This window comes from Pseudomonas sp. 22515 (assembly GCF_052044625.1).
GTDB lineage: Bacteria > Pseudomonadota > Gammaproteobacteria > Pseudomonadales > Pseudomonadaceae > Aquipseudomonas > Aquipseudomonas alloputida.
In genome coordinates, this window is sequence record NZ_JBQENN010000034.1 from 1 (window position 1) to 46,698 (window position 46,698).

Annotated in this window: 36 protein-coding genes; 18 read left to right on the forward strand and 18 right to left on the reverse strand. The window is 62.7% G+C overall.

Annotated features, from left to right (window positions below):
- Positions 1-167: 167 nt before the first annotated feature.
- On the reverse strand, positions 168-1,232 hold the full coding sequence (rlmM, locus tag ACTJJN_RS24115; RefSeq protein ID WP_004577178.1) for a 23S rRNA (cytidine(2498)-2'-O)-methyltransferase RlmM: 1,065 nt from the start codon (positions 1,230-1,232) through the stop codon (positions 168-170).
- A 224-nt stretch (positions 1,233-1,456) separates the two neighbouring features.
- Between rlmM and acnA the strand changes: the two genes are divergently transcribed.
- Both acnA and ACTJJN_RS24125 read left to right on the forward strand, forming a co-directional pair.
- Positions 1,457-4,198: an aconitate hydratase AcnA gene (gene acnA / locus ACTJJN_RS24120; protein WP_440781673.1), complete on the forward strand. Its 2,742-nt coding sequence runs from the start codon at positions 1,457-1,459 to the stop codon at positions 4,196-4,198.
- A gap of 250 nt (positions 4,199-4,448) precedes the next feature.
- A complete protein-coding gene (locus ACTJJN_RS24125) occupies positions 4,449-6,014 on the forward strand; it encodes a methyl-accepting chemotaxis protein (protein WP_012053174.1) in 1,566 nt (521 codons plus the stop codon).
- A 235-nt stretch (positions 6,015-6,249) separates the two neighbouring features.
- On the opposite strand, the gene ACTJJN_RS24130 is transcribed toward ACTJJN_RS24125, so the two are convergent.
- The 5 genes from ACTJJN_RS24130 to ACTJJN_RS24150 form a co-directional block, all read right to left on the reverse strand.
- A complete protein-coding gene (locus ACTJJN_RS24130) occupies positions 6,250-7,134 on the reverse strand; it encodes a pseudouridine synthase (RefSeq protein ID WP_088513729.1) in 885 nt (294 codons plus the stop codon).
- A gap of 51 nt (positions 7,135-7,185) precedes the next feature.
- On the reverse strand, positions 7,186-7,494 hold the full coding sequence (locus ACTJJN_RS24135) for a hypothetical protein (RefSeq protein WP_003248718.1): 309 nt from the start codon (positions 7,492-7,494) through the stop codon (positions 7,186-7,188).
- Between the two features lie 65 nt (positions 7,495-7,559).
- Positions 7,560-7,991 (reverse strand): D-Ala-D-Ala carboxypeptidase family metallohydrolase, encoded by a 432-nt coding sequence (locus tag ACTJJN_RS24140; RefSeq protein ID WP_003248716.1) that lies wholly within the window; start codon positions 7,989-7,991, stop codon positions 7,560-7,562.
- 108 nt (positions 7,992-8,099) lie between these two features.
- Positions 8,100-8,339 (reverse strand): glutaredoxin family protein, encoded by a 240-nt coding sequence (locus ACTJJN_RS24145; RefSeq protein WP_003248714.1) that lies wholly within the window; start codon positions 8,337-8,339, stop codon positions 8,100-8,102.
- A gap of 73 nt (positions 8,340-8,412) precedes the next feature.
- Positions 8,413-9,621, reverse strand: coding sequence for an ammonium transporter (locus ACTJJN_RS24150; RefSeq protein WP_003248712.1), 1,209 nt, complete (start codon positions 9,619-9,621; stop codon positions 8,413-8,415).
- A 312-nt stretch (positions 9,622-9,933) separates the two neighbouring features.
- On the opposite strand from ACTJJN_RS24150, the gene ACTJJN_RS24155 reads away from it, so the two are divergent.
- The 8 genes from ACTJJN_RS24155 to dacB all read left to right on the forward strand — a co-directional run bounded on the left by ACTJJN_RS24155 (position 9,934) and on the right by dacB (position 19,016).
- Complete coding sequence (locus ACTJJN_RS24155) at positions 9,934-10,248, forward strand: DUF883 family protein (protein ID WP_014753952.1); 315 nt, start codon at positions 9,934-9,936, stop codon at positions 10,246-10,248.
- 9 nt (positions 10,249-10,257) lie between these two features.
- Entirely contained in the window at positions 10,258-10,632 is a 375-nt protein-coding gene (locus ACTJJN_RS24160; RefSeq protein ID WP_012053179.1) for a phage holin family protein, read from the forward strand.
- A complete protein-coding gene (locus tag ACTJJN_RS24165) occupies positions 10,629-10,958 on the forward strand; it encodes a hypothetical protein (protein ID WP_003248704.1) in 330 nt (109 codons plus the stop codon). The genes ACTJJN_RS24160 and ACTJJN_RS24165 overlap by 4 nt, the downstream gene beginning before the upstream one ends.
- A gap of 144 nt (positions 10,959-11,102) precedes the next feature.
- Positions 11,103-12,434, forward strand: a complete 1,332-nt coding sequence (locus ACTJJN_RS24170) for a deoxyguanosinetriphosphate triphosphohydrolase (RefSeq protein ID WP_014753953.1) — start codon at positions 11,103-11,105, stop codon at positions 12,432-12,434.
- Positions 12,435-12,716: 282 nt separating this feature from the next.
- On the forward strand, positions 12,717-13,334 hold the full coding sequence (locus ACTJJN_RS24175) for a response regulator transcription factor (RefSeq protein WP_003248700.1): 618 nt from the start codon (positions 12,717-12,719) through the stop codon (positions 13,332-13,334).
- Between the two features lie 8 nt (positions 13,335-13,342).
- Positions 13,343-16,975 (forward strand): ATP-binding protein, encoded by a 3,633-nt coding sequence (locus ACTJJN_RS24180; protein ID WP_088513728.1) that lies wholly within the window; start codon positions 13,343-13,345, stop codon positions 16,973-16,975.
- 41 nt (positions 16,976-17,016) lie between these two features.
- Positions 17,017-17,361: a YggL family protein gene (locus ACTJJN_RS24185; RefSeq protein ID WP_003248695.1), complete on the forward strand. Its 345-nt coding sequence runs from the start codon at positions 17,017-17,019 to the stop codon at positions 17,359-17,361.
- 200 nt (positions 17,362-17,561) lie between these two features.
- Positions 17,562-19,016, forward strand: coding sequence for a D-alanyl-D-alanine carboxypeptidase/D-alanyl-D-alanine endopeptidase (gene dacB / locus ACTJJN_RS24190; RefSeq protein WP_004576444.1), 1,455 nt, complete (start codon positions 17,562-17,564; stop codon positions 19,014-19,016).
- A gap of 127 nt (positions 19,017-19,143) precedes the next feature.
- On the opposite strand, the gene ACTJJN_RS24195 is transcribed toward dacB, so the two are convergent.
- A complete protein-coding gene (locus ACTJJN_RS24195) occupies positions 19,144-21,534 on the reverse strand; it encodes a sensor domain-containing diguanylate cyclase (RefSeq protein ID WP_017147806.1) in 2,391 nt (796 codons plus the stop codon).
- A 94-nt stretch (positions 21,535-21,628) separates the two neighbouring features.
- Complete coding sequence (gene rlmKL, locus ACTJJN_RS24200) at positions 21,629-23,821, reverse strand: bifunctional 23S rRNA (guanine(2069)-N(7))-methyltransferase RlmK/23S rRNA (guanine(2445)-N(2))-methyltransferase RlmL (protein WP_012053184.1); 2,193 nt, start codon at positions 23,819-23,821, stop codon at positions 21,629-21,631.
- A 562-nt stretch (positions 23,822-24,383) separates the two neighbouring features.
- Between rlmKL and rmf the strand changes: the two genes are divergently transcribed.
- Entirely contained in the window at positions 24,384-24,599 is a 216-nt protein-coding gene (rmf, locus tag ACTJJN_RS24205; protein WP_003248687.1) for a ribosome modulation factor, read from the forward strand.
- Positions 24,600-24,762: 163 nt separating this feature from the next.
- Here the strand turns inward: rmf and ACTJJN_RS24210 are convergent, their stop codons facing one another.
- Positions 24,763-25,785 carry a quinone-dependent dihydroorotate dehydrogenase gene (locus ACTJJN_RS24210; RefSeq protein ID WP_003248679.1) on the reverse strand — a complete coding sequence of 341 codons (1,023 nt, stop codon included), beginning with the start codon at positions 25,783-25,785 and terminating at the stop codon, positions 24,763-24,765.
- A 137-nt stretch (positions 25,786-25,922) separates the two neighbouring features.
- Here ACTJJN_RS24210 and ACTJJN_RS24215 point away from each other — a divergent pair, with 137 nt between their 5' ends.
- From ACTJJN_RS24215 to cobA, 5 genes are all read left to right on the forward strand, one after another.
- A complete protein-coding gene (locus ACTJJN_RS24215) occupies positions 25,923-27,137 on the forward strand; it encodes a CmpA/NrtA family ABC transporter substrate-binding protein (RefSeq protein WP_440781674.1) in 1,215 nt (404 codons plus the stop codon).
- A gap of 11 nt (positions 27,138-27,148) precedes the next feature.
- A complete protein-coding gene (locus ACTJJN_RS24220) occupies positions 27,149-27,724 on the forward strand; it encodes an ANTAR domain-containing response regulator (RefSeq protein WP_003248677.1) in 576 nt (191 codons plus the stop codon).
- A gap of 184 nt (positions 27,725-27,908) precedes the next feature.
- A complete protein-coding gene (locus tag ACTJJN_RS24225; RefSeq protein WP_003248674.1) occupies positions 27,909-29,120 on the forward strand; it encodes a nitrate/nitrite transporter in 1,212 nt (403 codons plus the stop codon).
- A 9-nt stretch (positions 29,121-29,129) separates the two neighbouring features.
- Positions 29,130-30,800 (forward strand): bifunctional protein-serine/threonine kinase/phosphatase, encoded by a 1,671-nt coding sequence (locus ACTJJN_RS24230; RefSeq protein WP_088513642.1) that lies wholly within the window; start codon positions 29,130-29,132, stop codon positions 30,798-30,800.
- A gap of 27 nt (positions 30,801-30,827) precedes the next feature.
- Complete coding sequence (gene cobA / locus ACTJJN_RS24235) at positions 30,828-31,568, forward strand: uroporphyrinogen-III C-methyltransferase (RefSeq protein ID WP_003248669.1); 741 nt, start codon at positions 30,828-30,830, stop codon at positions 31,566-31,568.
- Between the two features lie 86 nt (positions 31,569-31,654).
- On the opposite strand, the gene ACTJJN_RS24240 is transcribed toward cobA, so the two are convergent.
- The 8 genes from ACTJJN_RS24240 to ppsA form a co-directional block, all read right to left on the reverse strand.
- The gene (locus ACTJJN_RS24240) at positions 31,655-32,689 is read right to left on the reverse strand and encodes an OmpA family protein (protein ID WP_010953090.1); all 1,035 of its coding nucleotides are present in this window, start codon (positions 32,687-32,689) and stop codon (positions 31,655-31,657) included.
- A gap of 111 nt (positions 32,690-32,800) precedes the next feature.
- On the reverse strand, positions 32,801-33,367 hold the full coding sequence (sigX, locus tag ACTJJN_RS24245) for an RNA polymerase sigma factor SigX (protein ID WP_003248665.1): 567 nt from the start codon (positions 33,365-33,367) through the stop codon (positions 32,801-32,803).
- Between the two features lie 113 nt (positions 33,368-33,480).
- A complete protein-coding gene (locus ACTJJN_RS24250; RefSeq protein ID WP_003248659.1) occupies positions 33,481-34,305 on the reverse strand; it encodes a mechanosensitive ion channel family protein in 825 nt (274 codons plus the stop codon).
- Positions 34,306-34,307: 2 nt separating this feature from the next.
- A complete protein-coding gene (locus ACTJJN_RS24255; protein ID WP_003248657.1) occupies positions 34,308-34,580 on the reverse strand; it encodes a hypothetical protein in 273 nt (90 codons plus the stop codon).
- A gap of 87 nt (positions 34,581-34,667) precedes the next feature.
- Positions 34,668-35,663, reverse strand: a complete 996-nt coding sequence (locus ACTJJN_RS24260) for a zinc transporter ZntB (protein ID WP_003248655.1) — start codon at positions 35,661-35,663, stop codon at positions 34,668-34,670.
- Between the two features lie 27 nt (positions 35,664-35,690).
- Positions 35,691-36,182, reverse strand: coding sequence for a ribonuclease E activity regulator RraA (gene rraA, locus ACTJJN_RS24265; RefSeq protein ID WP_003248652.1), 492 nt, complete (start codon positions 36,180-36,182; stop codon positions 35,691-35,693).
- A gap of 331 nt (positions 36,183-36,513) precedes the next feature.
- Positions 36,514-37,506, reverse strand: coding sequence for an alpha/beta fold hydrolase (locus ACTJJN_RS24270; RefSeq protein ID WP_440781675.1), 993 nt, complete (start codon positions 37,504-37,506; stop codon positions 36,514-36,516).
- A gap of 102 nt (positions 37,507-37,608) precedes the next feature.
- The gene (ppsA, locus tag ACTJJN_RS24275) at positions 37,609-39,984 is read right to left on the reverse strand and encodes a phosphoenolpyruvate synthase (RefSeq protein WP_012053190.1); all 2,376 of its coding nucleotides are present in this window, start codon (positions 39,982-39,984) and stop codon (positions 37,609-37,611) included.
- A gap of 191 nt (positions 39,985-40,175) precedes the next feature.
- Here ppsA and ppsR point away from each other — a divergent pair, with 191 nt between their 5' ends.
- Positions 40,176-40,994 (forward strand): posphoenolpyruvate synthetase regulatory kinase/phosphorylase PpsR, encoded by an 819-nt coding sequence (gene ppsR, locus ACTJJN_RS24280; RefSeq protein ID WP_003248634.1) that lies wholly within the window; start codon positions 40,176-40,178, stop codon positions 40,992-40,994.
- A 111-nt stretch (positions 40,995-41,105) separates the two neighbouring features.
- Here the strand turns inward: ppsR and ACTJJN_RS24285 are convergent, their stop codons facing one another.
- Complete coding sequence (locus ACTJJN_RS24285; protein WP_440781676.1) at positions 41,106-45,971, reverse strand: NAD-glutamate dehydrogenase; 4,866 nt, start codon at positions 45,969-45,971, stop codon at positions 41,106-41,108.
- A gap of 274 nt (positions 45,972-46,245) precedes the next feature.
- Between ACTJJN_RS24285 and ACTJJN_RS24290 the strand changes: the two genes are divergently transcribed.
- Positions 46,246-46,599: a hypothetical protein gene (locus ACTJJN_RS24290; protein ID WP_003248629.1), complete on the forward strand. Its 354-nt coding sequence runs from the start codon at positions 46,246-46,248 to the stop codon at positions 46,597-46,599.
- The last annotated feature ends 99 nt before the right edge of the window (positions 46,600-46,698 follow it).

Below are 46,698 nucleotides of genomic sequence, written 5' to 3' on the forward strand. Positions count from 1 at the left end.
ACGGGCATCCATGCCCGTCACCTCCCTCCGCAAGCCCTGCGCTCGGCCTCCTGAAGTCGCAATCTGCGTCGCCTGAACTATCGCGCGCTTAGAAGCAACAGCAAAAGCAGACGCAGACGCAGACGCAGAAGCAGAAACAGAAACAGAAACAGAACGACGTGCTGGCCTCAGCGTGGCTTCAAGTCGAGCCGCCGCAGGTGGCAGGTTACTTCTTCACGGTCGTGGTACAGCTGCTTGCAGGCAATCGACACCCTGATCTTGCGTGCCTTGAATGTTGCCTCCATACGGTCGAGCAGGCGCCGTACTTCGGCATAACGCTGCTTCATCGGCAACTTCAGGTTGACCACCGCCTCGCGGCACAGCCCCTCACCCAGCCAGGTTTCAATCAGCGAGGTGGTACGCGCCGGCTTCTCGACGATATCGCACACCATCCAGTCTACCGGCTGCTTCGGCTGCCAGGTAAACCCATCGGCCATCAAGTGCTGGACCAGGCCTGTGTCCATCAGGCTTTCGGCCATCGGCCCGTTATCGATGGCTGTCACCAGCATGCCACGGCGCACCAGCTGGTAGGTCCAGCCACCCGGTGAGGCTCCCAGGTCGACGCCGGTCATGTCATCCCCCAGGCGCTGCTCCCACTGCTCACGCGGAATGAACTGGTGCCAGGCCTCTTCCAGCTTGAGTGTCGAACGGCTAGGTGCCTCGCGAGGAAACTTCAGGCGCGGGATGCCCATGGGCCACAAGGCGCTGTTGCTGGCCGATGCCACGCCGACAAATACCCGCCGGCCGCTGATGAAGGTCAGCAGCAAGCGTGGGCGACCGGGGTCGTCGACCAGGCGGCCGGCCTTCTCCAGGGCCTTGCGCAACGGCACTTCGAACTTTCGGCAGAAGGTGGACAATTCCTTGCCTTCGTTGCTGTCCAGCACCTCCAGCCAAAGGCTGCCGAACACCGGGAAATCGGCCAACTGCGCCAGCAACACACTGATGCGGTCACTTTCCGGCAGTTCAACGTAACCGCCACGTGCCCACTGCCGCGGGAAAATCAGCTGGTTGAAACGCAGTTCCCCCATCAAGCGCTCGGCACCGCCCTCCTCGCTACAGACAAACTCGGCACTGGCACTTTGCGGCTTGCCTTTGGCATAGCCGGCAACACCCAGGCGGGCGGCATGTTCGCTGATTTCGGCGCAAACCTCACCCTCGAAACCGGGCCGGCAATGCATGAACAGGGTATTCATCTCTCACTCCACGACGGCTGGCGCACCACAGGCGCCGGCAGGGCGGCGATGATAAAGGAAGTTCGGAACCTGCGACACGCCCCGCCGGTCCAGAAAAGGGTCAGGTAGCGTAAACCGGTCTAACCTGACCATTCAGCCAGGTCCGTGCCGTGCGGACCGATACAGAGCGGTGCTGCCGGCAAACCGTGAATATTTGCCGGGCACCGGTGCAGAAGGAGTTGGCAATGCCCTCGCTCGATAGCCTGAACACCCTCAAGCCCCTCAAGGTCGGTGACCAGACCTACCACTACTTCAGCCTCACCGAGGCCGCCCGCCAGCTGGGTGACCTGCAGCGCCTGCCCATGTCGCTTAAAGTGCTGCTGGAAAATCTGCTGCGCTGGGAGGATGGCGCGACCGTCACCGGCGACGACTTGCGCGCCATTGTCCAATGGCTTGGCGAACGCCGCTCGGACCGCGAGATCCAGTACCGCCCGGCGCGGGTGTTGATGCAGGACTTCACCGGCGTACCCGCCGTGGTCGACCTGGCGGCCATGCGCGCCGCCATGGCCAAGGCTGGCGGCGACCCGCAACGGATCAACCCGCTGTCACCGGTCGACCTGGTGATCGATCACTCGGTAATGGTCGACCGCTACGGCACGCCGCAAGCCTTTGCCGAAAACGTCGACATCGAAATGCAGCGCAATGGCGAGCGCTATGCCTTTCTGCGCTGGGGCCAGAGCGCCTTCGACAATTTCCGCGTGGTCCCCCCGGGCACCGGCATTTGCCACCAGGTCAACCTGGAATACCTGGGCCGCACGGTGTGGACCCGTGAGGCCGACGGCCGCACCTATGCCTTCCCCGATACCTTGGTGGGCACAGACTCGCACACCACCATGATCAACGGCCTGGGCGTGCTCGGCTGGGGTGTCGGCGGCATCGAAGCGGAAGCGGCCATGCTCGGCCAGCCGGTATCGATGCTGATCCCCGAAGTGATCGGCTTCAAACTGACCGGCAAGCTGCGGGAGGGCATCACTGCCACTGACCTGGTGCTGACCGTGACACAGATGCTGCGCAAGAAAGGCGTGGTGGGCAAGTTCGTCGAATTCTACGGCGACGGTCTGGCCGAGTTGCCCCTGGCCGACCGCGCGACCATCGCCAACATGGCACCGGAATACGGCGCCACCTGTGGTTTCTTCCCGGTCGACCAGGTCACCTTGGACTATCTGCGCCTTTCGGGCCGCCCCGAAGCGACCGTGCAGTTGGTCGAACAGTACTGCAAGGCGCAGGGCATGTGGCGCCTGCCCGGCCAGGAGCCGTTATTCAGCGACACGCTGGCGCTGGACATGGACGACGTCGAAGCCAGCCTGGCCGGGCCCAAACGGCCACAGGACCGCGTAGCGCTGGGCCAGGTCAGCCAAGCCTTCGACCACTTCATCGAGCTGCAGCCCAAGCCGCTGGCCAAAGAAGTTGGCCGCCTGGAAAGCGAAGGTGGCGGCGGTGTGGCAGTGGGCAACGCCGACCAGACCGGCGCAGTCGACTACAGCCATCAGGGCCAGACCCACACCCTGCGCGATGGCGCCGTGGTGATTGCCGCGATCACCTCATGTACCAACACGTCCAACCCCAGCGTGATGATGGCTGCCGGGCTGGTGGCAAAAAAAGCACTGGAGAAAGGCCTGCAACGCAAACCTTGGGTCAAGAGCTCGCTGGCGCCAGGCTCCAAGGTAGTCACCGACTACTTCAAGGCAGCCGGACTCACGCCTTACCTCGACCAACTGGGTTTTGATCTGGTCGGCTATGGCTGCACCACCTGTATCGGCAACTCCGGCCCGCTGGACGAGGCGATCGAAAAAGCCATTGGCAGCGCCGACCTGACCGTGGCTTCGGTGCTATCGGGCAACCGCAACTTCGAGGGCCGCGTGCACCCACTGGTCAAGACCAACTGGCTGGCCTCGCCCCCGCTGGTGGTGGCCTACGCCCTGGCCGGCAGCGTGCGCCTGGACCTGACGCGCGATCCGCTGGGCTCAGGCAAGGACGGCCAACCGGTCTACCTGCGTGATATCTGGCCGACCCAGCAGGAAATTGCCGAGGCCGTGGCCAAGGTCGATACGGCGATGTTCCACAAGGAATACGCCGAAGTGTTCGCCGGAGATGCGCAATGGCAGGCCATCGAGGTGCCACAGGCCGCCACTTACGTGTGGCAGGCTGACTCCACCTACATCCAGCACCCACCGTTCTTCGACGGCATCGGCGGGCCACCGCCACAGATCGCCAATATTCACGGCGCACGGGTGCTGGCGCTGCTGGGCGACTCAGTGACCACCGACCACATTTCCCCCGCGGGCAACATCAAGACCGACAGCCCGGCCGGGCGCTACCTGCGGGAACAGGGTGTGGAGCCTCGCGACTTCAACTCCTACGGTTCGCGGCGTGGCAACCACGAAGTGATGATGCGCGGCACCTTCGCCAACATCCGTATCCGCAACGAAATGCTGGCAGGCGAAGAAGGCGGCAACACCTTGCATGTGCCCACTGGCCAGAAGCTGTCGATCTACGACGCGGCCATGCGTTACCAGCAGGAGGGCACCCCGCTGCTGGTGATTGCCGGCCAGGAGTACGGTACCGGCTCGAGCCGCGACTGGGCAGCCAAGGGTACCAACCTGCTGGGGGTCAAGGCCGTGCTGGCAGAAAGCTTCGAGCGTATTCACCGCTCCAACCTGGTGGGCATGGGCGTGTTGCCGCTGCAATTCAAGGCCGGGCACAACCGCAAACAGCTGGGGCTGACCGGCAAGGAACAGATCGATGTACTGGGGCTGGACGGCGCACATATTCGCCCCGGCATGAGCCTGCCCTTGCGCATTACCCGCGAGGATGGGCAGCAGGAACAGATCGAGGTGCTATGCCGGATTGATACCCTGAACGAGGTGGAGTACTTCAAGGCCGGGGGGATTCTGCACTATGTGTTGCGCCAGATGATCGCCGGTTGAGACGGAGCGTCTGGCCGAAGATTTGTTCCGCTCTCTAGACCGAGCGCTGCGCGGGCGGCGCTCGGTCTCCTACACGCCAATACCTCAAAGCTATATGCTTTAAAGTCCCACGCGACAGCACTGGCCCTTGGCCATCCATTCGGTCATCATCTGACTTACCCGTCATTGAGTGCAATCAATGAACCAAATATCCATTCAATAAAGCCAGCGGCTTGCCGATACCTGTCGAAAGCCCTGCGGACTATCACCCATGCGTAACAACCAGCCGATTACCCAGAGAGAACGGACTTTCCCTGCCCAGCAGCGGTTGATCTCCACTACCAACGCCAAGGGTGTGGTCACCTACTGCAACGATGCCTTTATCGAAATCAGTGGATTCACCCGCGAGGAGCTGACTGGCGCACCGCACAACCTGGTGCGTCACCCCGACGTACCGCCTGCCGTGTTTGCCCATATGTGGCAAACCCTCAAGCAGGGCCAGCCGTGGATGGGCATCGTCAAGAACCGCTGCAAATCCGGCGACCATTACTGGGTCAACGCCTATGTCACACCCATCTTCGATAACAACCAGGTTGTCGGCTTCGAGTCGGTGCGGGTCAAGCCCACTGCCGAGCAGATCCGCCGTGCCGAGGCCCTGTATCAGCGCATCAACCAGGGCAAGCCACCGGTACCGCGCCGCGACAAGTGGCTGCCAGTGCTGCAGGACTGGCTACCCTTCATCCTGATCAGCCAGGTGGGCTTCCTGATCGGCAACTGGCTGGGTCATTCCTGGGGCTTTGCCTTGGCCGCTGGGCTTTCGGTACCACTGGGCCTGCTCGGCCTGAGCTGGCAGCAGCGCGGCCTCAAGCGCCTGCTGCGCCTGGCCGAGCAAACCACTTCCGACCCCCTGATCGCGCAGATGTACACCGACAGCCGTGGCGTGCAGGCGCGCCTGGAAATGGCCATGCTCAGCCAGGACGCACGCATGAAAACCTGCCTGACCCGCCTACAAGACAGTGCCGAACACCTGAGCGACCAGGCACGCCAGTCCGATGCCTTGGCGCACAAGAGCTCTACGGGGCTGGAGCGCCAGCGGGTGGAGACCGAGCAAGTCGCCGCTGCGGTAAACCAGATGGCCGCCACCACTCAGGAAGTGGCCAACCATGTGCAGCGCACCGCCGATGCCACCCAGGAAGCCAACCGCCTGACCAGCCAGGGCCGGCAGATTGCCGGAGAAACCCGCGAGGCCATCGAACGTCTGTCGGCGGCAGTGGGCGAGACCGGCCAGACGGTTACGCAACTGGCCAAGGACAGTGACGAGATTGGTGGCGTGGTCGACGTGATCAAGGGCATCGCCGACCAGACCAACCTGCTGGCACTGAACGCAGCCATTGAAGCAGCGCGCGCCGGTGAAATGGGCCGTGGTTTTGCCGTGGTGGCTGATGAAGTGCGTCAGTTGGCCCAGCGCACCGCCGAATCCACCGGGCAGATCCACGGCCTGATCGCCAAGCTGCAACAGACCGCCAGTAACGCAGTGCTGACCATGGAAACCGGCCACCGCCAGGCACAGGAAGGCGTCGACCGGGTAATGCAGGCCGATGAGGCGTTGGTAGGCATCAGCGAAGCGGTAGCCAATATCACCGACATGGCCACCCAGATTGCTGCTGCAACCGAAGAGCAGACCGCAGTGGCTGACGAGATCAGCCGCAACATCAGCACCATTGCCGAACTGGCCGACCAGACCGCCGAACAGGCGCAGCACTCGGCACTGCTGAGCGAAGAACTGACCAGCACGGCGGGCAGCCAGTATTCGCTGGTGGAGCGCTTCAACCGCTGAAGCTCGAGACTTCCGCTGGGGGTGACACCGGCTCTGCCGGTGTTCGCGGGTAAACCCGCTCCTACAGCGGCCTGTGTTCAACCACCGAGGTGCGTCCGCCACCGATCTGTGCCGAACCACCGATGCGTGCGTAGGAGCGGGTTTACCCGCGAATACGGTAGCGGCGGCAACGGTGAACGGCGGTTGGAAATTGGCCAGCAGGCCCGGCCCTTCGCAGGTGAACCCGCTTGCTGTGTTACCAGTCCAACCGCAAGCGGCTCTCGAAGTAGCGCTCTTCGCCACTCAGCGGGTCCTCGAAACGCAGGCTCTGCGCCAACAGTTTCAGCGGCCGCTGGTAGTCATCCTCTTCATTGAGCAACTGCGGATAGAACGGGTCATTGCTGATCCCTGCCCCCAAGGCCGCCATGTGCACACGCAACTGATGGGTCTTGCCAGTCACGGGCGATAGCCCATAGCGCCATCGCTCACCGTTCTTCTCCAGCACCTCGGCCAGGGTTTCACTGTTGGCCTCACCCTCCACCTCATGCATGCGGAAAAATGGCTCGCCATGCACCAGGCGGCTTTTGTGCACCAGCGGAAATGTATGCTGCGGCATGGCAGCGGCAATGGCCTGGTAACGCTTGTCGATACGCCGCTCGGGGAACAGCCGCTGGTAGGCGCTGCGGCTGTGCGGGTTGGCGGAAAACAGCACGAGCCCAGCGGTGTGCCGGTCGATGCGGTGCAACGGCACCAGGTGCGGATTGTCCAGACGACGGATCAGGCGGCGCAACAAGGTCTGCTCGACGTATTCACCCGTCGGCGTCACCGGCAGGAAATGCGGTTTATCGGCCACCACCAGGTGCTCGTCCACATGCAGCACCACCTCCTGCACCGGAATCGGCCGTTCGTTCGGCACTTCGCGGAAGTAATGCAAACGCATGCCACGCTTGTAAGGCAGGTCGGCGGCAACTGCGTGCCCGTTGGCATCCAGCACCCGGCCACGGGCAAAGCGGTCAAGCCACTGGGCGCGGTCGATGGCCTTGAAATGGTCACACAAGCAATCGAGCACCGTCACCCAGTTACCAGGTGGCAGGCACACCGTACTGGCTTGCTGGCGGGCGGGGTCGAAAGGCGTGGTCATGGCTGGGCTCGAGACGTTCATGGCCGCGCATTATCGCCCAAGCCCGCCCCCTCAACCAGCCTGGGCCATCGCCTCGCAGCGCTCCTTCAGCCAGCGCAGTACCTGCACCGGCTCCCAGCGGCCAGGGTCGTAGAGTGCATAGAGCAACCCCTCATAACCCACCACATCCAGCCCTCGGTGGTAACCGGCCCGCTGGAACAAGGCCTCGATCTCGGCGAAGCAGGTATTGAAGTGGACTTTGCCGAACGGCGTGCAGTCGCCCGTCACCAGGCCTTCGAGGCGCAGTTCCAGAACGGCGTCAGCCACCCGATCCACGGGCATGCGGTTGACGCTGTACTTGAGTTGCTCGACATTGAGCATGGCTTCACCTCGATACTGTATTTATATACAGCATACGAACATCCCCTTGCTGCCGTCAATGCGCTTCATTGCAGCCCCGCCAGGTAGCCGCTGCCTTTACGCAGGGTCAGCACCTGCCTGCGCGGCGTGCCGCGCGTCACCGACAGGTGCACCCATTTATCGAATTCCAGGATCAGCTGATCGAAGGGCACCGTACTTTCGCTGACTCGCCGAACGGTCTCGCGCGGGCTGACCTCGATCACCGTGAAGTCCGCCGCCAGCCCTTGCACGTGCTGGCTATCGGAGGCGCCACCGATCAACCGATTGACCCTTTCACTGCGATACCCGCTGCTGATGATGATGGGCGCGTCGAACAATGCACGTACCTGTTCCAGCGCACAGCACAGCAATTGCAGGTTGGCCCTGGCTTCGAGGGGCGGTGCATTATCGAACCCTTCGCGGGCGGCGAGCTGGGAAACGGTCATTTCATCGAAGGTGAAATGTGGAGTGATGAACATGGCGAGCTATTCCGATGATGGAGAAGGTTACCGGCGACGGTGCGCCTCCACCGGATCATCAGCTCGCTTCACAGATCATGGAGCAGGGTTGCAACTCCTCTGCAGCCATCATTGCCCAAGAAAGGCCACCACTTGCTCGGTATCGAACGGCCAGTGCAACTCGGCGCCGTTGTCACAGCGCCGCAGCACCGGAATGATCAGGCCATAACGTTCGAACAAAAGCTCGCTCTCGGCGATATCGACCAGCTCTACCAGCAGGCCATGATCGACGAGAGGCATCAACACAGCCTCGGCCACTTCGCAGAGGTGGCAGCCGAGGGTGCCGAACAGTTGACATTCAGGCAGCATGTGGCAGGTCCCGGGTTGGCATACACAGAAGCCTATTCTAGGCGCGCCACGCCCACCCTGCATCTGACCTGGCTCAATCCTGGCTGGTAGCACCGATCCGGTGCAGCGACAGGTCCGCGCCTTGGAACTCCTGCTCATGGCTCAAGCGCAGGCCATGCAACGCACGAATGGCTCCGTACACGGCAAAGCCACCGGCCAAGGCCACCAGCACGCCCATCAGGCTGCCCAGCAACTGGCTGACCAGGCTGACACCGCCCATGCCGCCCAGCGCCACCTGGCCGAACACGCCACAGGCGATGCCACCCCACACGCCACACAGGCCATGCAACGGCCACACACCCAGGACATCGTCGATTTTCCAGCGATTTTGCGCGGCGGTGAAGGTCCAGACAAAGAGCGCCCCCGCCACCAGGCCGGTGACCAGCGCTCCAACCGGGTGCATCAGATCGGAACCTGCGCAAATCGCCACCAGCCCGGCCAGCGGGCCGTTATGCAGAAAGCCCGGGTCGTTGCGCCCGGCCAGCAACGCCGACAGGGTGCCACCCACCATCGCCATCAGCGAGTTGATCGCCACCAGGCCGCTGACGCCCTGCAAGGTCTGGGCACTCATGACGTTGAAGCCAAACCAGCCGATGATGAGGATCCACGAGCCCAACGCCAGAAAGGGAATGCTCGACGGCGCAAACGCCACCAATCGGCCCTCGCGGTAGCGCCCACGGCGCGCCCCCAGCAGCAGCACCGCCGCCAGCGCCAGCCAGCCCCCCATGGCGTGTACCACCACAGACCCGGCAAAGTCGTGGAACGGTGCGCCGAAGCGTGCCTGCAGCCAAGCCTGCACGCCCAGGTTGCCGTTCCACACCACGCCCTCGAAGAACGGATAGACGAACGCCACGATCAACGCCGTGGCGCACAACTGCGGCACGAACCGCGCCCGCTCGGCAATGCCCCCGGAGATGATCGCCGGAATCGCCGCCGCAAAGGTCAGCAGGAAGAAGCACTTGACCAGCGCATAGCCATGGTCGACAGCCAGTGTTGTCGCCGGCTGGAAGAAGTTGACTCCGTAGGCGATCCAGTAGCCTATAAAGAAGTAGACCAGCGCCGAGATGGCAAAGTCGCTGAGGATCTTCGACAAGGCGTTGACCTGGTTCTTGTGGCGCACCGTGCCCACTTCAAGGAACGCGAAGCCGGCATGCATGGCCAGCACCAGAATGGCGCCCATGAGAATGAACAGGGTGTTGGAACCGTGGACCAGAGAGTCCATAGCGCTGTGCATGTTTTCCATGAAATAGGCAGACCTGCTGAAAAAGGCACCAGGACAGTTCAAGAACCTGCATCCCTGCACCGAATCGGTGCCAGCCCCTACCCTGTTCAGGTGAGCGGGGTGAAGCCTGCGTGGTTTTTTCTTGGGTTTGTCGTGGATTGGGTTAAGGTTTATCGGTATCCGCTGCGCGGGCGCCCTGAATCGGCGCAAAACCGGTTACAGGCGCTCCGCAACGTGGCAAAAACTTAGCAAGGCCCATACCAGCAGCCGCACTTGAACCTTCCATGCGTGCTGTCACTCGAACTACCAACACTCATCGACAGGGAGAGACCCATGGCCAGCAAATCGGCAAAGAATGCACAAGAGATATTGATGGCTGACTTCCAGGCCTTGGTGCGCGACACCGAGAAGCTGCTGGCCGACACCGCCAACCTGGCCGGCGACCAGGCCGACGAACTGCGCGAGCAGATTCACGAGCGCCTGGCCCAGGCCCGCGAAACCCTGCAACTGACCCAGGACTCGGTGCGTGAACGCAGTCAGGCAGCGCTTGGCAGCGCCGAGCAGTACGTGCAGGAAAACCCGTGGCGGGCAATCGGCATCGCGGCCGGCGTCGGCCTGTTGATCGGTCTGCTGGCCAACCGGCGCTAAGGGGAACCCATGGAGAATGACGCCAACGGCACCGGCGCTTCGGGCAAGCGCCTGGGCGCGGCCATGCTGGGGCTGCTGCACAGTCACATCGAACTGTTCGGTATCGAGTTGCAGGAGCAGAAGGGCCGTACCTTGAGCCTGCTGCTGTTCGCCGGCCTGGCGCTGGTGTTCGCCCTGCTGCTGCTGACCGCGCTGTCCGGGCTGCTGCTGGTGCTGCTGTGGGACAGCTATCGACTGGCCGGTATCATTGGCCTGTGCGTGTTCTATGGCATTGCCGCCCTGTACTGCGGCGTGCGCCTGAAGGCGGCGGTGTTCGACGAATCATCGCCCTTCGGCGCCACCCTCGACGAACTTGCCAAGGACAGGGAGCGCCTGTTGCCATGAGCCTGCCAGAACTGCCAAACACGCGTAACCCGCGCGAACTGCGCAAGGCGCTGCTGCGCCTGCGCATGGAGATGCACCGCCAGGAAATCCGTCATGAGTCCGGTCAGTTGCTTGAACCGCTGCGCCGCGTGCGCGGCATGGGCAGCTCGCTACATGAAGGCCTGGGTATCAAGCATGCGCCACTGTGGGGCATCGGCGCTGTGGTGGCGCTGGGCTTTCTCACCGGCAAAGGCGTACGCAGCGGCAACCTGACGCGCCTGGTACGGTTGGGCAGCACCCTGCTGCCGCTGGTACGCCTCTACCTGCAAGGCGGCCGCCGCCCCTGACGCTCGCCCCGGCAGAAGCAGCCTTGTGTTGCGAAGAGGCCCGTACGATCGATACGAATGCATCAAAGGGCCGGCCTCTTCTTCGCAGCACACGGCGCTTCCTGCAGGGTATGCTGCTGCCTTCGAACGACAGGAGACCGCGCCTTGGACTGGCACACCTTGCTTACCCGCGAACGGCTGGGCAAAGCCCTGTACAGCGCCGATGAACTCGGGCGCAGCCCCTTCCACAAAGACCACGACCGCATCATTTTCTCCGGTGCCTTCCGCCGCCTCGGCCGCAAGACCCAGGTGCATCCGGTGTCGAGCAACGACCATATCCATACGCGCCTGACTCATTCGCTGGAAGTCAGCTGCGTCGGCCGCTCGCTGGGGATGCGCGTCGGCGAGACCCTGCGTGATAACCTGCCGGACTGGTGCGCCCCCAGTGACCTGGGGATGATCGTGCAGTCTGCCTGCCTGGCCCACGACATCGGCAACCCGCCATTCGGCCACTCCGGCGAAGACGCCATTCGCCACTGGTTCCAACAGGCCGCCGGGCGTGGCTGGCTGGACGACATGAGCGATGACGAACGGGCCGACTTTCTCAACTTCGAAGGCAATGCCCAGGGCTTTCGTGTGCTCACCCAACTGGAATACCACCAGTTCGATGGGGGGACCCGCCTGACCTATGCCACCCTCGGCACTTACCTCAAGTACCCGTGGAGCGCCCGCCATGCCGACGCCCTGGGCTACAAGAAGCACAAGTTCGGCAGCTATCAGAGCGAACTGCCCCTGCTCGAACAGATCGCCCGCAAGCTCGGCCTGCCGCAGCTGGAACACCAGCGCTGGGCGCGCCACCCACTGGTGTATCTGATGGAGGCTGCCGATGACATCTGCTACGCGCTGATCGACCTGGAAGACGGCCTGGAAATGGAGCTGCTGCAATACGCAGAAGTCGAAGCGCTGTTGCTTGACCTGGTCGGCGAAGACCTGCCAGAAACCTACCGCCAGCTCGGCCCACGCGATTCTCGTCGGCGCAAACTGGCAATACTGCGCGGCAAGGCCATCGAACACCTGACCAACGCCGCCGCCCACGCCTTCGTCGAGCAGCAGCAGGCGTTGCTGGCCGGGCAACTGCCGGGCGACCTGGTGGAACACATGCATGGCCCAGCCAAACGCTGTGTACTGCAAGCCAAGGACATGGCACGCAACAAAATCTTCCAGGACAAGCGCAAGACCCTGCACGAAATCGGCGCCTACACCACCCTGGAGATTCTGCTGAACACGTTCTGCGGTGCGGCCCTCGAGCAGCACGGTGGACGTACGCCATCGTTCAAGAGTCGCAGGGTGCTGGACCTGATCGGCAACAATGCGCCAGACCCACATGCCTCGTTGCACAGCGCCTTCCTGCGCATGATCGACTTCATCGCCGGCATGACCGACAGCTATGCCAGCGAAATGGCCCGGGAGATGACCGGGCGCTCCAGCCCGACCTGAAACGCGTCGGTGCAGCGCGGGCTCGGCCAGGCGCTGCACCACGCTTGCAGGAAACTTCCTACACCGAGGGTAACCACACTAAACGGCATGAATAAAAACTAATGAAAAGTTACCAAAATCGCTTTGACAGCGAGTTAACCACACCTATTCCGTAGCCCATTTTGCTTTATCTTGTAAGCCGTTTCCCATATAAGCCTAACAGCCATTCCTCGCACGCCTGACGACTTCCAACTGCGATAAGGTGCCCACTGTCACCCTCAATCGACCGCAGGGAAGTTGAACATGCATTCCATATTTATCGTTGACGACCATCCGGTGATTCGCCTGGCCGTCCGTATGCTGCTGGAAAACCAGAACTACAAGATTGTCGGCGAGTCGGACAACGGCGTAGACGCCATGCAAATGATCCGCGAGAGCAACCCCGACCTGGTCATTCTTGACATCAGCATCCCCAAGCTAGACGGCCTGGAGGTGCTGGCCCGCTTTCAGAGCATGGCCCTGCCCTTGAAGGTTCTGGTATTGACTGCACAGTCCCCGGCATTGTTTGCCGTACGTTGCATGCACTCGGGCGCAGCAGGTTATGTCTGCAAGCAGGAAGACTTGAGTGAACTGCTCAGTGCAATCAAGGCCGTACTGGCCGGTTATAACTACTTCCCCAGCCAGGCAATAAAAAACAACCAGACGACCGACAGCGACCTGCAACTTTTCCGCCAGGTAAATGACCGCGAACTGATGGTGCTTCAACTTTTCGCCCAAGGCCGCAGCAACAAGGAAATTGCCAAGGGCATGTTCCTCAGCAGCAAGACTGTCAGTACCTACAAGAAGCGCCTCATGCACAAACTGCAAGTCAATACGCTGGTCGATCTGATCGAGATGGCCAAGCGCAACGCGCTGGTCTGAACGTGGTCATGGCCCGAGCTATCAATCGCCTGCTGCTCGTCCTGCTGCTGCTCAGCGGCGCGACACAGGCTGGCCATCGCGAAGCCGCGTCCTTTACATTACTGGCGCGCTCATCGGCCCGCCCCGTCCAGCCCGTGCTCACGCCCGAACAACGGCAATGGCTCGAAGGCCAGCAGGAACTGGTACTGGGCACGTCGGCCCCCGACTATCCGCCGTTCGACATCACCGGTGGCGGCAACGACTACCAGGGCCTGACCGCCGAGTATGCAAGCCTGATCGGCATGGCCTTGCAGTTGCCAGTGAGGGTGCTGCGTTTCTCCAGCCGGCAGGCGGCGGTGGAGGCGCTCCGGCACGGGGATATTGACCTGCTGGGCAGCGCCAATGGCTACGAAGCGGCCAGTGACGGCCTGGCACTGTCGCGGCCCTATGCCGTCGACCAACCTGTACTGGTAACGCGTGAAGACGAAAAACGGGCGCTGGACATGGACCTGGCCGGCATGCGCCTGGGTATGCTCTACCACTATTTGCCCAGACAAGAAGTACTCACCGCCTACCCCAAGGCCGAGCTGCTGGCCTTTGGTTCTTCCAGCCAGGCACTGAATGCTGTCGCATTCGGCCAGGCCGACGTGTTCATCGGCGACACCATCTCCACGCACTACCAGCTCAACCGTGGTCATCTGCCCCGCCTGCGCATGGCCAACTTCGGCAAACACGAGGCCATCGGCTTCGGTTTTGCCTTGCGTCAGCAAGATACCGTGCTGCTGGACCTGGTGAACACCATCCTGGACAGGCAAAGCCCGGCCATACGCTCCAGTATCTTCAAACGCTGGAGCGCCGGCAGCGACCTGTTGCTGAGCGATCGCCAACTGCAATTGAGCGCGGCCGAGCAGCAGTGGTTGCAGAAGCATCCCGTGATGCGCGTGGCAGCCGATGACGCGGCTGCACCACTGTCCTATTTCGATGATTCGGGGCATTTCCGAGGCATCACCGCCGACCTGCTGGAACTCATTCGCCTGCGCACCGGGTTGCGTTTCGAAGTGCAGCGCGCCAGTGGCATTGCCGACATGGTCGCCCGCCTCAAGGATGGCCGGGCCGATGTCATCGCCGCACTGGCCAGCGCCGGGAAACCAGGGGACGACCTGCAAATCAGCCGCCCCTACCTCGAAAGCGCCTATGTGCTGGTCAACCACAAGGACAACAACACACTGAGTTCACTGGAGCAGTTGCAGGGGCATCGCATCGCCATTACCCGGGACAGCACCATGAACGCCATGCTGTCCCGGGACTACCCAAAGATAAGCTGGGTCGAGACCGAAAGCGCGTTCTACTCCATGGCGTTGCTCAACAGCGGGGCCGTCGATGCGGTGATCACCACCCTGATCGACGCCAACCACGCCTTGGCCAGCAACCCCGAGCTGGTCATCCGCACCTCGGTCGGCAGCGAACCCGCCAACTTCGCCATGGCCACCATTGCCCCGTCACCGGCGCTGTTGTCTATCCTCGACAAGGCTTTGCTGAGTATCTCACCCGAGGAGCTGGGGGTAATCAACAACCGCTGGCGCGGCTTTGGCAGGCATGAGGATGACAACACCAAAGGCTACAGCCGCCTTGCCCTGCAGGTGGTGCTGGCCACGGTCGTGCTTTTATTGCTGGCCCTGCTCTGGAATGCCCGCCTGCGGCTGCAGATTCGCCAGCGCCAGCGCGCCGAACGCGCGCTGAACGACCAGTTGGCATTCATGCGCGCCCTGCTCAACGGTACGCCTCACCCCATGTATGTGCGCGACCGCGAGGGTTGCCTGAAAAGTTGCAACTACAGCTACCTTGAAGCCGTGCAGGCCCGCTCCGATCAGGTGATCGGCAGAAAACTCAACGACAGCCTGTTTGCCGATTCCGAGCAGGCTCGGCAGATCCAGGCTGATTACCAGAAGGTCATGGCGGCAGGCTCGCCGCTGATCAAGGACCGCCCACTACGGATCAAAGGCCGGGAATTGACTATCTACCACTGGATCTTGCCGTACCGCGACTCCCTGGGTGAGGTGCAGGGGATCATCGGCGGCTGGATCGACATCAGCGAACGCCGCCAACTGGTCATGGAGCTGCGCCAGGCCAAGCAGCAGGCCGACGATGCCAACCGCGCCAAGAGCACATTCCTGGCGACCATCAGCCACGAAATCCGCACCCCGATGAACGCCGTCATCGGCATGCTGGAGCTGGCGGTCAAGCGCGCCGACCAGGGCCGGGTGGACCGCAGCGCGCTGGAACTGGCACACCATTCGGCCAAAGACCTGCTAGGCCTGATCGGTGACATTCTCGACATCGTGCGCATCGAGTCCGGGCACTTGTCCCTGGCCCCGGAGGTGGTCGACCTGGCGGCGCTGGTCGAATCGGTGGCGCGCATTTTCGATGGCCAGGCGCGGCAAAAAGGCCTGGCCCTGGAGGTGCAGATCGCCCCGGCCGCACGCTGCCATGTCCTGCTTGACCCGCTGCGCTTCAAGCAGGTGCTGTCCAACCTGGTGAGCAATGCCATCAAGTTCACCGAGCATGGTCAGGTGCGCATCTGCGTCAGCCTGCTGGATGACGGTACCAGCACACCCGCCGTACTGGAGCTGGAGGTGCGCGACAGTGGCATCGGCATCCACCCCGACGACCTGCAGCGCCTGTTCAACCCGTTCATCCAGGCCAACCCGCACAGCCAGGGCGCCCGCGCAGGTACCGGGCTGGGCCTGGCCATCTGCCGCAACCTGTGCGAAATGATGGGCGGCAGCCTGTCCATGAAGAGCCTGGAGGATGTCGGTACCCAGGTGCGCCTGAAGATGCCGCTGCAACGGGTGGATGGCGCAGAGCAGCCGAAACCGCTGCCCGAGCAGCTCGACGTGCCCGACCCACGGCTGAACGTGCTGGTCATCGATGATCACCCGGCCAACCTGCAACTGATGGCGCAACAACTTGGCTACCTGGGCCTGGAGCACGCCAGCGCCCGCGATGGGCGGGAAGGCCTGGCGACCTGGCGGGAAGGCGACTTCGATGTGCTGGTACTCGACTGCAACATGCCGCACATGAACGGTTACCAGCTGGCGACTGCCGTGCGCGCCGAAGAACGCCATGGCAAGCGCCCCCCCTGCACCATCCTCGGCTATACCGCCAACGCACAGCCGGAAGTACGCCGCAAGTGCCTGACCGCCGGCATGGACGACTGCCTGCTCAAGCCCATCAGCCTGAGCACCCTCAGCCAGCGCCTGGCTGGCATTCGCCCGCGCCGCCAGCAACGCCCCCGCCGCAAGCTGTACCAGCTGGACGGCCTGGCCGCCGTGGTCGGGCCTGACCCGGTCGATCGTCAGCGCTTCCTGGAGGCCCTGCACCAGAGCCTTCAGGCCGATCTGGCCAGCCTGATGGCGCTTCACCCGCAACACGACAGCGGCGCCATTGCCGAGCAGGCCCATAAGGTGCTCAGCGCCGCACGCATGCTGGAAGCCCCTGACCTGATGGCGGCCTGTGAAGCCCTCGAAGCCAGCGACTTGCCCACTGCCCAGGTGCGCCTGCGGCGCCAGGTACTGGCACGGCATATGTGCCGAGTGGAGCGTGCCCTGGCCAAGGAGTTGGCCACAAGCAGAGATACTCAGGCAGGCAACCACACGTGTTAACTGGTAGACTGCGCGGCGTTATTACCTAAGAGGATTGTTTCATGGCCACAAACCGCTCCCGTCGTCTGCGCAAGAAGCTGTGTGTCGACGAGTTTCAGGAATTGGGCTTCGAGCTGAACCTGGAATTCAAGGAAGATCTGGATGACCAGGCAATCGATGCTTTCCTCGACGCGTTCCTGGAAGAAGCCATGGACGCCAACGGCCTGGATTATGTAGGCGGTGACGATTTCGGCCTGGTGTGCTCGGTCAAACGCGGCTCGGTCAGCGAAGAACAGCGCGCTGCCGTTGAAGCCTGGCTCAAAGGCCGCAGCGAACTGACCAAAATCGAAGTCAGCCCGCTGCTGGATGCCTGGTACCCGGAAAAGCCTATCAACAAGGCTGAGTGATACTTGTCAGCTTCGAGCTGAAAGGTTGATTGCTGAAAAGGCCACCCCATTCGGGTGGCCTTTTTATTGGCGATGCTTTTCCGTCGAACGTGACGCATCGCGGCTGCGCTTGGGGCATAATGCGTAGTGTTTACGTCGTGGGGCCATCATCTCTTACAGCCCCAAAGCCCTTTTCCCTCGCCGCAGGGTATTCACTCACTATGATCAAAACGCTTCGTCCCCTCGTTCTTGCCGGCCTGCTGTTGCCACTTGCCTTGCCCAGCCACGCCGCCGTCAATACCACCCTGCCTGCCAAAGTGCAGCAGGCGCTCAAGGCCAACAAGCTGCAGGACACAGCGCTGTCGCTGGTGATGCTGCCGCTGGATGGCCCCGGCACCCCGACCGTGTTCAATGCCGATGTGTCGGTGAACCCGGCCTCGACCATGAAACTGGTCACGACCTACGCCGCCCTCGAACTGCTTGGCCCGACCTTCCAGTGGAAAACCGAGTTCTACACCGACGGCACCCTGAGCAACGGTGTGCTTAACGGTAACCTGTACCTTAAAGGTGGCGGTGACCCCAAACTGAACATGGAAAAGCTGTGGCTGCTGATGCGTGACCTGCGCGCCAATGGCGTGCGCACCGTCACCGGTGACCTGGTGCTGGACCGCAGCCATTTCGTGCAACCCAACCTGCCGCAGTTCAACGACGACGGCGGTGATGATAACAAGCCGTTCCTGGTCAAGCCCGACTCGCTGCTGGTCAACCTCAAGGCCCTGCGCTTCGTGGCGCGCAATGATGGTGGCAAAGTCACCGTCGCAGTCGAGCCGCCGATTGCCAGTATCCGTATCGACAACCAGGTCAAGCCGGTAGCCTCAAAGAAATGCACCGGTGATGTGCGCTACAACCCGGTGCCCCAGGCCGACGGCATCAGTGTCACGGTCAGCGGCCAACTGGGTGACGGCTGCAACTCGCAAACCTACCTGTCGCTGCTCGACCATTCCACCTACGCCGCCGGTGCCGTGCGCGCAATCTGGAACGAACTGGGTGGCAACATCCAGGGTGGCGACCGCATCGAGAATGTGCCCAAGAGTGCTCGCCTGTTGGCCCGCGCCTTCTCGCCAGACCTGGTGGAAGTGATCCGCGACATCAACAAGTACAGCAACAACACCATGGCCCAGCAGCTGTTCCTGAGCCTTGGCGCGCAGTTCCGCACCGATGCCGATGGTGACGACGCCCGTGCTGCTCAGCGCGTGGTACGCCAATGGCTGGCGAAAAAAGGTATTACTGCGCCGCATCTGGTGATGGAAAACGGCTCTGGCCTGTCGCGTGCCGAACGGGTCAGTACCCGGGAAATGGCCGAGATGCTGAAAGCCGCCTGGAAGAGCCCTTACGCTGCCGAATTCATGAGCTCGATGCCGCTGGTGGGCATGGACGGCACGATGCGCAAGCGTCTCAAGCGCACCGCGATGACCGGTGAAGGGCACATCAAGACCGGCACACTGAACACTGTGCGGGCGATTGCCGGCTTCAGCCGCGACAGCAACGGCCATACCTGGGCGGTGGCGGCGATTCTCAACGACCCTAAACCGTGGGGTGCCTCGCAGGTGCTGGATCAGGTGTTGCTTGACCTGTATCGCCAGCCGAAGCTGGCTGGCAGTACAGCAGCTAATTGATTGGTTAGCCTGTATTGGCCTTTTCGCGGGTGAACCCGCTCCTACAGGGGTGAGCACGGCTTGCCAAACCTGTGCAACCTGTAGCGGTTTTCGCCGCGAAAGGCTCGGTACCGGCAACCGACAGCGCTTAGGCCGACTCCCCCTCCACCCGGTCCCGCCCGGCCTGTTTGGCCGCATACACGCCGGCGTCGGCGCGCAACAGCAAGGCATCGGCGCCTTCGCCCGACCGCCAACCCGCCACCCCAAAGCTTGCAGTCACCTGGCCCACGCCTTCCACCGGCACATTGCGCACCCCTTGCCACAACTCCAGCGCCAGCAACCGCGCCTGATCGACATCGCTGCCCGGGCAAAGCACCATGAACTCTTCCCCGCCCAAGCGGCAGAACACATCGGTACGCCGTAAACGCTGACCGATGCGCTGGCACAGGCTACGCAGCACCCGGTCGCCGACGGCATGGCCGAAGCGGTCGTTGATGCGCTTGAAGTGATCGATGTCGAGCATGATCACCGCCAGCGCCAAGCCATCGCGCTGGGCCCGTTCCAGTTCGATCTTGAGCCGCTCCTGGAAGTAGCGACGATTATGGATACCGGTCAGCGAGTCTGTGACCGACAGCGCCCGCAACTCTTCCTCCACGCCCTTCAGGTCGGAGATGTCAGTCAGGTAGCCATGCCACAGGGTGCAGCCCTGCTCGCCCACTTCCGGGGTCGCCTCGCCACGCACCCAGCGCAGTCCGGCCCGGGGCAGGCAGACCCGATACTCCTCGCGCCAGGGTGACAGGTGTTCGGCCGAATAGCGCACCGAGCGGCGCACGCGCTCCAGGTCATCGGGGTGGATACGTTCGAACACCCCCGAGGCATCCTCACGCAACTGCATCAGGTCGACCTCATAGATGTCATACAGGCCCATGCTGGCATATGGAAAACACGAATGGCCGTTGGCATCCAGGCGATATTGGTAGATACCGCCCGGCACCTCGGCACTGAGCTTTTCCAGCAACCGGTCACGCGCTGCCAACGCCTCATGCACCCGGCGCCGCTCGGTCACGTCAATGCAGATGGCCAGGTAGCCAACCCACAACCCCTGTTCGTCGAGCATGGCAGTCACCAGCATGTTGGCGACCAGCTGGCTGCCATCGGCCCGTAGCAAGGTCCACTCGCCAGGCTCGGCACCGTGCTCTTGCACCGTTTCAGCGAACATCGCCTGGCCGCCAGCAATGGCGCGGCCAAAACGCAGGGTCAAGGCCTGGGCACGCAGGTTCAGCTCCTCCGGCAGCACCAGGTCTTCAAGGCGCAAGCGGCCGATCGCTTCGCTGGCCGCGTAACCGAGCATGCGTTCGGCACCGGCGTTGAACGTGCTGACCACCCCCTTGAGGTTGGTGGCGATGATCGCCACCTGGGTCGCGGCATCCAGCACACTGCGCAGTTGGTTGTGGGTGCCACGCAACGACTGCTCGCTGACCTGCAACTCGGCCGTACGCTGAGCGACCAAGGCCAAGGCGCGCTGACGCTGGCTCAACAGGCTGTAGAGCAGCACGCTGAGCAACAGGCTCAACAGTCCGCCCAACAAACCGACCGCCAGCACTGCCGAGGAGCGGTTCGCCTGCACGAACGCCTGGCTCGGCTGAATGCTCAGCTGGAAATAGTGATCGGCCAGGCGCAACAACTGATTGCTGGCCAGGGCCAAGGGCGCGACCTGATTTTGCGAATCGAACATCACGACGGGGCCTTCTAACCCAGACGGGTCCGTGATGCGCACGACAAGGTTGTCATCAGTCGCTACCGGCCGACCGTCGCTGACCAGCTCGCGCATGCTCAGCAAGGCCACCACATAACCCGCTGCAGCACCGCGGGGGTCGGCATCGGAAAATACCGGCGCGACCATCAACAGGCCGCGCTCTGCCGAGTGGGTATCGAGCAGGGCCAATGGCTCGGACACCGCCATGCTGCCTGGCCCCAACGCCCGCGCCAAGGCCGCCTGAGGCTCGCTTCGGCCAGCGAGGTCCAGGCCGTAGGGCAACCCGGGCAGTTCGCCCGATTGGGTATAGAGTACCGGGAAGTAATGGTCGCGCTGCGACGCCGGGCGCCACTGGCCTTGCGCGTCCTTGTCCCGGATCACGTAGCCTGGGCCGGTATGGGCACTGGCCAGGCGCTCGAATTCGGCGCGTTGCGTAGCCTCGACGCGCGGCGCCCAGGCATAGGCCAGGGTGCGCTGCAGCAGTGGCCGGGCATAGCCGTCAAATTCGCGCGGGCTGATGTCGTTGGAAAAGCTGAAAAACCGCCGCAGCCCGTCCAGGCGCTGCTGCTGTTCGTCAAAGCGCTCGGCAATACGGCTGGCGCGCTCACTGGCCAGCAGCTCAAAGCGCTGGCGCAGCTGCTGTTTGTAGAAGGTGTGCGCGGCAAATGCCAAGGCGGCGGTCAACAAGCCGCCCGCCACCAGTGCAATCAGCGCCATCGCCCAGGCGGACGCCCTCTCTGTGCACAAGCCAAGCAACCGCGCACGCACGCCACACTTTGACATACACCCATCTCGTCACGTCAGCGTCCTGCGGATTATCTTGCCCTGCCCTCAGTTATAGCTATTGGCCATTAGCCGTGCAATGTACCTCGTCGCCTCAACGAAGCTGCAAACGCCAAGCGCGATGGATACGGTTATTACGCGCGAAGTCCGGGTCCAGGGTCTGCGCGCTGATTTCTTCCACCACGTAACGCGCCATCAGGTGCTCGTCCAGCTGGAACTTGCGGAAGTTGTTGGAGAAATACAGCACACCACCCGGCGCCAGACGGGCCATGGCCAGGTCCAACAGCTGAACATGGTCACGCTGCACGTCGAATACACCTTCCATGCGCTTGGAGTTGGAGAAGGTTGGCGGGTCGATGAAGATCAGGTCGTAGCTGTCACGGTTGCCTTCCAGCCAAGCCATTACATCGCTTTGCTCCAGGCGGTTGCGCTCGGAATAGCCATTGAGTGCCAGGTTACGCCGCGCCCAGTCCAGGTAGGTTTTTGACAGGTCGACGCTGGTGGTGCTGCGCGCACCGCCCTTGGCCGCGTGCACGGTGGCCGTCGCGGTGTAGCAGAACAGGTTGAGGAAGCGCTTGCCGGCAGCCTCACGCTGGATGCGCATACGCATCGGGCGGTGGTCGAGGAACAGCCCGGTATCCAGGTAGTCGGTGAGGTTGACCAGCAGCTTGACGCCACCTTCGTTCACTTCCTGGAAGCGGCCCTCGGTAGCCTGACGTTCGTACTGGCGCGTGCCGCTTTGCCGCTCGCGACGTTTGAGCACTACACGCTGCGGCGAAATGCCCAACGCCTGCGGGATGGCCGCCAGTGCATCGAGCAGACGCGCCTGAGCCTTGTCCGGGTCGACCGAACGTGGCGCGGCGTATTCCTGCACGTGTACCCAGTCCTGGTACAGGTCGACCGCCAGGGCATATTCAGGCATGTCGGCATCGTACAGGCGGTAGCAGTCGATCTGCTCGCGACGGGCCCACTTGCCCAGTTGCTTGAGGTTCTTCTGCAGGCGGTTGGCAAACATCTGCGCCCCTTCCGACAGCCGCGCGGGCTCGCTGGCCTGCGGCACCTGCTGGCGGGCTTCGGTGCCTTCAGGCTGCGCTTCGCGGCGTTCACCGGTGACGAACTGGTCAGGCTGCACCTTGAACAGCAGCAGCTTGCATGGCAATGCGCCGTTCCAGAACGCGTACTGCTTGTGGCTACGAATGCCCATGCGCTTGCCCAGTTGCGGCGCACCCGTGAATACCGCTGCTTCCCAGCCCATGCAGGCCTGGCGCAGGCGCTCGCCCAGATTCTGATAGAGGTACAGCAGGCTGGCTTCGTCACCCAGGCGCTCACCGTAGGGCGGGTTGCTGATGACCAGGCCTTTCTGGTTCTGGTCCGGGCGTGGCTCGAATGTACTGACTTCGCCTTGGTAGATCTTCACCCAGTCGCCCAAGCCGGCACGCTCGACGTTGTTGCGGCCCGGCTGGATCAGCCGCGGGTCAGCCTCGTAGCCACGGATCCACAGCGGTGGCTTGGCCAGGCCGGCCTGCGCGCGCGCCTGCGCTTCGTCATGCACCTTGCGCCACAGCGCCGGCACATGGCCGAGCCAGGCACTGAAGCCCCAGCGTTCGCGCTTGAGGTTGGGGGCGATATCGGCGGCGATCATCGCGGCCTCGACCAGGAAGGTACCCACACCGCACATCGGGTCGGCCAGCGCACCACCTTCGGCAGCAATACGCGGCCAGCCAGCACGGATCAGCACCGCTGCCGCCAGGTTTTCCTTCAGCGGCGCGGCGCCTTGCTGCAGGCGGTAGCCACGCTGGTGCAGGCTGTGCCCGGACAGGTCGAGGGACAAAATGGCCTCGCCGCGGTCCAGGCGCAGGTGCACACGCACGTCTGGGTCGATCTTTTCCACGGACGGGCGCAGGCCTTCGCGGTTACGCAGCTTGTCGACGATCGCATCCTTGACCTTCAGCGCACCGAAGTGAGTATTGTCGATGCCTGAGCCATGGCCGCTGAACTCCACAGCCAGGGTGCCGTCGGCTGCCAGGTGGTCAGCCCAGTCGACCGCGTGCACGCCGTCGTAAAGGTCGTCGGCGTTCTTCATCGAGAAGCGCTTCAGCACCAGCAATACGCGGTTGGCCAGACGTGACCAGACACACAGGCGGTAAGCAGTTTCCATGTCGGCGGCGCCGCGAATGGCCGAGGTGTGCTCGCGCACCTCGTCAAGGCCGAGGCCCTTGGCCTCTTCGGCGAGCAGGCTTTCAAGGCCTTTGGGACAGGTGAGGTAAAGTTCGAAACGGTCCGACATGAGTATTCCAGCGCCTTGGGCTATTTGACTGACGGGGCGACGCATCGCCCCGCGATGTTTGCCCGTACACCTTTCCAGCAGGCGTGCGGGTGGCCCTCTGCGACACACAACGTGCTGCAGAAAAGCCGGGCCGCCTGACCGATCCGTGCTTGGCCCAGTGGCAAAGACAGCTTAGATCATCAGGCAGTACGCGTAATTCTGGCGATCTGCGGGCCAATGTGACCCTTCGTCGCATTTCAAATTATTTCTGTCATCCGCAAACAACGCTGGCGAAATGACGTCAAAGAACGGCAAACCCCGATCATTGCAGGGCTAAACACCAAATAAGGTTGAGTCGCATTTATTTACTTATCCCCTCACCCTTGGAAAGGTTACGTGCTTATGACAAATCGATCATTCACACCGTGACTCGCATTCGATAGAACTGGTCTCAGGCCGCTTCGCAACGAGGCGGCACTTTCAGCTCGCCACGCCGGCAGCGAGCGCAAACCGGCAGAACGACTCTGCCCGGCCTCGGAGAGGCCGACGGGACATTACAGTCAACAAGTGAGGGCAACACCCTATGAGAAGACTTAAGCGTGATCCGTTGGAAAGAGCATATTCACGTGGCTACCAATACGGGGTCACCGGCAAATCCCGCGAACTTTGCCCCTTCAATCTTCCTTCTGTTCGCCAAGCCTGGATCAACGGCTGGCGTGAAGGTCGCGGTGATAACTGGGACGGAATGACTGGCACCGCTGGCATCCATAGACTCAACGAAAATCACGCCGTTGGCTGAACGAGGACACTGAATTCGATTTACCATGCACGCCCCATCCGGGCGGCGGGCTAAGGCCCAGGGGCCCCTCGAAGGGGCCCTTTTTTATGCCTTGGCAAACCTCATCAGCTGTACCCACACTATCCCTGCAAGAGCGGGCTGGCCCGCGAATCGGCCCATCAGGTCACCGCGGCATTGCCGCGATAGCATCCACCGCTTCGCGAATCAGCGCCGGCCCTTTGTAGATGAAGCCCGAGTAAATCTGCACCAGGCTCGCCCCGGCCGCGATCTTCTCGGCAGCATGGCGGCCTTCGGTAATGCCACCGGCGGCAATGATCGGCAACTTGCCGCCCAGCTCACCTGCCAGCACCTTGACGATATGAGTGCTCTTCTCCCGCACCGGTGCGCCCGACAGGCCGCCCGCCTCACCACCGTACGGCAGTGCTTCGACACCTTCACGCCCCAGCGTGGTGTTGGTGGCGATCACCGCATCCATACCCGACGCCATCAGCGCGGCGGCCACCAGCGCCGTTTCTTCGTCGCTCATGTCCGGTGCGATCTTGATTGCCAGGGGCACGCGCTTGCCATGTGTACCGGCCAGTTGCTCGCGTCGCTCGGCCAGGGCATCGAGCAACTGCTTGAGCGAGTCGCCGAACTGCAGGCTACGCAGGCCCGGGGTGTTGGGCGAGCTGACATTGACCGTGATGTAGCTGGCGGCGGTGTAGACCTTGTCCAGGCAGATCAGGTAGTCATCGACGGCACGTTCGACCGGGGTATCGAAGTTCTTGCCGATGTTGATGCCCAGCACCCCCTTGTAGCGCGAGGCGCGTACGCGGTCGAGCAGGTGATCAACGCCCAGGTTGTTGAAGCCCATGCGGTTGATGATGGCCGTGGCTTCCGGCAGGCGGAACAACCGTGGCTTGGGGTTGCCTGGCTGCGGACGCGGGGTGACAGTGCCGATTTCGACAAAGCCGAAGCCCAGCTGGGCGAAGCCGTCGATGGCCGCGCCGTTCTTGTCCAGGCCAGCTGCAAGCCCCACCGGGTTGGCGAAGTTCAAGCCCATGACCGAAACCGGCAATGACGCCGGTTGCTTGCACAGCATGCCGTTGAGGCCCATACGGCCACCGGCGCCGATCAGGTCCAGGGACAGGTCGTGGGAAGTTTCCGGGGAAAGCTTGAACAGCAGCTGGCGGGCCAGGGTATACATGGGCGGGCAAGGCTCAGGGTGAGTGAGGGGGCGATTATAGCCAGCGCGGGGCTGGCAGGACAGCAAATCGTGGAGCGCTTGGCACATCGGTTGCACCTGTTCAGCCCACAGCCTTATCAGTAAGGGCGAGGACTCTTGTGAACACTGTACCCCGAGCAACGCCCCTGGCCTGGGTCAACGGCAGCGACGCGCCGGAAAAAACCAGCCTGAACATCGGCTACATGGCCCTGACCGACTGCGCCTCGGTCGTGGTCGCCGCCACCCAGGGCTTCGCCCAGCAGCACGGCCTTACCCTCAACCTCAAGCGCCAGGGCTCGTGGGCCGGGCTGCGCGACAAGCTGGTCAGCGGCGAACTGGACGCCGCGCATTGCCTGTATGGCCTGGTCTACGCCGTGCACCTGGGCATTGGCGGCGTACCTGCCAGCGACATGGCCGTGCTCATGGGGCTGAACCAGAACGCCCAGGCGATCAACCTGTCCCCTGCCTTGCAGCGCAAAGGCGTGACCAACCCTGAGGCACTGGCGCGCCTGGTGCACCAGCATGGCGCACGCCTGACGTTCGCCCAGACTTTCCCCACCGGCACCCACGCCATGTGGTTGTATTACTGGCTGGCCAGCCAGGGCATCCACCCGCTGCGCGACGTCGACAGCGTCGTGGTGCCACCGGCGCAGATGGCTGCACACCTCCAGGCCGGGCGCATTGACGGCTTCTGCGTTGGTGAGCCCTGGGCCGCCGACGCGGTGGCCAAAGGCCAAGGCTTCACCCTGGCCACCAGCCAGTCGATCTGGCCGGATCACCCGGAAAAGGTCCTGGCCTGCGCCCGCGTCTTTGCCGAGCAATACCCCAACAGCGCCCGCGCGTTGATCAAGGCGATCCTCACCGCCAGCCGGTTCATCGAACAAAGCCCGGAAAACCGCCGCAGCACCGCGCAACTGCTCAGCGCAAGTGCCTATCTGGACACCCCGCTGGACAGCATAGCCCCCCGCCTGCTCGGCCACTATGAGGATGGCCTGGGCAACCAATGGCAAGACCCACATGCCCTGCGCCTGTTCGATCAGGGCCGGGCCAACCTGCCCTACCTGTCCGACGGTATGTGGTTCATGACCCAGTTCCGCCGCTGGGGCCTGCTGCGCGAAGACCCCGACTACCTCGGCGTGGCCCGGCAAGTCCAGCAACTGCAGTTGTACAGCGAGGCCGCACAGACCCTGGGCATCGCTTGCCCAGACCAACCGATGCGCAGCAGCCTGCTGATCGATGGCTCCCGCTGGAATGGCAGCGACCCCTTCGGCTATGCCCGCAGTTTCAGCTTGCATGCCTTGGGTGACTTGCCCGATGCCCGTGTCGGCGCGTGAGGGGGACGAACATGTTGCGCATCCTGCTGATCGACGACACCCAGAGCAAGCTCGGCCGCCTCAGGGCGGCCTTGAGTGAGGCCGGCTTCGAGATCATCGAAGCCCCAGACCTGACCATCGACCTGCCCGCCTGCGTCGAAACGGTGCGCCCGGACGTGGTGCTGATCGACACCGACTCACCAGACCGCGATGTAATGGAACAGGTAGTGCTGGTGAGCCGTGACCAGCCGCGGCCCATCGTGTTGTTCACCGACGAGCACGACCCCGGGATGATGCGCCAGGCGATCCAGGCAGGGGTCAGCGCCTATATCGTCGAGGGTATCCATGCGGCGCGGCTGCAGCCGATCCTGGACGTGGCCATGGCCCGCTTCGAAAGCGACCAGGCACTGAAGGCGCAGCTGCTGGCGCGCGACCAGCAACTGGCCGAACGCAAGCGCATCGAGCAAGCCAAGGGTTTGCTGATGAAGATGAAGGACTGCAACGAAGAGCAGGCCTATACCCTGATGCGTCGCCAGGCCATGAGCCGGCAGCAGAAGCTGATCCAGGTGGCCGAACAGATCATTGCCATGCATGAGATGCTCGGCTGATGCGCTGAAAATCTCAAGCCAGCCCCACCAGAAGTTGGCCCATCTCTTGCTCAACAAATCTCACCGGTAGCCAACGGCGGTTACCCCACTTGAATCCCGACAAAGACGTCGCTCTCCCCTCCACACACATGGAGCGGGTAGCGGCGTCTTTTTCGTTCCGTTGTACTACCGAGTGAGGTGTTCGATGAGTACCAGCTTCTGGAAATCCGGGCATGTGCCCACGCTGTTCGCCGCATTTCTGTATTTCGACCTCAGCTTCATGGTCTGGTACCTGCTGGGCCCGCTGGCGGTGCAGATTGCTGCCGACCTGCAACTGAGCGCACAACAGCGGGGCCTGATGGTGGCCACGCCGATCCTGGCCGGGGCAATCCTGCGCTTTGCCATGGGCGTTCTGGTCGACCGCCTGTCGCCCAAGACGGCTGGCCTGATCGGCCAGGTGGTGGTCATCGTCGCCCTCGCCGCAGCCTGGTACCTTGGCGTACACAGCTATGAACAGGCCCTGCTGCTCGGCGTGTTCCTGGGCTTTGCCGGTGCGTCCTTCGCCGTCTCGCTGCCGCTGGCCTCGCAGTGGTACCCGCCACAGCACCAAGGCAAGGCCATGGGCATCGCCGGCGCCGGCAACTCCGGCACGGTGTTCGCGGCCTTGCTGGCACCGGCACTGGCAGCGGGCTTTGGCTGGAACAATGTGTTCGGCTTTGCGCTGATCCCGCTGTCACTGGCGCTGGTGGTGTTCGCCCTGTTGGCGCGCAATGCCCCGCAACGGCCCAAGCCGAAAGCCATGGCCGACTACCTCAAGGCACTGGGCGACCGTGACAGCTGGTGGTTCATGTTTTTCTACAGCGTTACCTTCGGCGGCTTCATCGGCCTGGCCAGTGCCCTGCCCGGCTACTTCAGTGACCAGTACGGCCTGAGCCCGGTCACCGCCGGCTACTACACCGCCGCTTGCGTGTTCGCCGGCAGCCTGATGCGCCCGCTCGGCGGCGCACTGGCTGACCGTTTTGGCGGCATCCGCACCCTGCTGGGCATGTACGGCGTCGCCGCCATCTGCATTGCCGCCGTCGGCTTCAACCTGCCCTCTGCCGCGGCCGCACTGGCGCTGTTCGTCAGCGCCATGCTCGGCCTGGGTGCCGGCAATGGCGCCGTGTTCCAACTGGTGCCCCAACGCTTCCGCCAAGAGATCGGGGTAATGACCGGTCTGATCGGCATGGCCGGTGGCATCGGCGGCTTCCTGCTGGCGGCCGGGCTTGGCACCATCAAGCAGCACACTGGTGATTACCAACTGGGGCTGTGGCTGTTCGCCAGCCTGGGCCTGCTGGCCTGGTTCGGCCTGCACGGGGTGAAACAGCGCTGGCGCACCACCTGGGGCTCGACTGCAGTCACTGCAGCGCGGGTCTGAGGCACGCCGATGAGCCTGCAACTGAGCTTTGCCCAGGCCAGCGCCACCGGGCCGCGCGCGGAAAACCAGGACGCCCTGCGCCTGGTGACGCCGGCACCAGAACTGGCCGCCAGCAAAGGCTACCTGTTCGCGCTGGCCGACGGCGTCAGCCAATGTGCCGACGGCGGCCTGGCGGCACGCGCCAGCCTGCAGGCACTGGCCCTGGATTACTACGCCACGCCGGCCACCTGGAGCGTAGCCCAGGCCCTCGACCGTCTGCTGCTGGCGCAAAACCGCTGGTTGCGCGCCCAGGGCAGCGGCCAGCCGTTGTTGACCACGCTTAGCGCGTTGGTGTTGCGCGGCCGACGCTTTACCCTGGCCCATGTAGGCGACTGCCGGGTGTACCGCTGGCACGAGGGGAACCTGCAATGCCTGAGCGAAGACCATGTCTGGGACCAACCGGGCATGCAGCATGTACTGAAACGGGCACTGGGCCTGGACCAGCACCTGCTGGTGGATTACCTGGAAGGCGAGCTGCAACCGGGTGAATGCTTCCTGCTGCTCAGCGACGGGGTCTGGGCCAGCCTGGGCGAACAGCACATCCAGGCCGTGCTGCGCGAGCAAACTGACCTGCAACTGGCCGCCGACACCCTGGTGGCCAGTGCGCACCTCAACGGCAGCAAGGACAACGCCAGCGCCTTGCTGGTGCAAGTCGATCAACTGGGCACGGCTAACCTGGGCGATACCCTGGCGCAACTGCAACAATGGCCAGTGCCCGGCCCGCTGCGCGAAGGCCAGGTGATCGACGGCTGGCAGGTCGAAACACTGCATGCGCACAGCCGCCAGTCCTTGCTGTACAAAGTGCGCGATAGCCAGAACCAGCCTTGGCTGCTCAAGACCCTGCCCACGGCACGCGAACAGGAACCGGGGGCGGCACAAGGGCTGTTGCTGGAAGAGTGGTTTCTGCGCCGCATCGCCGGCCGGCACTTCCCCGAGCTACACACCGCCAGTCAGCGTCAGCACCTGTACTACGTGATGCGCGAATATCCCGGCCGAAACCTGGCGGCGTTGCTGGCCGAACAAGGCCCGCTGCCCTTGCCGCAATGGCTGGAAGTCGCACGGCAACTGCTGCAGGCAGTCGGTGTGCTGCATCGGCGCAACTTGCTGCACCGCGATATCAAGCCAGACAACCTGCACCTGGGCCGTGATGGCCAGCTGCGCCTGCTGGACTTCGGCCTGGCTTATTGCCCGGGCCTGTCCGAAGACCCGCTGCACGAGCTGCCCGGCACACCCTCGTACATCGCCCCGGAAGCATTCGAAGGCCACCCGCCCAGCCCGCGTCAGGACTTGTATGCAGTGGGCGTGACCCTGTACCACCTGCTGACCGGACACTACCCGTACGGCGAGGTAGAGGCCTTTCAGCGCCCGCGCTTCGGCCAGCCGGTCAACGCCGCGCGCTACCGACCCGACCTGCCGGAATGGCTGCAGCACAACCTGCTGCAGGCCGTGGCGAGCGACCCGGCGCAGCGCTTCGAAACCGCCGAACACTGGTTACTGCTGCTCGAGCGCGGCGACCGCCAGGAACTGCCCAGCCGACCCCGGCCGCTGCTGGAGCGCGAGCCGCTGAAGGTGTGGCGCACCCTGGCCCTGTTGTCGTTGCTGATCAATTTGATACTGCTGTTCACCCTGCTCAAGGGCTGAACGCACCTTGCCGATGAGGAAACCCTGATGAATGCAAAAGTATGGCTGGTCGGTGCCGGCCCTGGTGACCCTGAACTGCTCACCCTCAAGGCCGTGCGTGCGTTGCAGCAAGCCGCCGTGGTCATGGTCGACGACCTCGTCAACCCGGCAGTGCTCGAGCATTGCCCGCAGGCCCGGGTAATGACCGTGGGCAAGCGCGGCGGCTGCCGCTCTACACCGCAAGCGTTCATTCAGCGCCTGATGCTGCGCCACGCGCGACAGGGCCGTTGCGTGGTGCGGCTCAAGGGCGGCGACCCTTGCATCTTCGGCCGTGGCGGTGAGGAGGCACTTTGGCTGCAGGGCCATGGCATCGAAGTGGAGGTGATCAATGGCATCACTGCCGGCCTTGCCGGGGCCACGCAGTGCGGGATCCCCCTGACTTCACGGGGCGTGAGCCGAGGGGTGACGCTGGTGACGGCGCACACCCAGGACGATAGCGAGCTGAACTGGGCGGCCTTGGCTCAGGGCGGGACAACGCTGGTGGTCTACATGGGGGTGGCGCGGCTGGAACAGGTGCGCCAGGGATTGCTGGCGGGGGGCATGGCGCCGGGAATGCCGGTGGCGATGATCGAAAATGCCTCGTTGCCGCAGCAGCGGGAGTGCAGAAGCGATGTGCAGGGAATGGTGGAAGCTGCGCGGGCGTTTGGCTTGCGTAGCCCGGCAATCCTGGTGATTGGAGAGGTGGTGGGAGAGCAACAGGCTGTGGGGCGGATCGCAATCGCAGGCTAACAGCAGGAACAGCCTTCAAGGCCGGTTAAACCCCAGGCAAAGAAAAACCCGGCCGAGGCCGGGTTTTTCATGAAGCTTCAAACCAATTACTTGGCCTGGGCTTCTACCTGAGCTTCAACGCGACGGTTGACAGCACGGCCTTCTTCGGTGGCGTTGTCAGCAACCGGACGGGTTTCGCCGTAGCCAACCGAGTCAACACGGCTGGATTCTACGCCGTACTGCTGGGTCAGCACTTGCTTGACAGCGTTGGCACGACGCTCGGACAGCTTCTGGTTGTAAGCGTCTGGACCCACGGAGTCAGTGTGACCTTCAACCACGGTGGTGGTTTGTGGGTACTGCTTCATGAAGTCAGCCAGGTTTTTGATGTCGCCGTAGCTGTTAGGCTTGACGACCGACTTGTCGAAGTCGAACTTGACGTCCAGCTCAACGCGAACGACTTCGGCAACAGCCGGGCAGCCGTCGGCGTCAACGGTAACGTTGGCCGGGGTGTCTGGGCACTTGTCGACGTTGTCGCACACGCCGTCGTTGTCGGAGTCGGAGCAGACTTCAGCAACTGGAGCAGGAGCAGCTTCAGCTTGCTTCGGGCTACCGCCGAAGTTCAGGCCAACACCAACGCTCGGGGCCCACTCGGTGTCGCCCTGGTCGATGTTGTACTGAGCTTCTACGCCGGCACGAGCATAGAACATGTCGGTGATGTACCACTTGGCGCCAGCGCCAACGTTGGCGAAGGTGGAGTGGTCACGACCGCCACGGCCGGTCTGGCCCAGCGACTGGTGCGAGAAACCAGCGGAAACGTACGGACGGATGGCGTCGTACGGGTTGTTGAAGTGGTAAACGGCGTCCAGGGCGGTGTTCGAGCCCTTGATGTTCTTGCCGTCTTCGCCACGAGCGTTGTGCACTTCGTCGTAGCCCAGACGCAGCTCAACGTCGTCGGTCAGGAAGTAACCGATCGAGCCGCCGAACAGGTTGCCGTCGTTCTTGAAGTCGCGCTGGCTGTCGAAGAATTCTTTCTTGTAGAAGATTTCAGTCTCGACGGCGCCTTGACCTTGTGCCATAGCGCCAATCGAAGTGGCGGCTACAAGCGAACCAATGGCCAAGCCCAAGGTGTTTTTCAATTTCATCCGTTAAATCCCCATCTGGTGATAGTTAAGCAGTCCCACCACAAACAAGAGGGACAACTCGACGGCGAGTCTAGCAGAACTCGCCGGTTCGTTAGAGATATTTGCACGCCACTAAGTTTCATCAAGGCCGGCAAATTTCTCCCGAAGCTTGTCTAGCGCGCGCTTGTAACGCATTTTCGTCGCGCTCAGGCCCATGTGCATGATGTCGGCAATTTCCTGAAACTCCAGCTCTGCGACAAAACGCAGCACCAGAATTTCCCGGTCAATCGGGTTCACATGCACCAGCCACTTGTCCAGCCCGCCTTTTTCTTCCGGCTTTGGAGCCTTGTCCTCGGACGCCTCTTCAACAGGGTCCAGACTCAAGGCATCCATCAACCGACGTTTGCGACGCTCCTTGCGGTACTGGGTAATGCACTCGTTGTAGGTGATGCTGTAGAGCCAGGTCTTGAACTTCGACTTACCCTCGAAGTTTTTCAGCCCGTACAGCACTTTCAGCATCACTTCCTGACAGACATCGTCCGCGTCACGGTCGTTCCCCAGATAACGCGCACAGACGTTGAACAGGGTCCGTTGGTAGCGCCGCATGAGCTCTTCATAGGCGCGGGTAACGTGGTACAGCTCCTCATGCGAACGCGCCACCAACTCTTCGTCTGTGAGCTCGCGGGGGTCATAGCGCATGGGCGGCGAATGAACTTTATTCAAAACGGATCTGGCCGACAGTCAGGTCAATGTCGCCGCGCGACCCCGTGGGTCGAATTTCGCGGCGGCATACATTAACAGCTTTTGTGCGGTTAGCGGCTATTGACGCGCTGTTCAAGCAGCTCGCGGTTAGACAGCGACACCAGTTCGCCATCATCGGTCAACAGCGTCGTCTTCACCGTACCGATCTCCTCGATATGCCCTTCGACCTCTCCAATCCGCACCTGCTGGCCCACTTGGTATAGCTCGCGCACGTAGATGCCGGCCAGGATCTGCCCGGCAATTTCGCGACTGCCAAGGCCCATGGCCAAGGCAACGGCCAGACCAACGGTAATCAGCCCGATAACGATGACGTGGTTCAGCAGGTCGGTTTTCACTTCCAGCTGGCTGATGGCCACCGAGATGCTGATGATGATCACAAGGCCTTGGGTGATACGCCCCAGGCCTGCCGAGTATTCCAGGCCGATACCTTCGGCAGCGCCACGCACCAGGCCGTTGGCCACCTGCGCCAGCAGCACGCCGGCCAGCAGCACCAGGGCCGCGCCGAACACTTTGGGCAAGTACAGGGCGAGCATGTCGAGGGTTGCCGAAACCCGCTCCAGGCCCAGCGATTCGGCGGCCGAGACCAGGAAGATGAGCAGCACGAACCAATAGACGATCTTGCCGATCAGGGTCGAGATTGGCACCTGGATGCCGCCCCGACCGAGCATTTTGGTGAGGCCGGTACCGGCCATCAGGCGGTCCAGGCCAAATTTGGCCAACAGTTTGGACAGCAGCGTGTCGAGCAGCTTGGCCACCACGAAACCGAGCAGCACCACGACCAGCGCGCCGAACAGGTTGGGGATGAAGTTCGCTACCTTGGTCCAAAGGGCAGTCATCGCGGTGACCAGGCTCTGGGTCCAGAGATCGAGTTCCATATTCAATCGGCCTTATCTGCTTTGCTGCCGGGGGCAGCGTTGCGGGAAGAGTGTCGACGCACCGGCGCAACATGCGCCGAGCCATTGTTCACGGCAATCAGCAGCGCCTGGCTCCAACGGCCAAGCAGGCTGAACAGATCACCCGCGCCAACCTGGCGGTTGGCGGTTTTCAGCACGCGACCCAGGCAAGCGGCGTCGTCCCGGTCGTCCCGGTCATTGCCGGAGGGTGACGCCTTGAGCAGGTCGCGCAGGGATTCTTCAAACGGATCGTGCATGGGCACCTCGCGCAGTGTCAGCAAGAGACGAGACGGCCGGGCAACGGGTCACACATCCTGTTGGCACGAAGGTTTCAAATTGCACCGCTATACCCACCGCAACCGCCGGAACAGCCACCACTGCCCCACGGCCAACCCCAGCACGACGATGCAGGCGAACAGGAAGCCCAAAGGGTTTTCCGCCCCGGGGATGCCGCCGACATTGATGCCCAGCAGCCCGGTGACAAAGCTCATGGGCAGGAAGATGCAGGTGATGATGCCAAAGCGGTACATGGTGCGGTTCATCCGCTCGCTGCGCCGCCGGTCCTCGCTTTCCAGCACCAGCGCAGCGCGTTCGCGGGCCAGTTCCAGCTCTTCGAGGTAGCGGATCAGGCTGTTGTTGAGTTCATTCCAGTAATCGGCGTCGGCATTGGCGAACCAGCTCCATTTGCTGCGCGACAACTGCGCGTAGATTTCCCGTTGCGGGGCGAGAAAGCGGCGCAAGCCAGCGGCACGGCGGCGGATCTGCTGCAGGCTGCCCTGCTCCGGGGCATACCGCTCGTCGGATTCGACCTTTTCTTCCTCCAGGTCGACGAGCTCGGCCAGGTCGCTGACCAGGCCCTGGACCTTCTCGGTCAGCAACTCACCCATCAACAACAACAGTTCCGAGGCCGATTTCGGTCCCCTGCCCTGTTCCAGCAACTGGAGAATCTCATCGCTGGCGCGCAACGGCCGCAGGCGCAGCGAGATAACCCGCTGCGCCTCGGCGAAGATGCGTACCGAAACCATGTCTTCGGGCTCGGCACCCGGGTTGAGGTTGACCCCCCGCAGGAACAGCAACAGCTGTTCGTCCGCCATGGGCAGCAGGCGCGGCCGGGTGTTTTCTTCCAGCAGCAGCTCGCAGGCGAACTCGCTCAGGCCGCTGTCGTGCAGCAGCCAGGAACGGGTTTGCGGATGGCTGCGGTCCCAGTGCAGCCACAGGCTCTGCTCCGGTTGCAACTGCAGGTCGTCCAGTTCGGTACGGGCAATCGAGCGCGCGCCGCCTTTGCCATCGAGCACCAGGGCATGCACCAGCCCCCACTGCGCGTTGTCTTCCTCGAACATCAAAGCTCCATCAGCGCGTGCGGCGCATTACTCCGGCATTTTCAGCGGGCTCGGCGAGACCAGCACGCCATTGTTGTCGGCATACACATACTCACCCGGGCGGAAGGTTACCCCGGCGAAGGTCACCACCACGTTGAGATCGCCAATACCGCGCTTGTCAGTCTTCATTGGGTGGCTGGCCAGGGCCTGCACGCCAACGTCGGTCTGAATCAGCACGTCGACATCACGCACACAGCCGTAGATCACCAAGCCTTCCCAACCGTTTTTTGCGGCTTTTTCGGCGAGCATGTCGCCGAGCAGCGCACGGCGCAGCGACCCCCCGCCATCGACCACCAGCACTTTGCCCTTGCCGTCGAGTTCGACCTGCTCCTTGACCAGCGAATTGTCCTCGAAACACTTGATGGTAACGATCTGGCCACCAAACGAATCGCGGCCACCGAAATTGCTGAACATCGGTTCCAGCACTTGTACCAGGTCCGGGTAGGCGTCACACAGGTCGGGCGTTACGTAATGCTGCATGGGAAGCTCCTGTCAGTCACAACGAAAGCGGGTATCGGCCAAGGCTACACCTTGGAGGCTGTCGCAGTCATCCGGGACCGGGCAGTCATTTGTATTCATCCTGTCTCGGCCCTTCCACGCGTGACCCGTTCCTGCACAAGAACGCGCCGTTATCCAGGTGTAGGAGCGGGTTTACCCGCGAATACGGTAGCGGCGGCAACGGTGAACGGCCGGTGGAAATTGGCCAGCAGGCCCNCACGACGGCCTGTGTCCCACCCCCGATGTGCGTCCACCACCAATCCGTTGTAGGCGCGGGTTCACCCGCGAAGAGGCCATGACAGGTACAGCAAACTCAACTGGCAGGCACAGGTTCCGCAACGACAGTGGACGCATGCACGGGCAGCAGCGGGTTGCGCAGCCAGCGCTCCACCAGCGGCCACACCTGCACCTGCGCGGCCTTGCTCACCAGCATGTCGACATGCCCAAAGGCCTCGAAACCTTCTTCACGACCCAGCCGCAGGAACTGCTTGCGCTCGCCGCCCAACTGCTCGAACAGCTTGCGACAGGCCCACACCGGGTCCTGGAAGTCCCCTGCACCGGCCACTGCCAGCAGCGGTACATCCACTTCAGCCAGCCCTGCCCACCAATCGTTCTGCTTGTCGCCAAAGCGCCCGAACAGGCCGTGCCAGCGCATGCTCTCCAAGGCGAGGCCTATCGGCTCGTCTTCAGGCCCACGCTTGAAGCGCGGCCCGGATATCTGTCCCCAACGCTTGAGCACCAGCTTCGCGCCCCAAGCCAGCGGCGGCACTTTTAATGGCCAATAGACACGGCTGATCTGGGTACCGAACAAGGCCACACTGGCGACTTGCCCAGGCTCAAGGAAGCCGCCACCCAGTGCTGCCGCCAATGTCGTACCACCCAGCGAATGGCCCACCCAGTGCGGCGCCTGGCCCGATTGCTCGCGCACGAAGGCGTTGATCAGCGGAAGGTCATCACGGGCGTAGGCAGCAACACTGTTGTGCTTCCAGGCAAGGTTGCGCGGCGACAAGCCATGGCCTCGCATTTCCGGGATCCAGACATCGAAACCGGCGCGCGCAAGGTAGGCACCCAGGCCAAGCCCTTTGGGCGAATACCAGAAGCGCCGATTGGAAAAACTGCCGTGCAGGAGAATGACCGGCACGCCTTGGGCCTGAACCTGGTCGGCCAGCCCCAGACGGGTGATGGCGAGCTCGACGCTGGGGTCCGGGCCGTTACCGGCCTTGATCCGATACACGTCTTCGCTGAGATCGCCGCGGCGCTCGGCACTGAGCAGGGCCACGGGGAATAGAGTGCTGCTGCTTTGCATAAGGTTGCTTGGTGCACAAAAAAGGGCGGGGTCCATTGCTGGAGCTCGCCCTGGAAAAAACCAGGCAGGAGGACGCCAGACGTCCCCCCGCATTTTACTGCATCAGGCCGCGCCTTGGCCTTCGGCCAGGAAGAACCAGGTTTCGAGTACCGAGTCCGGGTTCAGCGACACGCTTTCGATGCCCTGCTCCATCAGCCACTTGGCCAGGTCCGGGTGGTCCGATGGGCCTTGGCCGCAGATGCCGATGTACTTGCCAGCCTTGTTGCACGCGGCAATGGCGTTGGCCAGCAGCTTCTTCACCGCAGGGTTACGCTCGTCGAACAGGTGGGCAATGATGCCCGAGTCACGGTCCAGGCCCAGGGTCAACTGGGTCAGGTCGTTGGAGCCGATCGAGAAGCCGTCGAAGTATTCCAGGAACTCTTCGGCGAGGATGGCGTTGGACGGCAGTTCGCACATCATGATCACGCGCAGGCCGTTGTCGCCGCGGGCCAGGCCGTTTTCGGCGAGCAGGTCGACAACCTGGCTGGCTTCGCCCAAGGTGCGCACGAACGGCACCATGATCTCGACGTTGGTCAGGCCCATTTCGTTGCGCACACGCTTCAGTGCACGGCACTCGAGCTCGAAGCAGTCACGGAACGATTCGCTGATGTAGCGCGACGCACCGCGGAAGCCCAGCATCGGGTTTTCTTCTTCTGGCTCGTACAGCTTGCCGCCGATCAGGTTGGCGTACTCGTTGGACTTGAAGTCCGACAGGCGCACGATGACCTTTTTCGGGTAGAAGGCCGCCGCCAGGGTGCTGATACCCTCGACCAGCTTCTCGACATAGAAGCCAACCGGGTCGTTGTAGCCGGCAATGCGCTTGTCGACGCTGTCTTTCAGGTCGGCAGGCAGGCCCGCATAGTTCAGCAGCGCCTTGGGGTGCACGCCGATCATGCGGTTGATGATGAACTCCAGGCGTGCCAGACCGACACCGGCGTTGGGCAGCTGGGCGAAGTCGAAGGCGCGGTCCGGGTTGCCGACGTTCATCATGATCTTGAACGGCAGTTCCGGCATGGCATCGACCGAGTTCTGCTTGATGTCGAAGCCCAGCTCACCTTCAAAGATAAAGCCGGTATCGCCTTCGGCACAGGAAACGGTCACGCCCTGGCCGTCTTTCAGCACCTGGGTAGCGTTGCCGCAACCGACAACCGCCGGGATACCCAGCTCACGGGCGATGATCGCCGCGTGGCAGGTACGGCCACCGCGGTTGGTGACGATGGCGCTGGCGCGCTTCATCACCGGCTCCCAGTCCGGGTCGGTCATGTCGGAGACCAGCACGTCACCCGGCTGGACCTTGTCCATTTCCGATACGTCGTTGATGACGCGAACCTTGCCGGCGCCGATACGCTGGCCAATGGCACGGCCTTCGACCAGCACGGTGCCTTTCTCTTTGAGCAGGTAGCGTTCCATGACGTTGGCGCTGGAACGGCTCTTCACCGTTTCCGGGCGGGCCTGGACGATGTACAACTTGCCGTCGTCACCGTCCTTGGCCCACTCGATGTCCATCGGGCGCTGGTAGTGCTGCTCGATGATCATGGCCTGCTTGGCCAGCTCGCTGACCTCGGCATCGGTCAGGCAGAAGCGTGCGCGCTCGGCGCGGTCGACTTCGACGGTCTTGACCGAACGGCCGGCCTTGGCTTCTTCGCCATAGATCATCTTGATCGCCTTGCTGCCCAGGTTACGGCGCAGGATGGCCGGGCGGCCGGCCTGCAGGGTGTTCTTGTGCACGTAGAATTCGTCAGGGTTGACTGCACCCTGCACCACGGTTTCGCCCAGGCCGTAGGCGCCGGTGATGAACACCACGTCGCGGAAGCCCGACTCGGTGTCGAGGGTGAACATCACCCCGGCTGTGCCGGTTTCCGAGCGGACCATGCGCTGCACGCCGGCAGACAGGGCCACCAGCTTGTGGTCGAAGCCCTGGTGCACGCGGTAGGCGATGGCACGGTCGTTGAACAGCGAGGCGAACACTTCCTTGGCTGCGCGGATCACGTTGTCGACGCCACGGATGTTGAGGAAGGTTTCCTGCTGGCCGGCGAAGGAGGCGTCCGGCAGGTCTTCGGCAGTGGCGGAAGACCGCACGGCAACGGCCATGTTGTCGTTGCCGGCAGCCATTTCGGCGAAGGCCGTACGGATTTCCGAATCCAGGCGTGGCGGGAATTCGGCTTCCATGACCCACTGGCGAATCTGCGCGCCGGTCTTGGTCAGGGCATTGATGTCGTCAACGTCCAGCGCGTCGAGCGCGGCGTGAATGCGGTCGTTCAGCCCACTCTGCTCGAGAAAGTCACGGTACGCCTGAGCCGTAGTGGCAAAGCCGCCCGGCACCGACACGCCGGCACCGGCGAGGTTACTGATCATCTCGCCCAGGGATGCGTTCTTGCCCCCCACATGCTCCACATCATGGACGCCGAGCTTATCGAGGGAAACTACGTACTCTACCAAGGTGATCTCTCCACTAACTGTGTTGGAAAAGCTCAAAAGGCGCCCGCCTGTCATCTATGACTTGGCCGGGCGTTTGTGGCCTGTACCTGGAAAATAGGCGCTGCAAATGTGGCAGAATGTCGACAGCCGCATTCGGCAAACCGAACTTATCATATCCAAGAATCGTCATCAGCTTAAGGCCCAGATCGCAAATGAAACGAACCGCGTTCTTCATCTCCGACGGCACCGGTATCACTGCCGAAACCCTGGGCCAGAGTTTGCTCGCGCAATTTGAGAGCATTCCCTTCAACAAATTCACCCGTCCTTACATCGATTCGCCGGACAAAGCGCGGGCCATGGTCCAGCAAATCAACGCTGCGGCCGAGCGGGATGGGGTCCGCCCGATCATCTTCGACACCATTGTCAACCAGGACATCCGCGAGATCCTGGCGACGTCGAATGGCTTCATGATCGACATCTTTTCTTCGTTTTTATCCCCTCTTGAGCAGGAATTGATCGCCCATTCGTCGTATTCCGTGGGCAAATCCCACTCGATTGGTGGCAATTCCAACTACATGGAACGCATCGAGGCGGTGAATTTCGCCCTGGATAACGACGATGGTGCACGCACCCACTACTACGACAAAGCCGACCTGATTCTGGTTGGCGTGTCGCGTTGCGGCAAAACCCCAACCTGCCTGTACATGGCCATGCAGTTCGGCATCCGTGCCGCCAATTACCCGCTGACCGAGGACGACATGGAGCGCCTGCAGCTGCCGGCGGTGCTGAAAAAGCACCACAGCAAGCTGTTCGGCCTGACCATCGACCCCGACCGCCTCACCGCCATCCGCCACGAACGCAAGCCCAACAGCCGTTATTCCAGCTTTGCCCAGTGCGAATTCGAAGTGCGTGAAGTGGAAAGCCTGTTCCGCAGGGAGAACATTCCCAATATCAATTCCACGCATTTTTCGGTGGAAGAGATTTCCGCCAAGATCCTGGTCGAAAAAGGCGTGGAGAGACGGTTCAAGTAACAGCCCCGCCCCCCCCTGTAGGAGCGGGTTCACCCGCGAAAGGGCCAGCCCAGGCATACAAAAAAAGCCCCGGCATCACCGCCGGGGCTTTGTTTTACCTCACCAGAAGGCTCAGGACGGCACCACCGCTGCCTGCCCGCTCATGGCCAGGTCGACCAGCTCGCGGTTGGCCACCGCGTACATCGCATAGTCAGTGCCCGTGGCATTGCGCAGGTCGTCGAGCATGGCGCGCCAACGCTCCACCATTCCCCGATGCTGCTCTGACCACAGCGCCACGCGGGCATCCATGTCTTGCGGTGCATCGGCCATCTGCAGGACCGAAATGGTGATCGCCCGCTGCTGCAAGTCGATATCGTCGCGGAATGCCTCGCGCGCCAGCGCCTGCCAGTTGTTTTCCACCGGCAGGTTGCTGATTTCCTGCAGGTACCAGGTCAGGTCCAGCGCGCTGCCCACGGCGAAGAATGCCTTGGCCACCTGCGCAGGCTCATGGCCGGTAACGTCGGCCGCTTCAATGATCGGCAGCAGGGTGTACAGGTGGCTGGTACCCGCCACCATACGCGCCAGCAACTCCGGCACACCGGCGTCGACAAAGCCTTGGTAGCGCACCATCCAGCGTTCGCGGGTGGGGCCTTCTAGCAGCTCATCCAGCTTCAGACCCAACTGCGCAATCTTCGGCCCGAAGTGCGCGGTATCGCGCCCGGCGTCCTGTTCGTTGCGGCGGCTACGCAGGAACCAACGGGTGGCACGGCGGCCCAGTCGCATCAACTCGTCCATCAGAGTGAGCTGGATTTCTGCCGGCACCTGATAGTCCAGCGCCTCGATCTGGCGGAACCAGTGCGGCAGGTGGAAGATATCGCGCACGATCACGTAAGCACCGGCCACGTTGGCCGGGCTCATGCCGGTCGACTCCTTCAGGCGCTGGACGAAGGTGATACCCATGTTGTTGACCAGGTCGTTGGCAATCTGGGTGCTGACAATTTCGCGCTTCAGGCGGTGGCGGCGCATGGCCTCGGCGAACTTGCTGACCAGGGACGGCGGGAAAGCGGTTTCCATGTCACGGGTCAGGTAGTCGTCGTCCGGCACCAGCGATTTGAGCAGTTGCTCCTTGAGGTCGATCTTGCTGTACGAGATCAGCACCGACAGCTCGGCGCGGGTCAGGCCGTGGCCGGCAGCCAGGCGTTCGGCCAACTGCTCTTCGGACGGCAGGAATTCGATGGCACGGTCCAGCTTGCCCCGCGCCTCGAGGTCGGCCATCAGGCGCTTGTACTCGGCAATCCGCTCGCGGGCGCGGCGGGCAGCCAGCGACAATGCCTGGGTCTGCTTGTAGTTGTTGCCCAGTACCAGCCCGGCGACTTCGTCGGTCATGCTGCCCAGCAGCTGGTTGCGCTGCTTCTCGGTCATGTCGCCACCCTGCACCACTTCGTTGAGCAGGATCTTGATGTTGACCTCGTGGTCGGAGCAGTCCACGCCGCCGGCGTTGTCGATGAAGTCGGTGTTGGTGGCGCCGCCGTTCAGGCCGAACTCGACGCGGCCGAGCTGGGTCATGCCCAGGTTGCCGCCCTCGCCCACTACCTTGCAGCGCAGTTCGTTACCGTTGACCCGCAGCGCATCGTTGGCCTTGTCGCCGACATCGGCGTGGCTCTCCGTACTGGCCTTGACATAGGTCCCGATGCCACCGTTCCACAGCAGGTCTACCGGGGCCTTGAGCAGCGCATTGAGCAACTCGGTCGGGGTCAGGCGGTCGGCTTCGATGGCGAAGCGCTCTTTCATCTGCGGGCTGATGGCGATGCTCTTGGCACTGCGCGGGAAGATCCCGCCGCCTTCGGACATGATGCTGGTGTCGTAGTCGCTCCAGGCCGAGCGCGGCAGGTCGAACAGGCGCTTGCGTTCAGCGAAGCTGGAAGCGGGCTCCGGGTTGGGGTCGATGAAGATATGCAGGTGGTTGAACGCTGCCACCAGTTGCAGCTTGTCGGACATCAGCAGGCCATTGCCGAACACGTCGCCGGCCATATCGCCCACACCAATGACGGTGATCGGGTCTTCCTGCACGTTGATGCCGCGCTCGCGGAAGTGGCGCTGCACGCCCACCCAGGCACCGCGTGCGGTAATGCCCATCTTCTTGTGGTCGTAACCGGCCGAGCCGCCGGAAGCAAAAGCATCGCCCAGCCAGAAGCCGTAGTCGATGGCAATGCCGTTGGCGATGTCGGAGAAGGTCGCGGTGCCTTTGTCGGCCGCTACCACCAGGTACGGGTCGTCATCGTCATGGCGCACCACGTTGGCCGGCGGCACCACGCCACCGTCCTTGAGGTTGTCGGTGATGTCGAGCAGGCCGGAAATGAAGATGCGGTAGCACGCCACGCCTTCGGCGGCAATCTCGTCACGGCTGCCGCCCAGCGGCAGGCGACGCGGCAGGAAACCACCCTTGGCGCCGACCGGCACGATGACCGAGTTCTTCACCTGCTGGGCTTTCACCAGCCCCAGCACTTCGGTACGGAAGTCCTCTTCGCGGTCGGACCAGCGCAGGCCACCACGGGCAACGTTGCCAAAGCGCAGGTGCACGCCCTCGACCCGTGGCGAATAGACGAATATCTCGAACTTTGGCACCGGTTTGGGCAGTTCGGGGATCAGCTTGGGGTTGAACTTGAAGCTGAAGTACGACTTGTTCTGGCCGTTTGCGTCGGGCTGGTAGAAGTTGGTACGCAGGGTGGCCTTGATCAAGTCCAGGTAGCGTCGCAGGATGCGGTCTTCGTTGAGCACCTGCACGTCGTCCAGGGCGCTCAGGATGGCCTGTTCCAGGCGCAGTTGCTTGTCGTCCAGGTCGTCCTGGGTAAGCTTGCGCGCCAGGTAGAAGCGGGTCTTGAACAACCGGGTCAGCTCACGGGCGATGTCGGTGTGGTTGTTCAGGGTGCTGGCGATGTAGCCCAGATCGAAGCCCAGACGGATCTGTTTCAGGTAACGGGCGTAGGCACGCAGCAAGGCCACGTCGCGCCACGGCAAGCCGGCGGTGAGCACCAGGCGGTTGAAAGCGTCGTTCTCGGCATCACCACGGACGATGTGGATGAAGGCGTCCTGCAGGGTGTCGTTGAGCTGCTGGATGTCCAGGCTCAGGCCTTCGCTGTAGGTGAAGGCAAAGTCGTGGATCCAGTATTCGCGGCCATTGGCATGGCGCAGGCGGTACGGGAACTCGCCGAGCACGCGCAGGCCGAGGTTTTCCAGAATCGGCAGCACGTCGGACAGCGCCAGCGGGGTGTCGGCGTGGTACAGCTTGCAGTGCAGGATGCGCTCGCCCACCTGGGTCAACGGCTGGTAGAAGCTCATTGCCAGCGGCTTGCTTTCCGACAGGTTCAGCACATGCTGCAGGTCGACCACCGCCGAGTGCGCGGCGAAGCGCTCGCGGTATCCGGCCGGGAAGCCTTTGGGGAAATCGGCGAGGATGTTGGTGCCTTGGGCTTCGCCGAAGTTCTCCACCACCAGTGCCGAGTAGTCGTCATGCCACGAGCGGCAGGCCTGGATGACTTCGCGTTCCAGCTGCTGCGGGTCGATGTCGATACGGTTCTTGGGGTCGACCCGCAGAATCAGTTGCACACGGGCCAGTACCGATTCGGAGAAGAAGGTCCAGAACTCGCAGTCGGTGGCCTTCAGGCGCTCCATCAGCACCTGCTGGATCTTCTGCCGCACTTCGGTGGAGTAGATTTCCCGCGGGACGTAGGCCAGGCAGTAGCAGAAGCGGCCATACGGGTCTTTGCGCAGGAACACGCGGATCTTGTTGCGCTCCTGGATCTGCACGATTGCCATGACCGTGCTGAACAGCTCGTCGATCGGCGTCTGGAACAGGTCGTCGCGCGGCAGCACTTCCAGCACCTGGGCCAGTTCCTTGCCCAGGTGGGCCTTGGGATCGAAGCCCGAACGGCGCTCGACTTCGGCCACCTTCACGCGGATGTACGGAATGGCATGCACGCTTTCGCCATACACCGACGAGGTGTACAGCCCCATGAAGCGGTGCTCCTTGATGACCTTGCCGTCGGCGTCCAGCTGGCGGATCGACACATAGTCCGGGTAGGCCGGGCGATGCACGCGGCTGGGCAGCGCAGCCTTGGCGAACGACAGCAGCAGCGGCTCGTTGAGGTAGGCCACAGCGTAGTCTTCGATGCGCAGCTCTTCTGCGGTCAGGCCCACGCGCAGACGGCGCGGCAAGCCGAGGAACGACTGCTCGTCGTAGACCATCTGGCCGCCATCGGCGTCGCCCTTGACGGTGAATTCTTCATAGCCCAGGAAGGTGAAGTGGTTATCCAGCAGCCACTCGAGGAAGGCCTTGACTTCGCCCTTCTCGTTTTGGGCAGGACCAAAGCCGGTCTGTTCCACCTGCGCCACCACTTCACGCAGCTTGGCCTTCATCGGCTCGAAGTCGGCCACCACCACCCGTACCTCGGCCAGCACCTGCTCGATCTCGCGGGTCAGCACTGTCAGCTCGGCGGCATTGGCGCAGCGGTCGATCTCCAGGTACATCAGTGACTCGTAGCGCACGCCCTCGCCCTGGGTGCCCTTGGGCAGCAGTTCCAACAGCTCGCCCTTGGCGCCACGGCGCACGCTGAGCACGGTGGTTTGCAGGGTGTGGATGCTGTAGCCACGGCGGTTGAGCTCGGTACGCACCGAGTCGACCAGGAACGGCAAGTCATGGTGCAACACTTCGACCACGGTATGGGTCGACTGCCAGCCATTACGTTCGTAATCAGGGTTGTACACCCGCACTTGCGGGTATTCGGGGTCGAAACGCTCGATGATGCGCCAGGCTGACAGGGTGCAGCCGGCCAGGTCGGAAAGCCTGCGCTGGGTGAGTTCGTCCAGAGAGATGATGCCGAAGAACTGCTCGGCGAACAGCGCCACTTGTGGCAGGGACTGCTCGCTGATGTGCTGCGCCAGGGCCGCTTGCAGTTGGTGCTGGAAGTCGGCTTTGCTGGCTGCGGTGAAGAACGCCATCTGTGGTACTCCGCTTGGGCTTTGTAATAATTGAAGCGTCGCTGCGTGCGCCGTGTACGGATCAACGATAGCCAACCCGTGGCATGGCGGACGGTAAAAACCAGACGTTGAACGTGCGCAGGCACGCCCAGGGCTCGCCGAAGCTTAACGACTGATCGGTCATCTACGCTTGCAGCGCTGCGACAATTTCGGTCAAGGGGCGGTAACTTTACGTTTATGCCTGTACGCAAGACTGTCAGAATTCCCTTCCGTTTCCTTTGACCCGAGCCTGCTCATGCAAATCAACACCGCCCTGCTGTTCGCCACCCCTTGCGATGACGAGGAAGACAACATGGCGACCCTGTGCTGCCACAGCGACAAGGGTCAGATGTTCCTGCTTACCCGTTACCCGGACGAGGACACCGTCGACCTGACGCTGGATGACGAGCCGTCGACGCTGGATGGCCTTAAGGTGACCCTGAGCGCCAAGCGCCTGCTGATCGAAGTGGCGGCCGGCGACCGGGACGCGCTGAAGGGGGATGAAGCACTGGAAATCAACCTGACCAGCGAGCTGAGTGACATGGATGAAGTGAAGGAAACCCTGGAGAACATCCTGGCCGGTACTGGAACCTTGGTCTGCGAGCTTTGAACCCTGCCCCTGCCTAGTGGGAGCGCGGTCCCTGGGGGAGCAACTGTCTTGCTCAATTTCTAAAAGCTGGCGCGATCCCTGTGGGAGCGGCCTTGCGTC

Excerpts from the sequence above, each read along its gene's own strand:
- rlmM (WP_004577178.1), bottom strand. The coding sequence starts at position 1,232 with ATGAATACCCTGTTCATGCATTGCCGGCCCGGTTTCGAGGGTGAGGTT.
- acnA (WP_440781673.1), top strand. The coding sequence starts at position 1,457 with ATGCCCTCGCTCGATAGCCTGAACACCCTCAAGCCCCTCAAGGTCGGT.
- ACTJJN_RS24125 (WP_012053174.1), top strand. The coding sequence starts at position 4,449 with ATGCGTAACAACCAGCCGATTACCCAGAGAGAACGGACTTTCCCTGCC.
- ACTJJN_RS24130 (WP_088513729.1), bottom strand. The coding sequence starts at position 7,134 with ATGACCACGCCTTTCGACCCCGCCCGCCAGCAAGCCAGTACGGTGTGC.
- ACTJJN_RS24135 (WP_003248718.1), bottom strand. The coding sequence starts at position 7,494 with ATGCTCAATGTCGAGCAACTCAAGTACAGCGTCAACCGCATGCCCGTG.
- ACTJJN_RS24140 (WP_003248716.1), bottom strand. The coding sequence starts at position 7,991 with ATGTTCATCACTCCACATTTCACCTTCGATGAAATGACCGTTTCCCAG.
- ACTJJN_RS24145 (WP_003248714.1), bottom strand. The coding sequence starts at position 8,339 with ATGCTGCCTGAATGTCAACTGTTCGGCACCCTCGGCTGCCACCTCTGC.
- ACTJJN_RS24150 (WP_003248712.1), bottom strand. The coding sequence starts at position 9,621 with ATGGAAAACATGCACAGCGCTATGGACTCTCTGGTCCACGGTTCCAAC.
- ACTJJN_RS24155 (WP_014753952.1), top strand. The coding sequence starts at position 9,934 with ATGGCCAGCAAATCGGCAAAGAATGCACAAGAGATATTGATGGCTGAC.
- ACTJJN_RS24160 (WP_012053179.1), top strand. The coding sequence starts at position 10,258 with ATGGAGAATGACGCCAACGGCACCGGCGCTTCGGGCAAGCGCCTGGGC.
- ACTJJN_RS24165 (WP_003248704.1), top strand. The coding sequence starts at position 10,629 with ATGAGCCTGCCAGAACTGCCAAACACGCGTAACCCGCGCGAACTGCGC.
- ACTJJN_RS24175 (WP_003248700.1), top strand. The coding sequence starts at position 12,717 with ATGCATTCCATATTTATCGTTGACGACCATCCGGTGATTCGCCTGGCC.
- ACTJJN_RS24180 (WP_088513728.1), top strand. The coding sequence starts at position 13,343 with ATGGCCCGAGCTATCAATCGCCTGCTGCTCGTCCTGCTGCTGCTCAGC.
- ACTJJN_RS24185 (WP_003248695.1), top strand. The coding sequence starts at position 17,017 with ATGGCCACAAACCGCTCCCGTCGTCTGCGCAAGAAGCTGTGTGTCGAC.
- dacB (WP_004576444.1), top strand. The coding sequence starts at position 17,562 with ATGATCAAAACGCTTCGTCCCCTCGTTCTTGCCGGCCTGCTGTTGCCA.
- ACTJJN_RS24195 (WP_017147806.1), bottom strand. The coding sequence starts at position 21,534 with ATGTCAAAGTGTGGCGTGCGTGCGCGGTTGCTTGGCTTGTGCACAGAG.
- rlmKL (WP_012053184.1), bottom strand. The coding sequence starts at position 23,821 with ATGTCGGACCGTTTCGAACTTTACCTCACCTGTCCCAAAGGCCTTGAA.
- rmf (WP_003248687.1), top strand. The coding sequence starts at position 24,384 with ATGAGAAGACTTAAGCGTGATCCGTTGGAAAGAGCATATTCACGTGGC.
- ACTJJN_RS24210 (WP_003248679.1), bottom strand. The coding sequence starts at position 25,785 with ATGTATACCCTGGCCCGCCAGCTGCTGTTCAAGCTTTCCCCGGAAACT.
- ACTJJN_RS24220 (WP_003248677.1), top strand. The coding sequence starts at position 27,149 with ATGTTGCGCATCCTGCTGATCGACGACACCCAGAGCAAGCTCGGCCGC.
- ACTJJN_RS24225 (WP_003248674.1), top strand. The coding sequence starts at position 27,909 with ATGAGTACCAGCTTCTGGAAATCCGGGCATGTGCCCACGCTGTTCGCC.
- ACTJJN_RS24230 (WP_088513642.1), top strand. The coding sequence starts at position 29,130 with ATGAGCCTGCAACTGAGCTTTGCCCAGGCCAGCGCCACCGGGCCGCGC.
- cobA (WP_003248669.1), top strand. The coding sequence starts at position 30,828 with ATGAATGCAAAAGTATGGCTGGTCGGTGCCGGCCCTGGTGACCCTGAA.
- ACTJJN_RS24240 (WP_010953090.1), bottom strand. The coding sequence starts at position 32,689 with ATGAAATTGAAAAACACCTTGGGCTTGGCCATTGGTTCGCTTGTAGCC.
- sigX (WP_003248665.1), bottom strand. The coding sequence starts at position 33,367 with ATGCGCTATGACCCCCGCGAGCTCACAGACGAAGAGTTGGTGGCGCGT.
- ACTJJN_RS24250 (WP_003248659.1), bottom strand. The coding sequence starts at position 34,305 with ATGGAACTCGATCTCTGGACCCAGAGCCTGGTCACCGCGATGACTGCC.
- ACTJJN_RS24255 (WP_003248657.1), bottom strand. The coding sequence starts at position 34,580 with ATGCACGATCCGTTTGAAGAATCCCTGCGCGACCTGCTCAAGGCGTCA.
- ACTJJN_RS24260 (WP_003248655.1), bottom strand. The coding sequence starts at position 35,663 with ATGTTCGAGGAAGACAACGCGCAGTGGGGGCTGGTGCATGCCCTGGTG.
- rraA (WP_003248652.1), bottom strand. The coding sequence starts at position 36,182 with ATGCAGCATTACGTAACGCCCGACCTGTGTGACGCCTACCCGGACCTG.
- ACTJJN_RS24270 (WP_440781675.1), bottom strand. The coding sequence starts at position 37,506 with ATGCAAAGCAGCAGCACTCTATTCCCCGTGGCCCTGCTCAGTGCCGAG.
- ppsR (WP_003248634.1), top strand. The coding sequence starts at position 40,176 with ATGAAACGAACCGCGTTCTTCATCTCCGACGGCACCGGTATCACTGCC.
- ACTJJN_RS24285 (WP_440781676.1), bottom strand. The coding sequence starts at position 45,971 with ATGGCGTTCTTCACCGCAGCCAGCAAAGCCGACTTCCAGCACCAACTG.
- ACTJJN_RS24290 (WP_003248629.1), top strand. The coding sequence starts at position 46,246 with ATGCAAATCAACACCGCCCTGCTGTTCGCCACCCCTTGCGATGACGAG.